This is a genomic window from Sphingomonas echinoides ATCC 14820 (assembly GCF_000241465.1).
GTDB classification, from domain to species: domain Bacteria; phylum Pseudomonadota; class Alphaproteobacteria; order Sphingomonadales; family Sphingomonadaceae; genus Sphingomonas; species Sphingomonas echinoides.
In genome coordinates this window covers 2,178,888-2,236,558 of sequence record NZ_JH584235.1, presented here as the reverse complement: position 1 = coordinate 2,236,558, position 57,671 = coordinate 2,178,888, and the positions used below count along the sequence as shown (strand labels likewise).

The window sequence follows — 57,671 nt, the reverse complement described above, 5'->3', positions numbered from 1 at the left end:
GCGGGCCGGTTCTTCTTCACCGGCAAGGAAGCCGAGGGGATCGTCCTGATCGCCGGCGGAGTCGGCATCACACCGATGATGAGTGTGCTGCGCAGCCTGACGGACCGCTCCTATGAACACGACATCTACCTCCTCTACGGTGTCAACACGCCGACGGATCTGATCTTTCGCGAGGAATGCGACTATCTGGCGCGGCGCCACCACAAGCTTCACATCGTCTCCATCGTCGCAAAGCCCGAAGGGACCGACTGGGCCGGGCCTTCCGGTTATTTGACGGCCGATTTCATCGCCGCTTCCGTTCCCGAAATCGCCAGCAGGCGCGTTCACCTGTGCGGCCCGCCGCCGATGATGGACGCGGTGAAGGCGGCGCTTGCGCAGCTCAAGGTGCCGGCGGAGCAGGTCAAGACCGAGGAATTTGCCCCCCCCAAGGGCGGCCCCGTCCTTGAAGATGAACCGGCAGCGACCGCGACCGACAGCCAGGCATCGGCCACCCCGCAGACGCCGCCCGCCATTCCTTCTGCGCAGGCGACGATCTCATTTTCGAAGTCCGGCAAGAACGGCGCGCTCGCGCCCGACCAATCCGTCCTCGAGGCGGCCGAGGCGATTGGCGTGGCCATCGACTATGAATGCCGGGTCGGCATCTGCGGAAGGTGCAAGGTCCCCTTGCGGCAAGGCCAAGTGACGATGGAAGTGGAAGACGCGCTTGCCGCCGACGAGAAGGCTGACGGCATCATCCTCGCCTGCCAGGCAAAATCGGTGGGTGATCTCGTGGTGGACGCATGAAATGACCGAAACCGAGAAAGTAACGGTCGGCGCTCTGCTGAGCGCTCTTGCGCTGCTGGTCCCGGCCTTCCTGCTGCATTCCGCACCGCGTTTCCCCGGGAGCCTGGCAGGCGGACTGTTCGGCATCGCCGCCGCCCTGCTTTTCGTGCTTCTGCTCGTCTACAGCATCGTAAAGCGGCAGGCGTGGGTCAAGGAGCGCACGCAGCGCCTCGTCTCCCTCGGAGGACTGCTCAGCTTCCATGTGTATGCCGGCGCGATCGGCGCTCTGCTCGGAATCATCCATTCGGGGCACAAGTTTCAAAGCCCGATCGGCATCGCCCTCGTGATCGCGATGCTGACTGTCGTCGTCACGGGCTTCATTGGCCGATATTATCTGGCGCAGGTCGGGCAGGAATTGCGGTTTCAGCAAAAGGAACTCAAGGTTCTGCGCGACCGCTATGATGTGCTTGCCGCCGTATCGGCCGATCTGCGCCATCAAAGCGTCGTTGATCCGTCAGGGTTGCCGCTGGACTCGCTCCTTGGCGCAATATCCGACCTCGAATTCACGATTACTGCACGCGACGTCATCAAGGCCACGCTCGACAAGTGGGTCGTCGTGCATATTGTCGCTGCGATCATCATGTACGGATTGCTGACGATCCACATCTGGAGCAGCGTCTACTTCGGCTTGCGGTGGTGGCCATGAAGCGGACTGGTATCGTCTGCCTGATCCTCGCGACACTGGTCCTGGCCACCGCGATCATCATCCCCCTTACCATTTACCGCTCGGGCAGCGCCGCGCTGCCGCAATGGGCGGCGTCGGTTCGACCCGGTTCGCTGTCGAACGCCCATGCTTTTCTCGAGGGCAAATGCGAGAGTTGCCATACACCCAATCGGGGCATCAAGGCCGAGACCTGCATAGCCTGCCACGCAGCTTCGCCGGAAATCCTGAAGAAGCCTTCGACCGCTTTCCATGTCAACATCAAGGAATGCAGTGGCTGCCATATCGAGCATCAGGGAAACACGCTCCGTCCGGTCCGGATGGATCACCAGGTTCTCGAGCGCATCGCCGAACGGGCGACAGGGCGTGACACTCCTCTCGATTGCCAGTCCTGTCACGCCCCCCGCGACAAGCACCTGGGGTTCTTCGGCAGTGATTGTGCAAGCTGCCACACCACAACGAGCTGGAAAATCAGCGGGTATCTGCACCCCAGCCCCAAATCCACCGAATGCTCGCAGTGCCACAAGCCGCCGCCGAGCCACAACATGATGCACTTCGAAATGATGGACAAGATGATCAGCGGTGAAAAACGGGCGCGGGTTGATCAATGCTTCAGTTGCCACCAGACCGACTCGTTCAACAATATCAAGGGTGTCGGCATGGTCAAAGTGCACTGAAAATCCTCGCCAAACCCGACCTGCCATCGAAGAGCCCTCCAATTATCAAACCCGGCGACATCTTCGCCCAGGCGAGGAGTGTCACCGTGAACGCGCCCAATGATCCTGCGGAACGCTGTGTCCCCTTGCCCGGGCAGGCCGGGCAAGGGACCACGCTTCTTGAAGCCGATCTGCACTTGCCGCCGACCCCTGGCCAGGCCGCGGGCGAGGGGCAAGTGGCGATCCCGCACGCTCACCGGCTTCAGAGTATCGGGCGGATTTTTGGCCCGGGATTCATTGCCGGGGCGGCCGACGACGATCCAAGCGGGATTGCAACCTATGCGCAAGCGGGAGCGGCTTACGGTTACACGCTCGGTTGGACGATGTTGCTTACCTGGCCGCTCGCCGCAGCTGTGCAGGAGACGTGCGGGCGGATCGGCAGAACGACGGGCGAAGGTTTGACGGCGGCGATCAGCAAGCGCTGCCCGCTCGCGCTGCTCCGAACGGTCGTTCTGCTCCTCGTGGTCGCCAATGTCATCAACCTTGGTGCTGATCTGGGAGCGATGGGTTCGGCAATGTCGCTCATCGGCGGCGGCGCGCCGCACCTCTGGGTCATCATATTCGCCTTGCTCTCAACGCTGTTAGAGACCTTCCTCGACTACAAGCGCTACGCGCGTTTCCTGAGATGGATGACGCTGGCATTGCTGGCCTATGCGGCTACGGCATTTGCCGTGCACCTGTCATGGAGCGATGTGCTGCGTGGAGTCCTGCTACCGAGCATGCCGGACTCAAGCGCCTGGATGCTGGTAGCCGCGATCTTCGGCACCACGATCAGCCCCTATTTGTTTTTCTGGCAGGCCTCCCAGGAAGCAGAAGATGCCAGAGCTAAAGCGAAAAGCCTTTCGACATCGGAAGTCAGCGCCGGCGAAGAGCGCCGGATTAGCCTCGATAGCTGGTTCGGTATGTTTTTTTCAAACCTCATTGCCATTTTTATCATCATAACCACCGCCGCGACCTTGCATATCGCTGGTATTACGCAGATCGATACGGCCGCGCAGGCGGCCGAAGCACTCAGGCCGCTGGCGGGCGACTTTGCCTTTGCACTTTTTGCCAGCGGTATCATCGGGACCGGCCTTCTTGCCGTCCCGGTTCTAGCCGGCTCGGCGGCGTATGCGGTCTCCGAAGCCTTTGGGTGGCGTGCGGGCCTTGGGCTGGCACCTCGGAATGCCAAGGCTTTTTACAGCGTGATAGCTTCGGCCGGCATTCTGGGCATTCTCGTTCATTTCTCGCCGATCAGTCCCATGCAGGCGCTGCTGTGGAGTGCTGTCATCAACGGCTTTGTTGCAGCCCCACTTATTGCCCTGGTGATATGGCTCGGCTCGGATTCCGAAGCGATGAACGGTCACCCCATTCCCCGGCGGCTGCAACTGCTCGGTGGCGCGGCCTGTCTGGTCATGGTTGGCGTCGCCATCATGACGACGGTTTCGTGGATCGCGCCGGCCGCGCGGTAAATGATGATTGGCGCCTAGCGATCCAGCTTTCGCACTGACAGGTCAAGCTCGGCTTGAGATTGAAGCTTTCCGCCTCAGCCAATGCAGCATCGCGAATCCGAACGACGCGCGGCCTCGCTCAGGACGACATCGGTCAGCAAGTCTTGTGAACATTACGTAACGCTACGTGTGTGTGCCTGACATAAATCAAGGAAATGCAAGCCAATCGCCCAAGCCACCGCGCAAGCACTGACGCCTTAAAGCCGGCTTGGGTGCGCAATCCTGCGTCCAAGCTGCTCGGGCCGTGGGGACAGAATATCGGCCTTGACTCTGGACGGTGGTCGAAGCCCGACAACATGGTCGGGTCACGAATCCCACTCCTCAGAAACCGGCGTCCTGCCGCGGCGCGATCATGAGGGAGCAGCGGACGCGGCCTCCAGCCAGTGTAAGCCACTCCCAGAGACACTTTCATATTTGAGGTTGAGCATGAACCACTCTGTGATCATTCCCCCGCTCAAGCGTATTGCCGTGATAGGAACGTGCGTTCCGAGGCAGTGTGGCATCGCCACCTTCACCAACGATCTGCAGCAGGCATTGAAGAACTGCGATTCCGATCTTTCTTCAACGACGATCGCGCTGACGGACGATGCCAACACTTACGCCTATCCGCCCGATGTCGCCCTGGAGATCCAGCAGGCCACGCCCGCGTCCTATGCAGTCGCCGCCGATTTCCTCAACGTGTCGAACGTCGATCTCGTTTCTCTTCAGCACGAGTTCGGGATCTTCGGAGGCGAGGCCGGTGAATACATCCTTGGCCTTCTCAGCGGCCTCAGCGCTCCGATCGTCACGACGCTACACACCGTACTGGCCAACCCCAACCCTGCACAACGTCGCGTCATGGATGGCATCATCGAACATTCATCGCGCCTCGTCGTCATGGCGGACAAAGGACGGCGCATTCTGCAGGACGTCTATGATGTCCCGGCCGAGCACATCGCCGTGATACCACACGGCGTTCCGGACCGAGCCTTTATCGATCCGGCGATGGCGAAGCACAAACTGGGACTTGCAGACCGGACCCTGTTGATGACCTTTGGCCTGCTTGGTCCAGGCAAGGGTATCGAAACGGCAATTCGTGCAGTGCCGGCACTCGTTCGCGACCATCCCAATCTGCTCTATATGATCGTCGGCGCAACCCACCCCAACCTCGTTAGGGATGAAGGCGAACGCTATCGCGATAGCCTCGTTGCACTCGCAGCCGAACTCGGCGTCATCGAGAATATTTGCTTTGTCGACCGATATCTCTCACTGGATGAGCTGCTCGACCATTTGGCTGCATGCGATATCTACCTATCGCCTTACCCCAATGAAGCGCAGATCGTTTCAGGAACGCTGGCCTACGCTGTTGCCCTTGGTAAAGCGGTCGTCTCGACGCCCTTCTGGTATGCGCAGGAACTGCTCGCCGACCATTGTGGCGTTCTGGTGCCGTTTTCGGAACCGGATGCACTCGGAGCTGCCGTCGCTCGATTGATCGTCGATGGCGCGTCGCGTAGCGAGATTCGAACCCGCGCGTACGAGCGCGGTCGCGCGATGATCTGGTCGAGCGTGGCGAAGCAGTACCTGAAAGTCTTCTCCGATGTCCGATTTGAAAGACGCTCCGGCGCGTCGCGGGCTATACGTCCTTCAAATGACGAAGCCTGGAACAGGGCGCTTCCACCGATAACGACGGACCATCTCGCCGCTCTTACCGACATGGTCGGCATAACCCAGCACACAAAATTCGCGGTTCCGGACCGGAGGCACGGCTACTGTCTCGATGACAACGCGCGCGCGCTGTTGCTTCTCTCTGAACTCTCGACGCTGCGTTCTCTCACGCCACAGGAGGAGCAGCTTGCGCTGACATATGCCGCGTTCGTTGAGCACGCCTGGTCGCCAAAGGATAACCGCGTTCATAATTTCATGGGGTTCGACCGCACATGGCTCGACGATGCGGGAGCCGACGACGCGCATGGTCGCACGGTCTGGGCACTGGGCGCGTTCGCAATGCGAAAAGACGATCGATTCCTGGACGGATGGGCCGCCGCGCGCTTGCTGGAGATGGCACCCGCGTTGGTAGCGCTGACCACGCCGCGCGCCTGGGCCTACGGGCTGCTCGGCATCTCAAAACTTCTCCGGCGCTTCCCAGGCCATCGCAACCTGGAGCAGCTGCGAGGAGAACTGTCCAATCGCTTGTTCCAACGTTGGTGTGACGCAGCTGCGCCCGACTGGGTCTGGTTCGAAGACAGGCTCGGCTATGATAATGCCCGATTGTGTGAAGCTCTCATCGAAAGCGGCCATGACACCGGCAACCAGTCTCACCTTGATGCCGGCCTCGATACGCTACGGTGGCTGATGACGCTGCAGACGGCCGAAGTGGGGCACTTTCGGCCTATCGGAACCGAAACATTTGGAAGCGATCGGCGTCATCCGCAGCCATTCGACCAACAGCCCCTGGAAGCCTGTGCAGCGGTTGGTGCATGCCTTACCGCGGCGCGAGTCACGAGCGACGCATGGTGGCAGCGCGAAGCGCGCCGTGCATTCAACTGGTTTCTCGGGGCAAACGACCTTGGCATTCCCGTCGTGGACGTCAAACGAGGCGCCTGCTTCGATGGTCTCCATCCGGACCGGCGCAATGCCAACCAAGGCGCTGAATCGACGCTCGCATATCTTTCCGCGCTGACCGCGATCCTGAGCGCGGCCGAGAAGGATGCCTCGTTGAGTAAAGCCCGGCGCGTGGTCGAACTTTGCACGGCCGGTAATAAACCTCTCAGGCGGGTACCCAACGCATTCCGAACAGGTCTTCCCGAAGACCGCCCAGAATCTCAGCTCTCCTGTGGATGCCCAAATTCATGAAAGCGGACTCGGCACAGCTGGCTCAACCGGACGAAGCACTCGAAAGGCGCGCGATCGACACCATCCGCACGTTGGCGATGGATGCCGTACAGAAGGCCAATTCGGGCCATCCGGGCACGCCGATGGCGATGGCGCCGGTGGCCTACACGCTGTGGCGGGACTTCGTCCGCTACGATCCGGACACGCCCGACTGGCCGAACCGCGATCGCTTCGTTCTTTCGGTCGGCCATGCCTCGATGCTGCTCTATGCGGTGCTGCACTTGGCCTTGGTCAAGGAGATTGACCCGGACGGCAAGCCGACGGGCAGGCCCGCGGTCGGTCTCGACGACATCAAGCAGTTCCGCCAACTCGGCTCGAAGACCCCGGGCCACCCCGAGTACCGTATGACTACCGGTGTCGAGACGACGACCGGCCCGCTCGGCCAAGGGTGCGGCAATTCGGTCGGCATGGCGATTGCCGAGCGGGCGCTTGCCTCGCGCTTCAACCGCGACGGTTTCGAGCTGTTCGATCACAACATCTATGTGCTGTGCGGCGACGGCGACATGATGGAGGGCGTCTCGAGTGAGGCCGCATCACTCGCCGGACATCTCGCCCTGTCAAATCTCTGCTGGATCTACGACAGCAATCATATCTCGATCGAAGGTTCGACCGAGCTCGCCTTCACCGAGGATGTCGGCAAACGATTCGAGGGCTATGGCTGGAACGTCATCCAGGTCGATGACGCTAACGACACCAGGGCCGTCGCGCGCGCAATCGCGGCCTTTCGCGACGCCCATGACCGGCCGACCCTCATCGTCATCCGCTCGGTGATCGGCTGGGGCAGCCCCAGAGCAGGTAGCGAGAAGGCGCACGGCGAGCCACTGGGCGAAGACAATGTCCGCGCTACCAAGAAAGCCTATGGCTGGCCCGAAGGCGCCCAGTTTCTCGTGCCGGACGGTGTGGCAGAAGCGTTCAACGCCGCGGTTGCGGGACGCGGCAGGCCGGCACGCGAGGCGTGGGAGGAAACCTTGGCCCGCTACCGCGAGAGCTTTCCAGCTGAGGCCAGGGAGATGGACCTGCTGCGCCGGGGCAAGCTGCCGAGTGACTGGCAGGCAACAATCCCCACCTTTCCTCCCGATGCCGTGGGGCTGGCCTCGCGCGACAGCGGTGGCAAGGTGCTGAACGCAATCGCACCGCACGTGCCGCTGCTGATCGGGGGCGCGGCGGATCTCTCGCCCTCTACCAAGACTAGCCTGACTTTTCAGGGAGCGGGATCGTTTGGGAAGAACGACCATTCAGGTCGCAACATGCACTTCGGTGTGCGGGAGCATGCGATGGGATCGATCGCCAACGGCATGGCCCTATCCTACCTGCGCTCCTACACCGGCACCTTCCTGGTTTTCGCGGATTATATGCGCGCGCCGATAAGGCTGGCAGCGATCATGGAACTGCCGGTCGTGTTCGTGTTCACGCATGATTCTATTGGTGTCGGCGAGGACGGGCCGACTCACCAACCGATCGAACATCTGGCCACGCTTCGAGCCATCCCTGGGCTCGACACGATCCGGCCGGGCGACGCAAACGAGGTGGCGGCAGCGTGGAAGGTCGCTCTCAGCCACAGCCACGAGCCGACCGCGCTGATCCTCTCGCGCCAGGCGATCCCGACGCTCGATCGAACAAAATATGCGTCCGCCGACGGGCTGGAGAGAGGCGGCTACATCCTTGGCGACGCCGAGCGCGGCGATCCCGAGATCATCCTCATCGGTACCGGCAGCGAACTGCCGATGGTGGTGGCCGCCCACGAGAAGTTATCGGGCGAAGGCGTCCGATCGCGAGTGGTTTCGCTGCCGAGCTGGTATTTGTTCGAAAAGCAGGACGACGCCTATCGCGACAGAGTGTTCCCCGATGCGGTGCGCGCGCGGCTCGCCGTCGAACAGGGCGGATCGATGGGCTGGGACCGCTATGTCGGACATGACGGCGGGACAATAACTATGAAGACCTTCGGAGCCTCGGCGCCGCTCGCCAAGCTCCAGGAAAAATTCGGTTTCACCGTCGACAATATCTGCGCCGTGGCGCGCGATCTGATCGAGAAGAACAAATGACCCGCCGTCTCAAAAACCTTGGCGCTGCGGGACAGGCCGTGTGGCTAGACTTCGTCGACCGCAAATTTCTGAACGAAGGCGGGCTGCGCAAGCTGGTTGAGGAGGACGGTCTGACCGGCGTCACCTCCAACCCCTCGATCTTCGAGAAGGCGATGGGCCATGGCGACGCCTATGACGAGGGTTTTAACAACTTCCTCGGCAAGGCCGACGCGAGCGTCACCGATACCTACGAAAGCCAGGCGATCGCCGACATCAAGGCGGCAGCCGCCGATCTACGACCGGTGTACGACCGGCTCGGCGGCGGGGACGGCTATGTAAGCCTTGAGGTTTCGCCCAATCTCGCCAACAGCACCGACGACACGATCGAGGAAGCACGGCGACTGTGGGATATGGTGGCCGAGCCCAATCTGATGGTGAAGGTGCCCGGCACACGGGCTGGCATTCCTGCGATCCGTCAACTGATCGAGGATGGGCTCAACATCAATGTGACATTGCTTTTCTCGCTCACCGCTTATCAGGCGGTCGCGGAGGCTTATATGGCCGGCCTCGAGGCGCGGGTGAAGAAGGGAGAAGCGATCAACCGGATCGCGAGCGTCGCGAGCTTCTTCGTCAGCCGCATCGATGCGCAGATCGACAAGACGATTGATGCGCGCGTCAGGGAAGGCGACCCGGAAAGCGAGGCTCTAAATGCCATTCGCGGCCAAGTCGCAATCGCCAATGCCAAGCTTGCCTATGCCTGGTACCAGGAGTTGCTCGCGAGCGACCGATGGCAGGCGCTGGCCGCCAAGGGAGCGATGCCGCAGCGACTATTGTGGGCCTCGACCGGGGTTAAGGACCCCGCCTACCCCGATACGCTCTACATCGACTCGCTGATCGGACCCGACACCGTCAACACGATGCCGCCTGGGACGATGGACGCGTTCCGTGACCATGGCACGGCCCTGGCCACACTGACCGATAATCTGGATAAAGCACTCCATGTGCTGGCCGAAACCGAGCGTCTCGGCCTTAAACTGGGTGATATTGCGGACAGGTTGGTCGAGGCGGGTGTGACGCTGTTCGCCGATGCGGCGGATGCACTGCTTGGCGCGGTCGCGGGCAAGCGTACCGCGTTCCTCGGCCGCCGACAAAACTTGATGGCAGTCGATCTCCCGGCAGGACTTCAGGAGGCTGTCGCCACGCGCCTCGAAACCGCTCGCGCCGAGGCTTGGCCGCGCCGGCTGTGGAAGGGCGATGCCTCGCTCTGGACCGGCAAGGACGAGGGCAAATGGCTCGGGTGGCTCGCCGCCGCCCGCAGTGAGCAGGTTGATCCAGACACGCTCAAGATGCTCGGTGAAGAAGCCAAAGGCTTCAAGGACGCGGTGCTGCTCGGCATGGGCGGATCGAGCCTCGGCCCCGAGGTGATCGCGCGCATCCTCGGCAGCGCAAAGGGTAGCCCAAAGCTGCACGTGCTCGACACCAGCGACCCCGGCCAGATCGCGACGGTCGCGGCAGCGATCGACCCGGCGAACACGCTGTTCATAATATCCTCCAAATCGGGATCGACAATGGAGCCTGAGCTCCTGCGCGCCTATTTCTATGCAGCGGCCGGCCAGGACGGCAGCCATTTCGTTGCGGTCACCGACCCTGGATCAAAGCTGGACCAGACCGCGAAGGCGGATGGCTTCGCGCATATCTTCGCAGGGGATCCCGCGATCGGCGGGCGCTATTCGGTGCTGTCGGCTTTCGGCATGGTTCCCGCCGCCGCGATGGGCATCGATATCCAGGATTTCTACGAGAAAACCCAGCCAATGGTCTTCGCCTGCGGTGCCGATTCACCTCCTGCAGCAAACCCTGGCGTGCGCCTTGGGGTGATAATCGGCGAGGCGGCTATCGGCGGGCGCGACAAGCTAACCATCTTGGCATCCAAGGGACTAGAACCGTTCGGGGCCTGGCTCGAGCAGTTGCTTGCTGAGTCGACAGGCAAGAAAGGCAAGGGGATTATTCCGGTCGACCTTGAGCCCGCGGGACCGCCGGAGGTTTACGGGAGCGATCGCCTGTTCGTGCATCTTCACCTCGAAGGAGACGCGGAGGACGGGCTGGACAGCAAGCTCGCGCAGCTAAAGCAGGCCGGCCATCCCCTCATCCGGATCACGGTCGCCTCACGCGATTTGATCGGCCAGGAGTTCTTCCGCTGGGAAATCGCGACGGCAATTGCAAGCGCCGTTATTGGGATCAATCCGTTCGACCAGCCCGACGTGGAGGATGCCAAAATCGCCACGCGCGAGCTCGTCGATGCTTATGAAGCTTCCAGTGCGCTTGAACCAGAGATCGCGATCGCGGAAGACGCAGACTTGGCGATCTACGCTGCTGGCGAAAGCGGATTCGGCTCGGGCGATCCGGTGAACCTGCTGCGGCTCCACTTTGCCCGGCTGAAGCCCGGACATTATGCCGGTTTCCTCGGATTTATCGAGCGCGACGAGGCGAATGCGGCGGCAATGGCCGCGATGCGGATGGCGGTGCGTGCTACCAAGGCGGTGGCGACGGTCGCGGGTTTTGGGCCGCGTTTCCTACACTCAACGGGGCAGGCCTATAAAGGCGGCCCGGCGAGCGGGTTGTTTCTGACGATCACGCGCGATCCCCATCCCGATCTGTCGATCCCAGGCAGGAAGGCGAGCTTCGGCACCATTCAGATTGCGCAGGCGCGCGGCGACATGGCCGTGCTTGCTGCGCGCGGGCGGCCCGTTCTGCGGGTCCACATCAAGAAGGACGGCAGCGGCATCGAAGCCTTGCGCGCAGCTGTCATCGCGGCAACCCAAAACTGAGGAATGAGCACATGCGTATAGCGATGATCGGCCTTGGCAGAATGGGAGCCAATATTGCGCGCCGTCTGATGCGCGGCGGTCACGAGATCGTCGCCTTCGATCGGAACCCGCCGCTGGTGGACATGCTGGCCGGCGAAGGCGCAACCGCTGCCGCTTCGCTTGAAGAGGTCGCAGCCAAACTGGAGGGCCCGCGCATCTTCTGGGTGATGCTGCCGGCTGGGCCGCCGACAGAGAGCACGATCGAGACGCTGATGGGCCTGGCCTCCCCAGGCGACATCATCATCGACGGCGGCAACAGCTTCTACAAGGACGACATCCGCCGGGCGAAGCTGTGCGCCATGAAAGGGCTCCACTATGTCGATGTGGGCACCTCGGGCGGTGTGTGGGGCCTTGACCGAGGCTATTGCATGATGATCGGAGGCGATGCCGCGACGCTCGACAGTCTCGATCCTCTCTTCGAGGCCATGGCACCAGGCTTTGGGACGATCGCACGCACACCGGATCGCGGCGGTCCCAACGAGGACACCCGTGCCGAGAAGGGGTATATCCATGCCGGTCCAGCCGGCTCGGGCCATTTCGTCAAGATGGTTCACAACGGCATCGAATACGGCTTGATGCAGGCCTATGCCGAGGGGTTCGACATCCTGAAGGGCAAGTCATCCGCCAAGCTGCCGGAAGACGAGCGCTTCGACCTCAACCTCACTGACATCGCCGAGGTCTGGCGCCGCGGCAGCGTGATTTCGTCGTGGTTGCTCGATCTGACCGCGACGGCGCTCGCCAAAGACCAAATGCTGGAGCAGTTCTCGGGCCAGGTCGCGGATTCCGGCGAGGGTCACTGGACGATCGAGGCGGCAATGGAGGAGGCGGTCCCTGCCTACGTGCTCTCAGCGGCACTGTTCGCGCGCTACCGCAGCCGGGTCGACACGACGTTCGGCGACAAGCTGCTCTCGGCGATGCGGTTCGGCTTCGGCGGCCATGTCGAGATGCCGCAATGAGCGATGCTCTGACTGCACCCTCTGCTACTTTCGTTATCTTCGGCGCATTTGGGGACCTCGCCCGCCGATTGCTGATACCCGCGCTCGTTAACCTCGCTCGGGCCGGCTTGCTGAATGAGGACATGGCGCTCGTCGGTGTCAGCCATCATGACAGCGACGACGAGCAGCTGCGCCAGGCGCTTGACGAATTCGTGAAGGACGATGCCAACTGGCCATGGCTCCGCAGTCGTATCCGCTATTTGAAGGGCGATTTCGCCGATTCGACTATGTATCAGGCTCTCGGCCGCCAACTTACCGGGAACGCGATCTTCTACCTCGCCACAGCGCCGGCCTTCTTCGGTACCGTCGTAAATCAGCTCGGCGATGAAGGGCTGCTCAACGAGACCGATGGTTTCCGCCGCGTCGTGATCGAAAAACCGTTCGGGACCGACCTTGCCTCTGCACAGGCGCTGAACCGGCAAATCCTTTCCCGCGCCAGCGAGTCCCAGATCTACCGGATCGATCATTTCCTTGGGAAGGAGACCGTGCAGAACATCATGGTCACACGCTTCGGCAACACCATGATGGAAGCCGTCTGGAACAACCGCTACGTCGATCATGTCCAAATAACGGCGGCCGAGGCGGTGACCGTCGGCACCCGCGGCAGCTTCTACGATGCCACCGGCGCATTGCGCGACATGGTTCCCAATCATCTCTTCCAGCTGCTGGCGCTGATAGCGATGGAGCCGCCGATCAGCTTCGATGCCGATGCGATCCGGACGGAGAAAGAGAAGGTCATTGCCGCCATCCGCCCGATCGACCCGACCGAGGCAATTCGCGGGCGCTATTGCTCCGGCGCCATCGCTGGCAAGGCCGTTTCCGCCTATCTCGATGAGCCCGACGTTGACCCTGCCAGCCGCACGGAGACCTTCGCCGCGCTCAAGTTGCACGTGGAGACGTGGCGGTGGTCGGGCGTGCCCTTCTATCTGCGCACCGGGAAGGCGCTGGCGACCCGTGATACCGAGATCGTCGTCCAATTCCGCGACGTGCCGCTGGCGCTTTTCCAGGAGACGGTGGTGGACCGGCTGCCCCCCAACCGTCTTGTGGTGCAAATTCAGCCCGACGAGGGCATCAGCCTTGAGTTTGTGGTCAAGCGGCCTGGGCTCGTCGTGAACACTGCGCCGGTCGCCATGGATTTCCGCTACCGGGACCATTTCGACGTGGGCCACCAGACCGGCTACGAAACTTTGCTCTATGACGTGCAATCGGGCGACCAGACGCTGTTTCAGCGTGCCGCGCAGATCGAAGGTGGCTGGCGCGCCGTGCAGCCGCTCCTCGATCTGTGGGCGCAAGGCACCCCCGAGGGATACGCCGCAGGCAGCGCCGGCCCCGAAAGTGCAGATGCGCTGATGCACCGCGCGCATCGACGCTGGCATCACCTTGGATGAGCGGCCCTATTCGCCTGATCGTCTCCGATATAGATGGCACGCTCCTCCGCCAGGACAAAAGCCTCTCCGACGGCGTGATCTCTGCGGTTGGAAGGGCCAGGACGGCTGGTATTGCGGTGAGCCTGATCAGTGCCCGCCCGCCCAGCGGCATGCTCTGGATCGCGAAACGGCTGGAGCTCACAGGCGTCATCGGTGCCTTCAACGGCGGCACGATCGTCCGGCCCGACGGGACTGTCGTTTCGGCAGATCAACTTGAGCCCGAATGCGCCGCGCGAGCACTCGCCCTGCTTGAGCACCCGGCCGTCACGCCGTGGCTGTTCTCGGGTGGCCTCTGGTATGCCCAAGCAACCGACGATGTGTATGTTCCACGCGAGCGGCGCGCGGCAAGCATCGAGCCGATAATCAAGGACGACTTCGCGGCATTGCTCGCTCATCCCGACAAGATCGTCGGCGTCAGCGGTGACCATGCATTGCTCGCGCGACTTGACGGCGAGATCGCGGCAGCGCTCGGACAGTTTGCGACTGTCGGCCGTTCGCAGCCTTACTATCTCGACATTACCGCTCCCCAGGCCAACAAGGGCGATGGCGTCGCCGCGCTGGCAGCCGCGATCGGCGTACCGCTCGCCAACGTTGCCGTGCTCGGCGACGAGCGTAATGACCTGCCGATGTTCGCGCGCGCCGGCCTCTCGATTGCGATGGGGCAGGGTCCCGATGCGGTCCGCTCCGCCGCTGACCAGGTGACCCTGTCGAACGAGGAGGACGGCGCTGCCCAAGCGATAGACAATATCATCCTGATGGAGGCTTCGAGATGATCGAGCCTGGCCAAGAGCGGATCCGCCGCGACATCTTGGAAAAGTTCATCGCGTTCGGAGGGCCGTCAAAGCCGGCTATCGTGCAGGCGATCCTCGATACAACCGTCGCACCGGTTACCGTCCGCCTGAAGAATATCGAACCCGATCGCTCGAGCGCCGCCTATCCGCCGAGCGACAGCACCCTGATTGGAGTCCACCGATGAAGCGCCTTATCGCCTTCGACCTTGACGGCACCCTGGCCGAGAGCAAACAGCCTATAGGCCAAGAAACGGCCGAGTTGCTTGCCAAGCTGCTTGATCTCGTCGGCGTCGCGGTGATCTCCGGTGGCGACTGGCCTCAGTTCGAAGCACAAGTCGTGTCGCGATTGCCCATCAGAGCTGACGTCCGTCAGTTATTCATCATGCCAACCACGGGCACCAAGCTCTACCGCTTCACGGATGCCTGGAAGCCGGTCTATGCTGATGTATTCGACCCCGACGAGCGCAGGCGCATTCTTCAGGCGTTTGAACTGGCCCCATGGGAAGTGGGCCTTCCGGACGAGAGGACATGGGGTGAGCGGATCGAGGACCGCGGGAGCCAGATTACTTTCTCTGGACTTGGACAGGAGGCGCCGCTCGACGCAAAGAAAGCGTGGGATCCCGACTTCGCCAAGCGCAAGGCACTGCAGGCAGCGCTTCGATCACGACTGCCCGAGCTGTCCGTCAACGTGGGGGGATCAACCTCCATCGACATTACTCGCCAAGGCATCGACAAGGCTTATGGAATGCGCCGTCTTTCCGAGGAATCCGGCATTCCGCAGTCGGCTATGCTGTTCATGGGAGACGCGATCTATCCCGGTGGCAACGATGATCCCGTTCGCACAGCCGGAATCGACGTAATCCCCGTGCGAGACGTGGCGGAGACCCGGACCGCGATGATGGCAATTCTCGCTTGCCTCAAACCCTGATCCGATTGCTATGGCATGGTATCCCCTGTGCACAGCCAACATCGCTAAACGACGCGCGGCCGCCCCGAATTGACGTTCGTCTTCCTTGAACGGCATCTACCGCTCGAACAGTCTGCAATTCCCAATCAGTTCGAGTGACCTACTCCATCACACTTAGGAGGTTATCAATCGAGGCCGTAGCAAAGGCAGTGAAGCTATCGGCCACCCCATAGGGTAGTAACATCGTTCGATCGTGAACGATCACACCGCAGCTATAGACGACGTTGGGTACGTACCCGTCCCTCTCGTGCGGGCTCGGGGCCAGTACCGGGCGCGGCGTGCGCGCCAGCAGCTTTGATGGGTCATTCTTGTCGAGCAGGCATGCGCCAATGCAATAGTTGCGGACCGTACCAACGCCGTGGGTCATCACTAACCAGCCTTCGTCAATCTCGATCGGCGACCCGCAATTGCCCATCTGGACGAATTCCCAAGGGAATTTTGGTGTAATGAGCTTTTCGCCACCTGCCCAGTTAAGCAGTTCGTCGGAGAAGTGAAGCCAGATGTTCTTGCTGTCCTGACGCCCAAGCATGGCGTATTTTCCCGCTATGCGGCGAGGGAAAAGGGCCATGCCCTTTCCACTCGAGGCCTGGCCGGTCAGGACGCGCATCTCGAACGATCTAAAATCGGCCGTGCTCAGCAATTCCGATCGCACTTGGCCACCGCCGAACGCTGTATATGTACCATGGTAGCTGATGCTGCCATCATCCTCGCAGAAGCGAACAAGGCGCGTATCCTCGATACCCTGCGTTTGGCTCGGCAGGACCGGGAAAAGCACTGTCTCCGAGATCGTGCGACTGCCGGCGCAACACAGGCGTGCTGCTATGCCCTCCCCTCTCCCGCATGTATCGATGAGGGGCGATACCGATGTCGGGCTGGGATCATCGACCAAAAGTGCGCCGCCAGGCGTCCAGGTGCCGGTGCGGAACGTCACGGAAGATACATGCCCCTCGCCGATGCCTCGCAGCGACATCACGAAACGAAGCGTGCCCTCGGGCAGACCCGACTGGTCGGGATGGAGCACGGCGCTTGGGTTGAACAAGGCGGCGGCCTCATATGCAAATTCTTCGCTGCAGTAGGCGCCTATTAATCGCCGCTGCTTGGCGTTGATACGATCGGCACCCGCGATCCCGCTGGCGACTTCGTTGAACCGGCGAAGCAACATCGCATCGACGTCGCGGTGGTTCTCGTCCAGGGATAGTGTGACGCCTTTCAGCTGACGCGCCAACTCAGCCTCATCGAGCGCCACGATCAGATCGACAGTCTCCTGGGTGCGGGACGTGCCGCCGTCGAAATCTCTGGGATAATTCGGCTCAAAAGGACGGACGACGGTGCGCGATGGATCGGGTCGAAGAACGCGATCATAGAAGTTTAGCTTTGCGCGTGCGGTCATGCTGGTCGGTCTCCATTCGAATAATCCGCGCAGATCAATAAAGGCGCGAGCGCCAATATCGCGAGCCCGTCCTGGGCCCGACATTCGCCCTCGGTGGATGGCACTGTCGCGTCGGTAGGGCATGGTGCCTTCGCGCCGAATTGGGATTGTTACGTAGCCATTTCAGTGCCGCGCGCAGCGCACCAGGGAAACGTGATGCCTGCGTTTGGCCTGCTCGATCGAATGCGCGATGTTCTAGCGGAATGCCTTGATCGCCGCGCTCAGATTGACCCTGGCAGATCGATCGTAGTGACTGACTGGCGGGATCTGCGCATCGATTCCGAGAAGCTGATAGACCGCCATTTGCGCGGCCCGCACCGAATATTCGACGGTGAAGACGACATCTTCGGGTATTTCGACGAACTGACTGACAAAGGCGAGATTCCGCGTCGTTTCGGGAACCGGGAACGGCCGTTCGCCTTTCGAGCGCGGCATGAACATGCTCGTAATATAGGGCATCCGGCAGGGGATGCAGTTTGCCGTTTCAAAGACTGTCATGTCGATATTGAGATGGCCACATAGCTCGATCAGAAGGTCCTCCCCACAGCAGGCTGACATCGCCTTTGGCACGAAATCGCCGATGCGATCGGGGTGCAGAGCATACCCCCAGAACACCCGGCTCGTCGCCGGCTGGTCGGGGAAATGCGGTTGATGCGCCAATACCACCGACATCAACCAGCTCGAATCCTTGAAGGTCACAAGTCCGCCCGTGCCCGCCACGTTTCCGGTGAAGGATTCCATATGGTCGAAGAAGCGCGTGTTTCCCTGCGTGACCGTGAACGATATCCAGCAAGATTCGGCGATCGAGCTATTGAAGGCGGCTGGGTTCCCAAAGCCGGGATGCTCCGCGGCGAGCTTCTCCCATAGGGCCCACCCGCCGCTGTCATGTTTCGTCCGATGCGGCGGCGCACTGGTCATGGATCCCAGGCTCGAGGCGTCGGTCATCGAACCGTTCTGAAAAAAGACGAGGTCTTCGGGTCCGACGTCAATGGCTTCGGCCGCTTCGCCGTGGCGCAGCAGGATGCGGCTGACCGCTGACTTGCCGCCGATCGGGGCGAGGACGAGGTCTGTGACCAATGTGTCCCTGGCGAAATGGACGCCCCGTTCTTCGAGCCAGGCGGCCAGAGGACGGACCAGGGAATCATATTGGTTGTAGACCGTGCGCTTTACGCCCGCGAGCGTTTCGATCCTCGAGAATTCCTTGATGAAACGATGGAGGTAGCGCCTGAATTCGACCGCGCTGTGCCATGGCTGAAAGGCGAAGGTCGTTGCCCACATATACCAGAATTTGGTCTCGAAAAATGAAGGCGAGAGCCAATCGGTAATCCGTGTGGCGCCCAATCGCTCTTCACTGGCGACGGAAAGGCTGAGCAATTCCAGCCGGTCGTTCATCGAGAAGCCCATCGAGGTCACGTCGAGGATGGCACAATCGCGGTCGATCAGGCGTGCCTTCGAATGCGATCGTACACGTTCGTTGAACGCGATCGTCTCCTCGAAGACGGTCAAGCCGGGATGTTCGAGCGAGGGGATCGTCTTGAACAGACCCCAGGTGCATTCGTAATTATCCGTTGTCAGCATCCGGCCGCCGCGCATCGAATAGCCATCCGATGCGCTGCCGGCGCCGTCGAGGCTGCCGCCAAGGATCGGAAGCATTTCATAGACGGTAATGTCGCTGCCCTTCAGGCCACCGTCGCGGATCAGGAAGGCCGCTGCGGCCAGGGAGCCGATGCCGCCGCCGACAAGATACGCTTTTCTACCGCTTGCCATGTTGTTCTCCACTGGCGCCAAGTGGCGCCATGATCGAAATGAGCCGGAGTCCCGGTCCGAGCGATGCCACTATGCCGGGGGCCGACGGCGCGGCGGTTCTCACCAAAAGATCGGACCTGCCGGGACGATGTGGGCGCACGCACGGGTGGTTGGGCACAGGCGGGGCACACCGTCAGAGCATTCGCTTGGTCAGTGGGCGCCGCCCTCGAAATCGATCACGATCCGCCCCTCGATTTCACCATGATGCATGCGCGCGAAAATATCGTTGATGTTCTCCAGCGTGTCCGTCGTGACGGTCGCGCGAACCTTGCCCTCAGCGGCAAAATCAAGCGCTTCCTGCAGATCGAGCCGCGTGCCGACGATGGAGCCACGAACAGTGATCCCGTTCAGGACCGTGTCGAAAATCGACAGCGGAAAGTCGCCTGGCGGAAGCCCGTTCAACGCCACCGTGCCTCCCCGCCTGACCATGCCGAGTGCTTGCTGGAATGCGATCGGCGACACTGCTGTGACAAGTGCGCCATGGGCGCCACCGATCTCCTTCTTGATGAATGCGGCAGGGTCGACGTTGCGCGCGTTGACGGTGAGATCCGCGCCCAGTCGCTCCGCGAGCGCGAGTTTGGCGTCGTCGATGTCGACGGCCACGACATTGAGCCCCATTGCCTTGGCATATTGCACGGCCATATGTCCGAGACCGCCGATGCCCGAGATCGCCACCCAATTACCGGGCCTCGTCTCGGTGACCTTCAGCCCCTTGTAGACCGTCACGCCGGCGCACAGGATCGGGGCGATGTCGATGAACCCGATATTGGCCGGCAGGTGACCGACATAATTGGGATCGGCAAGAACATATTCCGCAAAACTGCCATTCACCGAATAGCCGGTATTTTGCTGGGCCTCGCACAGGGTTTCCCATCCGCCGAGGCAATGAACGCAGTGCCCGCAGGCCGTGTAGAGCCAGGGGACGCCGACACGGTCGCCCTCTTTCACATAGGTCACGCCGCTACCTACCGCGACCACATGACCGACACCCTCATGGCCTGGGATGAAGGGCGGATTGGGCTTCACCGGCCAGTCTCCCTCGGCCGCATGAAGGTCGGTATGACAGACGCCGGTCGCCGCGATCTTCACCAGGATCTGGCCCGGGCCCGGCATCGTGACAGGCACTTCTTCGATCACCAGCGGTTGGCCGAATTCGCGTACGACCGCGGCCTTCATTGTCTTGTTCATAGTGGAGTTCCTTGCGGTGACGGCCGCGCGGGTTAGCCGCAGCCGGAGTGAGCCGGGTCAAAAAAGGCCGAGGGACGTCTCGTCGTAGCTGACCAACAGATTCTTGGTCTGCTGATAGTGGTCGAGCATCATCTTGTGGTTTTCGCGCCCGAATCCGGAGGCCTTGTAACCTCCGAATGCCGCGTGCGCCGGGTAGGCATGGTAGCAATTGGTCCACACCCGGCCCGCCTCGATCGCGCGGCCCAGCCGATAGGCATCATTGCCGCTGCGGGTCCACACGCCGGCGCCCAATCCATAGATGGTGTCGTTGGCGATCGAGATCGCCTCTTCGACCGTCTTGAACGGCGTCACCGACAGGACCGGCCCAAAAATCTCCTCCTGGAAAATCCGCATCTTGTTGTTGCCGACAAACACGGTGGGCTCGACGAAGAAGCCGTCGTCGAACTCGCCTCCCGGACGGGCGCGCTGTCCCCCCGTCAGGCACTCGGCGCCTTCCTGCTTGCCGATGTCGATATAGCCCAGGATCTTGTGAAGCTGATCCTCCGATGCCTGCGCGCCCATCTGCGTGAGCGGATCGAGCGGGTCGCCGACCCGGATCGCCCCGACGCGCGCGACCGCTCTTTCGACAAACCGATCGAAGATCGATTCATGGACGAGCGCGCGCGAGGGGCAGGTGCAGACCTCGCCCTTGTTGAACGCGAACAGGGCGAAGCCTTCCAGTGCCTTGTCGAGGAAACTGTCGTCCTCGTTCATGACGTCTGCCAGAAAGATGTTCGGGGACTTTCCGCCCAGCTCCATCGTCTGCGGGATCAGATGCTCGGCGGCATAGCCCATGATCTGCCGGCCGGTCGTCGTTTCGCCGGTGAAGGACACTTTCGCAATCCGCGGATTGGCCGCAATCGCGCGCCCGACCGACGCGCCGGGTCCGGTCACGATATTTACCACCCCAGGCGGCAGGATATCGGCGGTCAGCTCGGCGAACAGCAGCAGCGAAAGAGGTGTCTGCGAGGCCGGCTTGATGACGGTGCAGTTGCCGGCCGCCAGCGCCGGGGCGATCTTCCATGCCGCCATCAGCAGCGGGAAATTCCACGGGATGATCTGCCCGACGACGCCCAGCGGTTCCCTGAAATGGTAGGCGATCGTCTTGTCGTCGATTGTCGAGATCGCCCCTTCTTCTGCGCGGACGCAGCCGGCAAAATAGCGGAAGTGGTCGATGGCCAGCGGCACATCGGCGCCGCGCGTTTCGCGGATCGGCTTGCCGTTGTCCATGGTCTCGGCAAGCGCGAGCAGCTCGAGATTCTCCTCGAGCCGGTCGGCCACGCAATTGAGGATCTTTGCGCGCTCGGCAGGGGCCATGCGCGCCCAGCCCTCCTTCGCCCGGTGAGCAGCGTCCAGCGCTGCCTCCACATCCTCTGGCGAAGACTTGGCGATCTCGGCCAGCTGCCGGCCGTTGATCGGACTATGGTCTGTAAAATATTCCCCGCGAATGGGTTCCACCCATCGGCCGCCAATGAAGTTGCCGTAGCGTGACGGTGCGTGACCCTTCGCCCGGACGGTGTCGATCGCTTGCTGGAACATGAAACGTCTCCGCTACACATGGCCGGGCCCCCAGGTGTGCGGCACCGCGAACCCGATATTCTCCCTCGCAGGAGGGCTGAGTTGGGGTGTGCGAGCTGACGACTTTGCGAAATATTGGGATTGTTACGTAGCTGCTGGGCGACCAATCCGAGGGCGGGATGATGCGCCGCGGATCGGACGCTAGAAGCAGTGTATCGGGGCCGAACGCCGACACCGGCGTCAACGTCAGTAATAATCGGCGAGCGTCAGCCGCCGCACGATACCGGATCCGTCGACGAGCCTAACGTGCGTGCCGGCAGGGAGGAAGCGCCAGCGCCAAAGCTCCCCGCGCGTGTAGCTGGCATTGATTGGCCGACCGTCAATACGGACGATCTGATCGCCGATCGACCAGCCGCTCATCTCGGCCGGACTATGGGCCGCGACGTGGGCGACGGTCAGGGCCGAAGGCGAAACCGCCAAGCCGAAGCCTGAGCGGTCTTTCAGCATCGGAAGCCTGCGCTTTGGCGGCGCCGGGCGCAGCCACAGACTTTCCGCGGTGATATCCATGATCACATCGAATTGCGCGATAAGCGGCAATCCGATGCTGCCCACCGCGCTGTCGGATTGCCAATGATCCAGCCCCGCCACCGGCACCACGACAATGTGGGCTCCGCCGATAGCAACGTCGTCCAGGACAAAGGCGGTCACGATCTGAACCCCATCGAGGCTTCCCAACGCCGCGGTCGACCGGGCTTTGCCGGCGAGGAGATTCTGCGCGGCCACCAAGGCGGTGGACAGCATGAGCGCATTTGCACTCCCGAGATCGAAGATGAGCTGCACGGGGCTTCCGCCCCCGATAGACGCGGCGACCAGGAGCTCGCGACGTGTCCCATGCGTCAGAGGGAGGCGACGCCAGCCGCTCCCACCAGCAAAACTCCCCGTCTGCGCGAAGCCGATCCGATCCTGCGTGAAGTCGAGGGCGACACAGCGTCCGGCGAGGATGTCCTCACCCAGGACCAGATCGATCGGGCGGCCGAATGCCGACGATATTGCCGCAAGGTCGCTCACGATGGCGAACGGCAAGCGCCTACGATCGTCGGCGACGGTGAGGGCAACGTCGCTGATCTCGGTGACTTCGACGCGGCCGCCGGTGCCGCGAATGATACGTTTCCCGGATGGGGCGATGCCCAGCCTCTTCACCAGGCGCGTATTGATGATCGAAGCGGCGCTTCCGCTGTCCAGAATGGCGCGGACGGGACTACCGGCCACGTCTGCGGAGATCATCAGCGTATCGCCCATCGCTATCTCCGCAGGCGTCCACGCAAAGGAACCCCACCCTTCGCCTGTGTGGGTGAGAGCCGCCAGAGGGCCGGCAACGGACGAGGCGCCCACAAGCGACGCAGCCGACAGACCGCGGGCGAGAAGCGTTCGACGATCCATCGCGTCGTAATCGTCTCCGTCGTTTTCCAATCAGCCCTGCCTGCTTCTGGGAGACAGCCCGTACGACGATCAAAGCCGCACCGGGGGTCTCATCGCCCGGTATGATAGTTCGCATGCCGCGCCCGACGGCGGGCATCCGTAACAAAACGTATATTCCCCGAGCGGCACGAACGGCACTTCTGCCGACATCTTCAAACGGATCGAAATCTTGCGGTCCCCTTTCCAATTCTTCGAGGAGCCAAGTCATGCAGAATGTTTTCCGTCGCAAAGCTGGCCTGATCGTCCCCGCCATCGCTGCACTTGTCGCGCTCTCGGCGACACAGGCCTGGGCGGACGAGGCCCCGCCCGTACCGGCGAAACTCGTCAAGCACCAAAACCACCAGGCGCATCAGGCCCATCAGGGAGGGATGAAGCATGGCGCGAGGCAGATGCATGACGAGATGATGCATGACCATCAGATGGGGATGAACGCGTCGGGCGGCATGCAGATGGGATGTGGCGGTACGGCCCGGTGCAAGGACAAAATGCCGATGGCGCCCAAGGCAAAGCCGGACCAGGCACCGCCCGCCGCCAACATGCCCTCCGCGCCCATGGGCGACGACATGTAGGAAACGCGGAAGCGAAGGGCCGACAGCGTTGGCGAGACAGATGCGAGGGTCCGCCGGATACGGATGCCCCATTGGATCCTGACCCTGTGTGCCTTTCGCTTCTTCGGCCAGGTTTCATACGCCTGGCCCCGCCTACCGGGTCCGCCGTGCTACGAACATACATCCGCGTGGCAATCGGCACCGCGGCGTCACTTTAGGGCTGCTTCCGAAAGATCGAATTGATGCGGACTCCACTTCCCCCTTTCGCCGAGACGACCACCGGTCGCAGAGGCTTCGTGCAAGGTCTCTTGCTCGCGACAGCTCTTGCCACGCTGGGTTGGCCCGCCCATGCGTTCGCGGTGCCGGCGGTGACGACGCCGACCGTACTGAGCGGCACTGAACTCGATCTCGAAATCGGCCGGGTCACGGTCAATTATTCCGGAAAAGCCAGTGTCGCCACCGCCGTCAACGGGAGCGTGCCGGGGCCGCTGATCAGGCTGCGCGAAGGCGACGCTGTAACGATCAGGGTCAAGAACAACCTGGACGAAATGACCAGCATCCATTGGCACGGCCTGATTCTGCCGACGGAGATGGATGGCGTGCCAGGGATCAGCTTTGGTGGAATCGCGCCGGGCGAAACCTTTACCTACCGCTTCGTCGTGAAGCAGAGCGGCACCTTCTGGTACCATGCTCATACATTGGCGGAGCAGACGGGCCTCTACGGCCCGATGATCATCGAACCGAAGAGCGAACCGCCTCTCGCAGCCGACCGCGATTATACGATCATGCTCAGCGACTGGACGGACGAGGCTCCGCTTCAGGTCTATCTGAACCTGAAGAAGATGAGCGGCTATTATAATTTCGCGCAGCCGACCGTCGGCGATTTTGCGAGCGATGCCGGCAAGCTCGGGCTGAGCGGCGCTCTGTCGAAGCGGGCGATGTGGAACAAGGCGCGCATGAATCCGACCGATCTGAGCGACGTATCGGCCGCTACCTACACCTATCTCCTGAACGGCGCCCCCTCCGCCAGGCGCTGGACGGGAATTGCGAGGAAGGGCGAAAGGGTTCGCCTGCGCTTCATCGGTGCCGGAACCGCGACCTATTTCGACGTTCGGGTTCCCGGCCTGATGCTGACGGTCGTCGCCGCCGACGGGCAACCGGTCGAGCCGGTCGACGTAGACGAATTCCGGATCGGACCCGGTGAAACCTACGACGTCATCGCGACCATCGCGGACGACAGGGCCTATGCGATCTTCGCCCAGTCCATGGACCGCACCGGCTTTGTCCACGGCGTACTCGCGCCGCGTGACGACATGAGCGCGGACATTCCCCCGGTCGACCCCGGCTCCTGGCTCGATCCGATCGACATGATGGGTGGAATGGCTGGGATGGCCGGGATGGCCGGGATGGGACCAGCTGGGCAGGACCATGGCATGGTCGAGACGGCACCAAAAGCCCGCCATGCGCGTACCGAATATGGGGCCAATACAGATATGCGCGTCGATTTTCCGCGCACCAATCTCGATGATCCCGGCGTCGGGTTGCGGCGCAATGGGCGCCGGACCCTGACCTATGCGGATCTGAGGACAGCAGGGCCGGCAGCAGACCCTCGCGAACCGCAGCGGGAGATTGAACTTCATCTGACCGGCAACATGGAACGCTTCGTGTGGGCGTTCGACGGCGTGAAGCTCAATGACTCGAAACCCCTTCATTTTACGCCGAACGAACGGCTCAGGATCATCCTCGTCAACGACACGATGATGACCCACCCGATGCACCTGCACGGGATGTGGAGCGATTTGGAATCGCCCGACGGACGGTTCCAGGTCCGCAAGCACACCATTTCGGTGCAACCAGCCCAGCGCGTGGCTTTTCGCGTGACGGCCGACGCGATGGGCCGGTGGGCCTTTCACTGCCACCTCCTCTACCACATGGCCGCGGGCATGTTCCGCGAGGTGGTCGTGGCATGACAACCTCGCGCGCAACATGGTTGCTGGCCCTCACCGGGCTCGCGATGACCACCGTCGCCGGACCGGCGCTCAGCCAGCAGGTGAAGCCTGCGGTCAACGCCGAGGCGGCCGGCTCGAACGATCAGGCCATGTCGCCGGATATGCCGATGGGCGACCAGCAAAAGGATGGCAGCAGCGCGCCCCCAATGAATATGCCCGGCATGGACATGAGTGGCGGAAAACCCGGCGCCGATGCGCGCGACCCGGACGCTTATTCCGACGGCTATAAGAATTCGACGCTGCCCGGCTACGAGATGGCCGACAGAATTTCAGTGGCCAAGGTGCTCGTGGATGAGCTCGAGTTCCTCACGAACAAGCAAGGCCAGGGCATCAGCTGGTCGGGTCAGATTACCAATGGCCCGGACAACGACAAGCTCTTGCTGCGGAGCCAGGGCCTGAAACAGTCCGGCGAGCGGCTCGATCCGGAATCCTCGGTCGAGGCGTTCTGGTGGCACGGACAACGCCCGTTCTGGGGAACGATCCTTGGCGTGCGTCAGGACATCGGCCCGGGAGCCCATCGCTGGATCGCTGCGGGGATCGAGGGCCTGGCCCCCTACTGGTTCGATGTCCAGCTGACGGGCTATGTTGGAGACGATGGCCGTCTCGCGGCACGTCTGAAGGCATCCTATGACGTGCTGCTCACCAACCGCCTCATCCTCGTACCGCAGCTGGAATCGAACGCCTACAGCAAGGCGGCACCCGAGCGCGGGCTCGGCGGGGGCCTGAGCAACCTCGAACTTGGCTTGAGGATGCGCTACGAGATCCACCGGAAAATCGCTCCCTATGTCGGCTTTGTATGGGAGCGCTCCTTTGGCGAGACGGCGGATTTTCGCCGGCTCGCTGGCGAAAATCCCACCGAACGTCGGTTTGTGGCTGGCTTGCGTATCTGGTGGTGACGCCGGAGCTCACACACACCTTCTTAAGGCTTATCGAAAGGACCTAGTCATGCTTGATCGTCGCGCCGTCATCGGCTCCGGACTCTCCCTGGCGGTCGGCGGAATCGTCGCTTCAAACGCGGCGATGGCGGCTCCCAAACGCAGCGGGGCGATGATGACGCTCGACGAGTGCGTCGATAGCTGTGTCGCATCGCACCGCATGTGCCTGGAAACTGCGCGATACTGCACCGAGCAGGGCAGTTCGGCTCATATCGAGGCGTCGCACATCGCTTTGCTTCTCGACTGTGCGGAGCTCTGCCAGACGACGGCCAATTCCATGCTTCGCCGGTCGCCGCAGCATGCCCTGCTGTGCGACGCCTGTGCCCGGATGTGCGAAGCCTGTGCGCGCGATTGCGCGAAGATCGCCGGCGACGCTCGCATGCAGACTTGTGCCCAGACCTGCCGGGACTGCGCGGCCAGCTGCAAGGAAATGGCCAGTATGGGAATGTGATCTGGCCGGTCACCACTTGCCTCCGGATCCGCACCCGACGTTCATTCCGCAAGCCACGCGACGGGCCAATCAGCCGCGGGCACGGTCGTGCCAGATTTCCGCTGCGGACCGCATGTTTGCCGCCCCCAGGCCACCCGTCTGAGCCAGCAACAACTTCCCGGCGCTTTGCGTCCTGGCGCAACAGCATCTGGCATATCCGTCCCGCACTCATAGGGCGCCGCATCCGAGCCGGGACAAGCACGAGAAGCATTCGTATATTTCCGTAGAGACCCGGCGCGACCCAATTGCGACTTTCAATGCATGGAGGCGGTCATGAACGAGTGCGATATTCCTTACTTGCTACGGCGCGTGCGCGCCCACCGGTCACAGGCAGCGGCGGCGAATTGCCCCGAGGCGCGCTTGATCCACCGACGCTTCGTCGAGAATTATCAGCATTTGCTGGTGGGAATACGGCGGGACCAACTTCGTGAGCGAGGCGACCGGGGAAGCCCGCCTTGTGCTGAACGCGCCTGCCTTTGCGAAGGGCAAGACCCGGAAATGGCCCAGAGCCGTCGCGCAACATCCGCAACCGCCGCAGCGGGCGAACGTGGAGAAAACGGGGCGGTCCCAGCCATTCGGTACAAGCCGGCCAGCGTACTGGTCGATCACGACCTGACCGCCCTTGGCCGACAGAGCGTTCCTGAAGCCCCTCAGCTTTTCAACGCGAACGTAACTGTCGCGACGACCAGTGCTGCGACGGCGGCACGCCAACGCATCAACCCTGCCGACCGCCAGGCTCAAGCGATGGCGATTGACGCCACAGCTTGAACGGCGCCATTGAGGTTGCCGCTGGATAGGCTCTGATGGACTGGACCAACGCCACGCCGCTCGCTGCCTTGACGGGCGGAATATTGATCGGATTGGCGTGCGCGATCATGTTGCTCGGCCTCGGCCGGATAGCGGGCGTGAGCGGCCTCGCCGCGCGTGCCTTCGCCCTCTCACAGACTGGCCCGCCCTGGAGAATCGCTGCGGCTTTCATTGTCGGCCTGCCGACCGGAGCGGGGATCGTGAACCTGATCTCAGGTCCGGTAATTGCCCGTTTTCCATCCTCGCCGGCGGTGGTCCTGATCGGCGGGCTGCTGGTCGGCTTCGGTACCCGGATGGGCAGCGGCTGTACCAGCGGCCACGGCGTGTGTGGCCTCTCCCGCCTGTCACCGCGATCGATCGTAGCAACTTTGAGCTTCATGAGCTTTGGCTTCGCGACCGTCGCGGTGATGCGCGTGCTAGGCGTTTCATGGTGAGGGTCCGCATCCCTATCGCACTCATTGCCGGGCTCCTGTTTGGCGCAGGACTCGCCTGTTCCGGCATGTCAGATCCGACCCGCGTGCGTGCCTTCCTCGATCTGTCCGGAGGCCGCTGGGACCCTACGCTTGCTTTCGTGATGGGAGGCGCCATCGCCCCGATGACCTTGGCCTGGGTGATCCGGCGGCGGATGGAGACGCCCCTTGCCGACAGCCGCTTCTCGCTGCCGGATACCCTCGAGATCACCGCGCGCCTGATCGGCGGTAGCGCAATCTTCGGGATCGGCTGGGGAATTGCCGGCCTCTGCCCCGGTCCTGCGATTGCGGACCTTGCCATCCGCCCGACGCTTGCCGCGCCCTTCGTGATCGCGATGCTGGTAGGGTTCGCGGTGCACCGCTTCATCGATCGCCCGAAAATCTGGATCGGAGCCGGCCCTTTGATATACTTTGACGACGGAGCGAACGAGAAGCGCCTCAATCTTTCAACCGTAACGTCATCGCCGTGACCGCCAACGCGGCGGCAGCAGCAAGCCACAGCATCAAATGCTCCGACGCGCTTGCCCATCCAGTGGCGATCGACGCCGCAGCCTGGCTGGCGCTCACCGCCGCGTACTGGAGCGCAAGGCCCGAACCCTGCGTACCAGGGGACACTTTCGACGTAAGATAATTGGTGAGCAGCTTCAGCGTCGCTGTGCTCCAGCCGGCGAGCAGAAATACAGGCACGAGCACCCACAGGGTCCGGGCGAAGACGGCAATGATCAATGCGGCGGCCAGCCCGGCGAGCATTGGCCGCAACAGCCAGCCCGCGCCGACCGTGACTCTGCGCCCTGTGAACGGAACGAGCTGCGCCACCAGCATCGCTGCACCGCACAGAGCGAACAGCATCGAGACATTCTCGCGGGAAAGGTTCCGCGCGCCCGATCCAAGCGACAACGTCAGATGCAGAACGGTGAGGCACCCGGACGCAATGGCCGAGATCAGGAGCAGCGGGACAAGCGCCTCACGCGCTTTTGGGCGTGGAACGCTGCCGACCGCACCAGCGGCACTTTCCCGTGAAACCAGAAGAAGACCGGGCATGGCGATCGCGCTCAATGCCGCTGGCGCCAGAAATGGCGACGTTGCTCCGAGCGCCACCGAAATTTCTCCAAGGAGCGGGCCGGTCAGGTCGCCTGCGAAGACCAGGGCATTCAGCCAGGTGAACTGGCGCGCTCGCCGAACCAGATCTGGTGAACGATCGGCGACCATCGCAAACGCCGTCGGCACGACGGCCGCCGCAAACACGCCATTGAGGAACCGCAAAACATAGAGTCGCTCGAATCCGGCCGCAGAATACAACGCCATTGTCAGGCTGAAGCCCAACAGCCCCACGACCAGGATCGGCCACCGTTTCCACCGGTCGGAGACCCAGCCCCATAACGGCGCCGACAGACACCCTGCGATCTGGGAAACCGTGACCAGGGCGACGACAAGATGCCCTCTCGCGAGGCCACTCGCGCCCGGAGACATTTGACCCACCATTTCTGGCAGGAATGGCAGGACAACGCTATTGCCCAGAGCAACCGCCGTGGCCGCGAAGAGAAGAACGACGAAGCCAAGTTCGCCTCGATCGCGCGCCGCTTCGATGACCGTGGCGGGCGAGCTCGCCTCCATATGCTACGACCCGGCCATCAGTACCCGGATCGCACTGGCCCCCCCCTTGCAGTCACCAGAGCCGGGCGCGGCCGCGAATAAGATAGCGCGCATATCCACCATCAGAAGGCGGCGGAGAAAATTCCATGTGGGACCAGCGCCAGCCCCGGGAAGGCGTGAGGATGTCACAGAGGATCCGGTCACGGCACGATATTCCATTGCCCTAGCAGTGATCGCTGCCAGCTCTCCGCCCGGCGGAGATTACTTCGCCGATGGTCTGTACCAGCACACCATCGCGCAGCGGTTTCTCGAGCACCGCGGCAAAGCCCGCTTCGCGCGCGCTTTCGGCGAGCGTGTCGGCGTAATGCGCCGTGATTAGAATCGCCGGCCCGCACCAGCCCGCGGACCGAAGCTGCCTCAGGATCGAAATCCCATCGATGTCCGGCATAAGATAGTCGACCACGAGGCAATCGCCGGATTGCATCTGAGGATCGAGCAGCAAGGCGGTGCCACTGGCATAGGCCAGGACGCCAAAGCCGCGCGATCGCAACAAGAGATGAAGGGACCTGCGTACCGAGGCATCGTCGTCCGACAACAGGATCAGGGCCGCTTTCTCGCTCGCTTGGTGATCGATAACGCCCATGACCGACGATGCTGCCTCTTAGCCGATCCACCCTCGGATCCTCGGCATGCATCGCAAATGAACAGGAGGCCGTCGCTACGTAGTGATCCCAAGCTCAGGGTTCTGGCAAATCGCCCAATCCGGCGGCAAATGCTATCCTGAGCGCATCCGACAGGCTGTGCACTTCGAGCTTGGTCATGAGGTTTGCGCGGTGCACTTCCACCGTTCGAGTCGATATGTCGAGGTCATAGGCGATCGTCTTGTTGGGAAACCCGTTGGCCAGGCCGATGAGAACCTCTCGTTCGCGAGGCGTGAGCACCGCGACCCGCACCCTCGCCTCGGCTTCGCGAAGCGACCGCGCGTCGGACTTATCGAGCCTCGAGAAAGCCACGCCGATCGAGGCCAGGAGCGCGCTCTTCTCGAACGGCTTCTCCAGGAAATCGACCGCCCCCGCCTTCATGACGCGCACCGCGATCCCGACATCGCCGTGCCCGGTCAAAACGATCACCGGCATGGTGATACCGCGCTCGGCAAGCACCTCCTGGACCTCGAGTCCGTCCATGCCGGGCATGCGAACGTCGAGCAGAATACATCCCGGCTCAGCGGTCTTTACGGCTTTCAGAAACGCAATGCCGGAGGCGTAGGTCTGCACGGCAAATCCCGATGTCTTCAGCATGAAGCCGGCCGACTTGCGGATGGATTCTTCGTCATCAACCAAATGGACAGTACGTTTAGGCGTCATGCTCATCCTCCGGGCGGGCCTGCATCAGCGTGAAATGAAAAGCAGCACCTCCGTTTGGGGCACCCTCGGTCCAGATCCGGCCGCCATGGGCTTCGATGATCGTTCGACAGATCGAAAGGCCAAGGCCCATGCCGTCGGTCTTGCTGCTTACAAAGGCTTCGAAAAGTTGGGGCGCGACCTGCTCGGATATGCCGGGGCCCGTGTCCGCCACCGACACCTGAACCATCCCCTTCGGCCGCCGCCGTGTCGTGATCGTCAGGTCGCGAATGGCGACCTGCGCCATCGCCTCGACCGCATTGCGGATCAGATTCACGAGAACTTGCTGGACCTGTATGCGATCGGCGAGCACCGGCGAGGCCGCCGGATCAAAATCGAAAAAGCTGCGAACGCCTCGTTCACGGGCACCGACAAGGCCGAGAGCAGAGGCTTCCTCAATCAGCCGCGGCAAATCCTCGATCCGCTTCTCGGTCTCCCCTCGCGCCACGAAATCACGAAGTCTTCGGACGATATGCCCCGCGCGGTGGGATTCCTTAGCTGCCTCGTCGAGCGCGTCGCGCACGATCGCGACGGTCTCGGCATCGGGATCGACAAGCAGGTCGCGCGTCGTTTCCAGATAATTGGCGATCGCGGTAAGCGGCTGGTTCAACTCATGGGCCAGCGTCGACGCCATCGTGCCCATCGCGCTGAGGCGCGAGACGTGGATCAATTCGGCCTGCAGTTCCTTGAGCTGCAGTTCGTTGCGGTCGCTTTCTGTCAGGTCGCGAATGAAGCCCGTGAAGACACGATACCCACGGTGACCGGCCTCTCCGATCGAGAGTTCCATCGGAAAGGTGGTACCGTCGCTCCGCTGGCCAACGACGATCCTGCCAATACCGATGATCCGCCGTTCGCCGGTGGACAGATATCGGCCGATATAGGAATCGTGCCGTTCCCGGTCGGGTGACGGCATCAGGCTGCTCACATTGGCGCCGAGTACGTCCGCTTCCGAATATCCGAACAAGCGCTCGGCCGCGGCACTGAACGAGGTTATCAGCCCGCGCTCATCGATAATGACCATGGCATCGGGCACGGTGTCCAGGATCGACTGGAGATGCTGCTCGCGCGCAACGATCGCTTCCTTGGTCGCGGCTTCATCGGTGGTGTCGCGCAGGATCTTGCCATAGCCGCTCAGCTGGCCGGTTTCATCCCGGAGCGCCGTCGTCGTCAGATGTGCGAGAAACTCTGACCCGTTTTTCCGGACGCGCCACGACTCCTGCTCGACCCTGCCAAGCTGCTCGACCTGCGCGAGGTGCCTGTCCGCAACGCCCGCCGCGACATCTTCCGCGCAATACAGGAACGAATGGTGTTTCCCGATCGCGTCGGAGCTGGCCCATCCCGTAATGTCTTCACAGCCCTTGTTCCAGACTGTTACGAGGCCCCCAAGGTCAAGCGCATAAACGGCGTAATTTGGTGCGCTCTCCACAACCTGGAGGATCGTGCCCGAAGCAGCATCATGCCGATTTGCCTTGTCGCCCTCAATCATGCCCCCGTCCATCTCCTCGTCATCCACAGTCAAACAAGGTTGGAATGGATTTGCGGACAGGCGCCGACAGGCGTCGGAGGCAGGGTTTCTGCCATCGTTCCCGCCATGCACCCGGCGAGCGAAAATCGGCGTTGGCTTTCGAAACGAGACATCAAGCGTGGCTCCCCATAACCCTATACGCAGGAGCAGCGGTTACCCCTCACGCTCCGTTTCCAGTCCTTCGATGGACCGGACATCGTCCGGATGGCCGTTGTGGACCTTGGACCATAGTCCAGGGTCAAGCGGTATCGACGAGCCGGGCGCGTTCATGATGACACGCGGATAGCGTTGAATGCGGGTGGGAGGGCCGGTCGCTGTCGATCGAGGGGCAAGAAAACGTGGCGTTGGCTGCCGCGATGAGCTGCACCCGCTGTTCGCTGGTCTTCTGCGAGTTTCCGGACGGGATCAGGCGACCGTGAATTGCCCCATCATGCCTTCATCCTCATGTTCCAGGATATGGCAATGATACATAAAAGGTGCTTTCGTCGCCGGCTGGTCGAACCGGACCAACAGTTCCACCGCCTCCTTCACGACGATCGTATCGCGAGGCCCCTGATCGAGAACGTCCGGGTCGTCGCCATCGCGGCGTAGCACATCGAAATGCACGCCATGGATATGGAAGGGATGTGGCATCTTCCGCCCGGAGACTTTCCATATCTCGACGTCCCCGAGGCGGACTTCCTCATCGATGCGGCCAATGTCGAACGACCTGTCGTTGATCGTGAGGGCGTCGCCATCGCTGCCCATCATCCCCTCCCCTTCCGTCGACATATTGAGCACGAAGCGCCGGCGCGTTACGGCCGCATCGGGATCTGGCACGGTGCGTGCTGCCAGGAGCGTTGGGACAGGGGCTGCGGCCCGCCCGCCCAAGCCTGGGCGCGGCGAGAAGGCCAGCACCGTCTCCGTCGTTGAAGCGTCGTCTTCATCGTCGTGATGGCCGCCCATCATGCCCATGCCTCCCATCATTCCCATCATCGACGCGTTCGCATCTTGGCCGGTGACCAGGGAGACCGGCTGGCCGTCGGCGAAGCTGACCAGTATCTCTGCACGCTGACCCGGCGCCAGGGTGATGGCCTGCAGTTCAACGGACCTCGCCAGGAGACCGCCCTCGGTGCCGATCCAATGAAACGTCCGATCATCGCTGAACGAAAGCTCATAGATGCGGGCGTTCGAACCGTTCACGAGCCGCAGCCGCACCAGACCGTTCGGAACGTCGGCGCGAGGCGTGGGTGCGCCGTTGACCAGGATGGTGTTGCCGCGGCGGCCCTGCGACGCAATCATCATGCCGGTCGGCATGACCAGACGGCCGTCCTCGAATTGCCGATCCTGGATCAGTACCGGGAGATCATCCACGCCATAGTCCGATGGCAGGCCAAGCCCCTGCTCTTCCTCGTCCGTCACGACCAGCATGCCCGCCAGCCCGGAATAGACTTGCTCGCCCGTCAAACCATGCGCGTGCGAATGATAGAAGAGGGTCGCCGCCGGCTGGCGGATCGGTAGCGTAGGACGCCAGGTCGCACCGGATGCGATCAGCTGGTGCGGGCTGCCATCCAGTTCTCCCGGCACCAGCAGCCCGTGCCAGTGAACCGTCGTATCGGCCGACAGGCTATTGCGGACGGCCATCGTCACATCGTCGCCGCGATGAACCCGCAGCGTCGGGCCGAGATAGCTGCCATTATATCCGAGCGTGGTGCTTCGCCGGCCCGGGAAGAACGCGGTCTCGCCCTTTTGTGCCTGCAGGCTGATCAGCTGGCCCTGTTGGCGCGCATCGATCAGGCGCGGGATCGGAAGCGTCCCGGCACGCTCGGGCGACGCGAATTTTCGGGTACACGCCGCCGCCAGGAGCAGGCCCCCGCCCGCCAGCAATGTCCGCCGGTCCAATAACGTCATGGCCGCCTCTTGGTTAGCGCGTAGCGCCGGTTTGCAAAATGAGCATTCAGCGCGCCACCAGCTTATCGATCATCGGACAGGCTCGCCGGCCGTTGCCCCGGCATTGTCCGGCGACATCGAGCAGCGCCACGCGCATCGCCTCGATGCTGCCGGCGCAACCATGAATGGGGAAGACCGCTCGCAACATGCGTATTGATACGGATGGCAGTGCCGCAAACGTATGCAAGGCAGTCACGTCGCCACCGGCGTCATCTCAGCCACCCTTACTCCGATACCGTCCGGGTTCGGCCGCGTGCGCGTGCTCCGGCCGCCAGCTCAACCACCTCGGCGGTGATTTCCTCCTGACGCGTCAGTCGTTCCTCACGTTCAAGTGCCTGGAGTCCACCCCGATCATTGTATCCTTTGACACGGTTGCCGTCCTTTCCGCTCAGTGGTCCTAACTCCACTATCCTGGCACATCTCGATGCCGTCTGGGGAGGGCGGCAACCACCCCATCTCGTTTGACCGCTGACCACCCATCACTCGCCGCCTTTCGTGAGGGTCCGCGAGCTGTCCTAATCTGCCGCCCTCAACAAGACCGGGTTCCGGCGGCGCTTACGACCGGATCGCGTAGGATGCGAAGTCGGATAACCGCAGAGGGCGTATCAGAGCCCCGCCATTGGTATGCGGATTGGGACTCATCTGTCTGTCGCCAGCCATCGCAACGGCTGCAATTTCAGGCCGAAGCCGACTGCGATCGTCGAACAGCTCGGCATAAATCGCACGCCATGCACCGTTGACACAGCGGTAGAGCTTCGTACCAGTGGTCGGCATCAGCCACAGCCGCTCGCGCACGGCGCCGATCGGCAAGCGCGAGGCGACTTGCCGATCGAATTGGGGTCAGTCGCCGCCCGAGATCACCGCAACATCGACCACGGCCAGCAGACGCGCGAACGTCGCCCCCATTTCAGCCGATAAAGGGCGCTTGCTCTCCGCAAGCGTCCCGTCGAGGTCGAACACGATCAGCCATTTCATGCTGCGTTGAGCGCCGGATCGCGGTAGGCGAGCAGCCGCAGAGCGTTGAACACGACCAGCAGCGTCGAGCCTTCATGCATCGCGACCGCCGGGCCGATGCCCAGGCCGAGGATTGTCGCCGGCACGAGGAACGCGACGACGCCGAGGCTGACGAACACATTCTGCCGGATGATGCCGCGGGTGTGGCGGCTCAGCCCCACCGCGAAGGGCAGATGCGCGAGATCGTCAGCCATCAGCGCGACGTCGGCTGTTTCCAGCGCCACGTCCGAGCCCGCAGCGCCCATTGCGATGCCGACGGTCGCCGACGCCATCGCCGGCGCGTCGTTGACGCCATCGCCAACCATCGCAACTTTGTCCTCGCCAGCGAGCTTCTTGATCGAGGCAACCTTGTCCTCCGGCATCAGGTCGCCCCATGCCTCGTCGAGCCCGACATCCTTGGCGATGGCGTCCGCCACCTTCTGATGATCGCCCGAGATCATGATCATCCGGGTGATGCCCATCTCGCGCAGCCGCTTGAGCGCGACCTTGGCCGCTTCGCGCGGCGTATCCATCAGCCCGATCGCGCCGATGTCCTTGTCGCCTTTGCGCACCACCATCGTCGTGCGCCCGCCCTCGCGCAGGGTGGCGATGGCGTCGGTCGCGGCCGCGTTCAGCGTGGGGATACCCTCCTTGCCGAACATCTCGGCCTTGCCGATCCATACCGTCTCGCCGTCGACGGTCGCGGTGACGCCGCGTCCGGTCAGGCTCTTGAGGTCGGTCGCGGTCGGCAGCTCGCGCCCGCCCAACCGCTCGCGTCCATCCTTCACAATCGCCTGTGCCAGCGGGTGATCGCTCAACCCCTCAACCGCGATGGCGAGCGCCAACAGATCCTCTTCGCTCGCGCCGTCGACGGGGACGACATCGGTGATGCGCGGCCGGCCTTCCGTCAGTGTCCCCGTCTTGTCGAAGGCGATCGCCTTTAGCGAGCCGAGGTTTTCGAGCGGTGCGCCGCCCTTTACCAGCACGCCGCCACGGGCGGCCCGCGCGACGCCGGACAGCACCGCGCTGGGTGTAGCGATCGCTAGCGCGCAGGGGCTGGCCGCGACCAGCACCGCCATCGCGCGATAGAAGCTGTCGCGGAACGGCTCGTCGACCACGACCCACGCGAACAGCAGGATGAACGAGAGCGCCAGGACCGCCGGCACGAAGACGCGCTCGAACCGATCGGTGAAGCGCTGCGTTGGGGACTTCTGCGTCTCCGCTTCGCTCACCATCTTCACGACCTTGGCGAGCGCGCTTTCGTTGGAACGCCGCGTCACTTCGATCTCGATCGCCGCACCGCCATTGATCGTGCCGGCGAACACCCGCGACGTCGCCTCGACCGCATCGGGCTTCGCGCGCGCCGCCTCGACATCGGCGACCGGCTCCTTGTCGACCGGAATGCTCTCGCCGGTGACGGGGGCCTGGTTGATCGCGCTCGACCCCTTGATGACGAAGCCGTCGGCGGGCAGGCGTTCGTTGGGGCGCACGACCACGATGTCGCCGACCACCAGCTCCTCGACCGGGATCTCCGTCGTCTGCCCGTCACGGCGCACCGTCGCCTTGTCGGGCGCGAGTTCGGCCAGCGCCTCGATCGCGCGCTTGGCGCGACCCATCGCATAATGCTCGAGCGCATGGCCGAGGCTGAACAGGAACAGCAGCAGCGCGCCTTCCGCCCAGGCGCCGAGCGCCGCGGCGCCGGCGGCCGCGACGAGCATCAGCGTATCGATCTCGAATTTCTTGAGCTTCAGATTGTCGATCGCCTCGCGCAGCGTGAAGAAGCCGCCGAACACATAGGCGCCGACATAGAAAGCGGTCGGCAGCCAGTCGGGCGCGCCCGCGACCAGCTTCTCGATCGCGAAGCCGATCGCCAGCAGCGCGCCGCATGCCAGCGCGAAGATCAGCTCGGTATTAGGGCCGAGGAAATTGGCGTGGGCATGGTCGTGGCGATCCCCCGGCCCATGCTTATCCGCGCCTTCGCCGTGATCGTGCCCGGCATGGTCGCCGGAGTTGTGATCGTGTCCGGCATGATCACCGGCCTGATCGGAGCCAGTCCGCTTGCCGGGTTTGACCTTGAGCCTGCCCAGTGCCGCGAGGATCGCCGCTTCGTCGACGCGTTCTTTGTCATATTCGACACGGACGCTGCCCGAGGCGCTGGCATCGGCCTGCAATACGCCGGGCACCTGGGACAGGGTTTCCCCGACGGTACGGGCGCGGCGTTCGTGGCCGATCCCTTCGACCTGCCATGTCACATGACCGTATCGCCCGCTGATCTCGGCGCCTGCCGCCCGCACCATGTCGCGCACGCGTGACAGCGGCAGCGCTTCGCCGTCGAAATGGATGCAGAGCTTTGCCGCCGTATCGCCGTCGGCGGGCAGGACATGCGCGCGCTCGACGCCGCGCTTGGCGCTCAACGTCGAGACGAGGCGCCCGACACAGGCATCGGCCGCGTCGGGAACCTCGGGCAGAAGGACGGGAATATCGAGTTCGAGCTTTTCGGTCATCACGCCGTCTCCGCGTTGGTCTTGGTTTCTGCGCGCGCATCACGCAGGATTTCGATGCCGCCCTTGATCGCGATAAGGGCGGTAGCCAGGCCGACCAGTAGATCGGGCCAATTCGTTCCCAGCCAGAGCACCAACGCCCCAGCAATCAGGATGCCGCCGTTAGAGATGAAGTCGTTGAAGCTGAACGTGGTCGCGGCGCGTAGATTAACATCGGGCTGCTTGAGCCGTTGCAGCAGTCGCAGACAGATATAGTTCACGACGCCGGCAATCGCCGACATCACCATCATTGTCGGCCCGATCGGGTCGCTGCCCTGGATATAGCGGCGGCCGACGTCAATCAGGATGCCGCCGGCGAAGATCAGCAGCATGACGCCGGACACTGTTGCAGCCCGCGTCTTCCAAGCGCGTCCCTGACTCAGGGCAATCAGGCTGAGGGCATAGACCGCGGTGTCGGAGAGGTTGTCGACGCCATTGGCGATAAGCGCGCTGGAATCGCCGATCAGGCCGGTCACGAAGAAGCCCGCGGCGATCACTACGTTGAGCAGCAGCACGATCCAGAGCGTGCGGCGCTCGACTGAAACCTGCCCATCCGGGGAAGCCGTCATACCATGATTTCCTCGATCAGCAGGAGGACGAGGAAGCCGACGAAGAACATCGCGCTAATAAGCGGCGAGTCCGGCTTCTCGTGCGCTTCGACCAGCAGCTCTTCGGTGACGAGATAGAGTAGCGCCATAAGACCGAAGCTCAGGAAGCCGGTGATCCATATCGGCGTCAGCAACGCCACCGGCTGTGCGATCAGCGCGCCGATCGGCACCAGCACCGCCAGCGCGCAGGTCAGGCCGATCGCTTTCATCTTGCGATACCGGCCTGCCAGATCGTTGGTGAGGGTCAGGGCCAGGAACAGCACTTCGAGGGTCAGCGCGACGGCCAGCAAAGAACCCGCCTTCTCGCCGGCGATAAAGGCGAGGCCGAGAACAAGGCCGTCTATCGCCAGATCAAGACCGATCGCGGCGAGCAGCGCGACCGGCCCCCTGAACCGGCTTTCCGCCGCCTTCAGGCCGAGCATCACAGCGACGCCCAGCGCTCCGCCGATCAACGTTGCGGTCGGAGAACTGCCGTGCATCACCAGCGGCAGGATCTCCGTCGCAGCGGCGGCGAACACCACGCCGGCCGCGAGGTGCTGCATGGCCGCGACCAGCTTCTCGCCGGGCGTGCGCCATCCGGCGACTAGCGCGCCGATCATGATCGCGATCATGGGGATCAAGGAGAATTTGAGCGCTGCCATCGTCAGCGCCCCTCTGGGCCGGGTGAATTGGTCACAAGCTCGTTGCCTTCCTGCACAGGACCGGATGCTTGTCCGCTTCCTCGATTTTGATTTCGCTGCCCGAGAAGGTCGCGCTCATCGTGTCGCCGACATATTGGAGGCCGGGTGCCGGCGCGGTCAGGACGATCGGCGCCGCGTTCGCATCGCGGCGCAGCTCGAGCGCCAAGCCCTCATCCTTGAAGTCGACGAGGAGCGGGCGATTGTCCTCGCACCGATAGGGGTGACGACCGCGGGTTCCGCTCGCATCCCCGCTGTCGCCGGCGTGGATTTCCTGTTCGGTCGGCGGCCCTTTGCGAGGCTGTTCGGAACAACCCGATAACGTCAGCACAACGCATATGCCGGCGATTCCAATCCGAAATCGCGTCATGTGTGTCGCCGGGCACATCCTGATACTCATAAAAGCCATTGAGCAGCTCCGATGACGCCGGCGATCGTGACGATGACGCCAACCAGGATCAGCTTTTCACGGCGCGGATCGGCGACGTTTCGTATTCGCGCCGCGACCTGCCAGGCAGGGCGCACCGGGACGCGCCAAGACCCGGACGCGATCCGGTCCAGCTCGGTATCCGAAAGGCGGAAAAACGATTTCACGTCAGTCCGAGAGCGTCCCGTGAGACCCGTCACGCGAAAAACCGGGTCGGCCCAAGCCAGTTCGATGGCGCTTGGATTCGCGGCCATCGGTGAGATGTCGTCGCCCGCTGCCCATGACGGACGCAGCAGCGCGATAAGCCGGTGCGGATCGCGTTCGAGCAGAGAAGCCCAGCGCACCAAGCGTGAACGACGGTCGCCGCTCGGGAGCGCGGACACCGGCTCGGATTGCCCACCACTCTTCGGCACTCGCCATTTCATGCGCGTGTCTGCGGGACGATTGTGCCTCATTGCCGGTCAACCGGCTCGACGTGATCTTGGGAGGCACGCTTCAGCGGATGAGAAAAGCGCAACGTCAGGAAGGTCGTCAAGCTGAGAACCGCCGCGATGTCGTAGAGACCATAGCCGACTGCGGCCCCCAGCGCTCCGGTCGCCCATAGGCTTGCAGCGGTAGCGGTCCCGGAAGCCTTTCCGCCATGCTTCAAAATGGCGCCACCGCCGATGAACCCGACGCCTGTGATCAATCCTTCGAGCAGACGTGCTTGGGCAGGAGACGTGCGACCGAGAATGGCGATAGCGACAAGCACGAACCCGCAACTGGCGATGGCGACCAACGGAAAGGTTCGGATGCCAGCGCTGCGTTCGTCCTTCTCCCGGTCCCAGCCAACCGGAAGCGCTAGCGCATACGCCAGCGCGAGGCTGACGATATGGGAAAGGGCTTCCCACAATGACGGCAGCAGCATCATGCGGCCGAGCCCGCGGCTTTTCCGCTTGCTGCCTTGTCCGCTGAATCTCGATAGGCGGGCGCCCTCTTGCAGGTCATGGCGCGCGCGCCGGGGCGCTCGAGCGTGATCAGGTCGCCGCCTGAGATCGACACGTTAAGATTTGGGCCGACGTAGGTCAGCCCGCTTGCCGGCGAAGTCACTCGCATCGGGGCTGCGTTCGGATTTGTCTTTATAGCGAGGGTCAGGCCATCGCCGAGAAAATCGACATCGAGGCGTGAACCATCAGGACATGCGTAGAAATGCTCGCCAATGAAGTCGGGCATCTGACGATCACGGGATGCTTTGGCCTCGCTGTCGCTCGCAGATGGCGAGCAGCCGAGCAGGCCCGGCGCCAGGGCAAGCCCGGTTGCGATGATGATCCATCGAACCGGACCGCTGCTAGGTCGCCGAGCCGTCATCTCCCTGTCTTCCCACGATCTATCGCCATGGGCGCTACAGGGGGCACGCCCATGGCGCGGGCCGTTCTCACACGGACACCCGAAGGACTCGTTGTGCGGCGGCCGATCCACAGCAGTTCAGTCGAACAATTCGCTCAGGAAGCCCTTGCGGCGACCCTTATGGCCCCGCTCGTCGCCGTGCTTCCCGCCATGATCGCCATGGCCACGATCGTCGAACATCCCGGCGCGACCGCCGCTCGCCGGCGGCGCGATGTCGCCGCCGGCGCTGCGCTCGATGATCTTGTCGAGTTCGCCGCGATCGAGCCAGACCCCGCGACATTGCGGGCAATAGTCAATCTCGATGCCTTGGCGCTCGCTCATGACGAGATCAACCTTGCAAGTCGGGCACAACAGACCTTGTGAGGTTCTGTTCTCTACCATGACGACACCCTTTCTTTTGGATTTAAGAAGCAAATGACGATCAGCCAATGTCCGCCGCGTTCGACAGCGTGTCAGTCATTGGCGGCATTGCGAGCAGCGGGCGGTTTAATCGGCCGTGGGCGGTTTCGCGTGGATCGCCCCGGCAATCGGGACTGACGGCGCAGAAGGGCCAAAAAAGCCGCATCCTGCTGACGCATGGTCCGGCGCAGGCCCTTGCGCATCATGCGGCCGACCAAGGCGCCGACGATACCCCGACATTCGACTGAATGGTGAACACAGACGCCGTTCGCGATAGGCTCGATCTCGTAGCGTTCGTCCAGGGTGAGAAAACCTCGCACACCCATCTGCCATCCGATGAGCTGGGGTTTCGTCAGCCGGTTGATGATCATTTGCGTCGTCATTTTCCGATCGCCGCCGAACAGGAGCCATGTCACATCGATTTCGGCACCACGTTCGGCCTCGCCCGCGATGCGATATACGGGGTGCCATCGTGCAAAGCTCCTTAGATCGGAGATCAGCGACCAAACGCGGAGCGCTGACATGTTGAAATCGAAACTCGTCTCTTCCTTCATGACTGCCTGTCCTGTCGGGGCCCGACACGGCCGAACCGGAGGCCGCGCAAAAGCGGCCTCCTCCCCGATTAAGCGGGAAATTGATGGGAGCTGCGTGGACGCCAGGGGCTGGTACGGACCAGGCCCCGGTGCGTGCGGGCCGATCCTCATTGGCTAGGGCTTTCCAGCGTTTTACTGGCCTTGCCCCCGATGACCTCTACGGCTTCGAGAGTGATGAGGCCGATGTCAGGCACATCATCCAGACTGGCAACGAACGCGCGCAACGCATCCTCAAAATCGACGATCTCGATCACCACGGCTCGATCACTTTCGAGCACATGGCGGCGGTGGACGTGCGACGACGCCCCAAACCCGATCAGCGCCTCAAGCACCGTGAGACCCGCCATCTTCCGATCGCGCGCCAGCGAGGCGACATGTTCGAAAACCTTGCGATCGCCGATATAGGCCGCTTCGTCTGTGTAGATCCGCAGCAATTTTCGAGCGGGGTGCTACCCTCTTGTTCTTTTTGGTCCTGGGTTCGCCCGAGGATCACTTTCGCGAGCGCCGGCAGCACGAGCAAGGTAAGGATAGTTGCCGCAATCAGGCCGCCGATCACGACCGTCGCAAGCGGCTTCTGGACCTCAGCGCCGGTACCGTGCGCGAGCGCCATCGGCACGAAGCCGATCGCCGGCACGAACCCCGTCATGATGACCGCGCGCATCTTCTCGGCCATGCCTTCGCGAATCGCCTGCGCGATAGGCAGTCCACCTTCACTCCGGTCTCGGATCGCCGTCATGACGACAAGCCCGTTTAGCACCGCCACGCCGGCGAGGCAGATGAACCCAACCGCCGCCGACACCGAAAAGTTGATGCCCGTCAGCGCCAGTGTGAACACGCCGCCGGCGAGGCCCAGTGGAACCGCCAGGAACACCGATGCCGCCCTGCCGAACCCGCCGAGCGCCATATAGAGGAGCCCGAAGATGGCCAGGAAGCAAAGTGGAACGACGATCGACAGTCGTTTGGACGCTGCAGCCAGGTTCTCGAACTGGCCACCCCACTCAAGATAGTAGCCGGCCGGTAGCTTGATCTGCGCGATCTTTGCCTGCGCCTCCTGTACGAACGACCCGGCATCTCGACCGCCCAGGTTAACCTGAACAACGACGCGACGCTTGCCGTTCTCGCGGCTGATCTGGTTCAGACCCTCGGTCAGCCGGATTTGCGCGACTTGCGCCAGTGGCACCTGCCCACGCGGACGACCCGCTACCTCGGGTAGCAGCACCGGCAACGAGCGGATGTCGTCGAGATTGGCACGGGTCGCATCTGGCACACGCACGGTGATATCAAAACGCCGATCGCCCTCGTACACACGCCCGGACTCACGACCGCCGAGTCCAGCCGCAACGGTATCCGCGACATCGCGGATGGTCAGGCCGTACCGCGCGATCGCCGCGCGATTGAGCTTTACGTCGAGCGCTGGCGCGCCCCCGACCTGTTCGGCCTTGACGCTCGCCGCGCCGGGTACCGTCTGGAGCACCCGCACCATTTCGCCAGCGGTCTGCGCCATCTTGTCAAGATCGTCGCCGTAGATCTTGATCGCGACGTCGCCGCGGACGCCCGCGATCAGCTCGTTGAAACGGAGCTGGATCGGCTGACTGACCTCATAAAGATTGCCGAGCAGTCCGCCGGTCGCCTTTTGGATCTTGGCAACGATGTCGGCCTTGGTCGTGCCCTTGGCCCATTCCTCCTTCTCCTTCAGGATCACAAACCCGTCCGAGACGTTCGGCGGCGCCGGGTCAGTTGCGGCTTCCGCGATGCCCGTCTTGGAGAACATCAACGCGACTTCCGGCACCTTTATCACCGCCTCCTCGACCTTGCGTTCCATCAACAGCGATTGTTCGAGGCTGACCGAGGGCACGCGCGTAGACGCGAAGGCGAGATTTTTCTCGTCGAGCTGGGGGATGAACTCGGAACCGAGCAGTCCAAAGGCGGGGATCGCCGCCAGGAAGAAGGCAAGCCCGCCGATGATGAACGGCCACGGCTTGGCGATCGCCCTGTCGAGCAGTGGAAGGTAGCGCTCTTTGGACTTGCGGATCAGCCACACATCCTTCTCCGCGACCTTGCCGCGGATCAGGATTGCGACCAGCGCCGGAACCAGCGTGATCGCCAGCACGAACGCCGCCACCAACGCGAGCATGATCGTGATCGCCATCGGCGAAAACGTCTTGCCTTCGGTGCCGGTGAAGGTCAGCAGCGGTGCAAATGCCAGGAGGATGATGGCCTGACCAAAAACGGTCGGCTTGATCATCTCCTGCGCGGCCCGCATGGTCTCCTCCAGCCGCTCCCTGACCGAAAGCAGCCTTCCCTCATGTTCTTGCCTATGCGCCAATCGGGCGAGGCAGTTTTCGATGATGATGACCGCGCCATCGACGATCAGCCCAAAGTCAAGCGCGCCCAGGCTCATCAAATTGCCGGGGACGTTGAACGCGTTCATTCCCATGGCCATCATCAGGAACGAGAACGGGATTACCAGCGTCGCGATCACCGCGGCGCGCCAGTTGCCGAGCAGCAGGAACAGCGACGCCGCGACGAGGATCGCGCCTTCGGTCAGGTTGCGCTGGACCGTGGCCACCGTTGCCCCGACCAGCGCCGCGCGGTTCAGCACCACCTTAACCTGGATGCCGGGCGGCAACGTCTTTGCTATCTGATCGAGCTTGGTAGTCGCCTGTTCGGCCACGACCCGGCTGTTCTGTCCAATCAGCATCAGCACCGTGCCGATGACCGCTTCGCGGCCGTTCATGCTGCCAGCGCCGGTACGCAGGTCACCGCCAACACGAACGTTGGCGATCTGGCCGATCGTGATCGGCGTCCCGCCCCGCGTAGCGGCGACCGCGTTGCGGATTTCGTCAACGGTACGCACGCGGGAGTCGACGCGCACAAGGTACGCTTCACCACCGCGGTTGTAGTAGTTCGCGCCCACCGCGAGATTTGCGTTCTCGAGAGCTTGGCCAAGTTCACTATAGGAGATGCCATAGCTGGCTAGTTTCGTCGGATCAGGCTCAACCACGAATGTCTTAGCGAAGCCGCCGATCGAGTCGACGCCGGCAACGCCCTTAACCGAGCGAAGCTGCGGACCGATGATCCAGTCTTGGACAGTTCGCAGATAGCTCGCCTTGGCCACCGCGTCCGTTAGTCGTTCGCCTTCGGGCGTCAGATAGCTGCCGTCAGGCTGCCAGCCGGGTTGGCCGGCGACCTTTTTCGCGCCCCTGCCGTCCGGATTGGCGTAGCCGACCGTATACATGACGATCTCGCCGAGGCCGGTCGAGACCGGCCCGACCTGCGGCTGCACACCGTCCGGCAATTTTTCGGCCGCTTGGCGCAGGCGCTCACCGACCTGCTGGCGCGCGAAATAGAGGTCGGTGCTGTCGGTGAAGATCGCACTGACCTGGCTGAAGCCGTTGCGCGAGATCGAACGTGTGGTTTCTAGCCCGGGAATGCCTGCGAGCGCAATTTCGACTGGATAGGTGACGAGCTTTTCGATTTCGACCGGCGACAGCCGCGGATCGATCGTGTTGATCTGAACCTGTTTGGTAGTGATGTCGGGCACCGCGTCGATCGGCAGCTTGGAAAGCTGCCACACGCCGAGGCCGGCGATGACGAGGAACAATGCGAGGACCGTCCAGCGTGCGCGGACGGAGAGCGCCATGAGATTTGCGATCATGATCTATTCTTCCTCGCCCGCGCCCTTGCCGAGTTCGGCCTTGAGCAGAAATGCGTTTTTGGTTGCGACTTGGCTGCCTGCCGCGAGACCCTTCAGGATCTCGACCCGGCCGTTGCTGCGTTGTCCGATCGTGATGGTCTGAGCCTTGAAGCCCCGCGCGGTCCGCACGAACACGATGTCACGCCCCTCGAGCGTCTGCACCGCATCCTCCGGCACCACGATCGCATTGCTAGTCGTGCCGCCTCCGCTCGGTAGGAGCCGCACGCGCACCGCGAGCCCTGGCTGAAGGCTGCCCGTCACATCGAGGACAGCAGTCGCCGAGCGCGTGTCATTGGCGAGGCCAGGCGTGACGGCGCGCACCCGTGCTTCCACGGTTCGGCCGTCGGGCAATTCGATAATCGCCCGATCGCCGGGCGATAGCCGCTGTGCATCGGTCGGTCCGACCGCGGCCTCGACCTGTATCTTCGACGCATCGGCGACGCGCATCAGCTCGGTCTCGGGCTGGACAAAGGCGCCCAAGCTTACGTTCTCCGAGGTAACGCGGCCGGAAATCGGGCTGGACACCAACACGCCGCGGCCATCGGACGTCACCCGTGCGGCCCCTGCCGCCACGCTGGCGCGGCGCGCCTCAGCCACAGCAGACGCGGCCTCGGCTTCTGCCTGTTCAAGCTCGACCCGCGCCGAGACCTTCTGGCGGAATAGATATTGCTCGCGGGCGAGTGCCTTTTGCGCCAGCGTCGATTTCGCAGCGGCAGCTGTGCGATCGGCAGCAAACTGCGCCGCGTCCCGGCTTTCGACGACGGCGAGCGTTTCGCCGGCACGCACCGGATCACCGAGCCGCTTCATCAATCGCGTGACCGCGCCGCCTGCGCGGGCGGTCACGATCGCTTCGCCTTGCGGTGATGCGCTGACTGTCGCCTGCGCTACGATTTCCGCGCCGAGCCCGCTGGGATTGATCGTCTCGACGGCAATACCGGCCTGCTGGACCGCTTGCGCGGTCATCGCCACCGTGTCGGGGTTTTTTTTCTCCTCTTTAGGGGCGGCGGTGTTGCCGCTTGCCGCTTCGGTCGCGGCAGGTTCACTCGCGGTCCAGCGTGCGATCCCGAAGCCGCCAAGTGCGGCGACGATCGCGACAGCCGCCGCACCGCCAAGAAAGCGCTTATCGTTCATCATCGATCATCTCCGGAAATCGTCGGGGCCGGCGTCGTGAGCCGGTCGAGCCGGGCCTGCGCGTCGTGGTACGCCGCAAGCGCATCGACGTAGGTCTGGCGGGTCTGTGAAAGCGTGCGCTCGGCATCGAGGAGCGCGATCTGGTCGAACTTGCCCTGCGTCCAACCGATCCGCGCTATGCGGGCGGCCTCCTGTGCCGCCGCCAGTCCCGGCCCGCCCGCCGCTCGCGCGGTCGCAGCGGCGTTCGCCACTTCGGTTTGTGCGCTAGCGATCTGTTGCCGGGTATCGATCACGGCGAGGTTGCGCAGCGCGATCGCCTGCGTCTGTTCAGAGCGTGACTGCGCCACGAAGGCGCTGCCGTTGTTGAAGAACGGGATCGGGATCGAAATGCCGACGACCGCGGCGGTGTCGTTGGTCGCCGCCAGTCGGCGGGCGGAGGCGCTGACCGTTACGTCAGGAACCCGCAACGACCGAGCCACGCGAACCTGCGCATCCGCGGTGCGAACATCCGCTTCCGCAGCAACCAAGGCGAGCGTCCCATCAACATCGACGGGCCGGGGCGGTCCGTAATCAGCGATCCGCTCGAACCAGGCGCGATCGAGTGGGCCCATCACCGGCACCGACAACAATGTCTCAAGGTTTGCACGCGCCGCCTGTGCCTGCCGGGCCGCGATATCGGCTGCGACCTGCGCATTGATGCGCAGCACATCGGCGCGCTGTTGCTCGATCGGACCTACATCGCCGGCCTTGACGCGCTCGCTTGAGACCCGGAACGCGTTGTTGGCGATCCCTGCCTGCTCGCTCAGCACTTCGGCACGGCGCTCGGCGGCGGCGGCTTCGATATAGAGCTGCGTAATCCGCAAGCGGAGATCCGCCTTCGCGATTTCAGCCTGGACTTGCGCGCGACTGAGGCGTGCGGTTGCAAGCGCGACACGCGCTGGCCGCTTGCCGCCCAACTCTAGCGGGAGCGCCACGCCAACCGTCGTCTCGGAGCTTCGCAAACCCTTGTAGACGCCGGTCCCCGCAAGATTCTCAACCTGCGCCTGCACTTCTGGGTTGGGGCGCAAGCCTGCGACACGCCGCGCCGCGGTCGCGGCATCGACGCCGGCCGTGGCCGCCGCGATCGACGGAAGTGGAGCCGATCCGCTCCCCCCCGATGCCGCGCCGTTGTCGAGGACGGCCGACGGGATGGATGGCATGCCGCCCGCAGCGAGAGCGTTCTCGAGCGAGAACGCATCGGCCGATTGTGACGAAGTGGTCGCCGCCGGAATGCCGGGCGGCGTTGTTGTTTGCGCCCCGGCCGCACCGGCAAGGGACGCCGCGACCATGACGGCCGCGATTGTACGATACATGGATGATAACTCCTGACGAACCGGGTTCGCCCCGCGCGGCAATTGCCGGCGAGGTCAGCGGATCCTCAGGCTTGGGGAGGCCTCAGCGCCGGATCGGCGGTAGAGAGCGGCCGCATGGAATGACTCGCGAAGACGGGGGCGACCCGAAGATCGCGCGTCAGTGCTGCGTTGGTAGCCTTGACCGGCGCTGCGACGTGATCGCCATGGCAACCACCGTGATGATGAGGATAGCCCTTGTCGCTATCAGAAGGCACTTGGTCGGCGTCGCCAGGTACATGGCCTAACGCAACTTCGTCCACGCGCGCCTCATGGGATGAAGCGCTAACATCCGGTCGCTCCAGCACATGCGCAGTCGCCGTCGTTCCCAAGGAGAGGGCGATCGTCAAATACGCAAGGATGTTCAGCAGGCGTCGCACGGATCACGCTCTAACAGGAACGCAGGTAACGGGCTAGTCCGCTCGTCGCATGAAGAAATAAAGCCGTCATCGGAAAGTCTGCAATAAAATAGGACGTGCCTTGCGCCATATCGGGATCGCCTCGGCACGCACCCACTCGCCTAGGAATATACACGCGCGTTCGGGCTGCATCAGCCGGTGGCCGCAGCGGCTCGGCGCCGGTTGAGGATGAACCCGCCGATTACCGCGATGAACATCAGGAGCTGAGCCGCCATCGATTGCAAGGTCGGGAAGATACCGAGCATAGAAACGCGGATCCCGCCGCCAAGCGGCGCAATGTCGATGATGCCGGCTTCCTGTAGCGCCGACACGCCCTTGCCGGCGAGGACTACGGTGAGGATGGCCATCAGCCAAGCACTGTAGGCAAAGAATTTCGCGATCGGCAGGGCGCGGCTGTAGCGCAACATGGCCCAGGCAATGAGCCCGAGCAGAACGACCGCCGAGCCGGCGCCCGCCAACATCATGCCGCCATTGCCCTGGGTCCAGAGCGCGGCATAGAACAGCATCGTCTCGAACACCTCGCGATAAACGACGATGAAGGCCAGGCCGAACAGGAACCAGGCCGACTGCTTCGACAATGCGTGCGATATCTTCTCGCGGATGTAGCGCTGCCATTGGTCCGCCTGCGCCTTGCCGTGCATCCAGATCCCCACGGAGAGCAGGACGACAGCCGCGAACAGCGACCCGAACCCTTCGGTAAGCTCCCGGCTCGCGCCGCTGATCCCGATCGCATAGGTCGCGATTCCCCATGTGACCGCGCCGACTATGAGCGCCCCGATCCAGCCGCCATGGACATAGGGCAGCACTTCAGGCCGCTCGGCCTTGCGGAGGAAAGCGATCATCGCGACGACGATCAGCAGGGCTTCGAGCCCCTCGCGCAGCAGAATGGTGAAGGCGCCCAGGAAGGTCGATGCGCTGCTCGCTGCGTCCGGGGACAATGCCGCGTCGGCATCGTCGAACAGGCCGTCGAGCACCTGGACGCGCGTGGCAACCTCGTCGGCGGGGCGACCTTGCTGGAGTGATGCCCGAAATTCGCCCATGGCGCTTTCGATGTGCCCCATGAGCGTTGCGTCGCGCGCGGTCAGCATCGGCTCGAGTGGCTCGAAGCCATCGAGATAAGCCGAAAGCGCGAGTTCCTGGGCAGCGTGACGGTCGCCACCGCGGTACGCGGCAAGGCTCCGTGCCAGTTTTTCGCGCGCGATGGTCAGCGAGCCGGGTGCCTGCCGGATCACCGCGTCCGGGTGACGGCGCAGATAGGCGATCACCGCGTCGGCCTTGGCAGGTCCGATCGTCTTGGCAAGCACCTCCGGGGTCAGTCCCGCCAGTGTTGTCAGGTCGGGGATCATGTGCCGCAGGCCGGGATCGGATTTCCACAGCCGCTCGCCCTGGCTTGCAAGGGCGTCGGGAAAGGCAAAGCGACCGGCATAGAAGGCCAACGCCCAGCGATCATCGCTCGGCAAGGTCGCAAAGCTTTGCATCGCCGTGCCGTCGATGCCCTGGTCGATGACCTGGTACAGCGCGAAGGGACTGCGTTGCCGCGCGCGCGTTATTTCGCTGAAGGCGATCGGCGGCGTGGTGAGCTTCGCCGCGTCGGGGCCATGCCCATCCCCGGTCATGCCGTGACAACTCGCGCAATTCTGCGCGAACAACGTGGCGCCGCGGGCGAGGTCGGGCGCCTTGCCCGGCGCGAGCGGCACGGGATAGGCCTTGAGCAGATCGGCGGCGAGGCCATGGGCGATGCGGGCGACCTCTTCGGGCGTTCCCTTCGCGGCGATGACGCCCTGAAGTCGAGCTGCGCCCGCGATCAGCTTCCCGCGCGCCGGCGTGGGCGACAGCGTCGAAAGGCGAGTCGATACCGAGGCCGCGAATTCGGTCATCTCGGCATATTCGGAAGGACTCTTCACCCGTCCGCCGCTGACAGCACCGCCATAGTCGACCGCCATATAATCAAGTAGCCGCCATGCCGTCTGGACGTCGGTCGTTTGGGCATGGGCCGCGACGCTTGTGCCAAGGGCAAACAAGAGGGCGCCGAGCACCGCCAGCGCGCGGCGCAACGAGACCGTCCGCAAGAGAATCGACAAAGGGCTGTTTGAAGGCGTAAACATGCGCAACGTCTACACCCTCTAGCCGCTAGAGGGTCAAGTGGTTTTGCGACTTGTTTGCATTAGCTGCTGGCAATTGCGAACGGTGGTATCATCAACCGCCCTGCTCAGCTGAACGTGGCGGAATCCGGCGCCAATGTCTCGATGATGCGGCACTCGGAAATAGTGCCCTGTCCGCACTGGACAATCACGTTGCTCAACTCGGACCTCAAAGTATTCAGATCGCGGAGCTTTCGGTCGATTTCGGCGAGATGCTCCCGCGCGATCGCGTCCACCGCCTTGCAAGAAATATCCTTCTGGTCGGCGAGCTTGAGCAACTCCTGAACCTGGTCGATCGAGAAACCCAGCGCGCGAGCCCTGCGAATGAAACTGAGCCGTGCGAGATGTTGGGCGGTGTAGGCGCGATAGTTGTTCTTTGTTCGGGCGGGCGCCGCCAACAAGCCGATGCTCTCATAATAGCGGATCGTCTCCACCTTGCTGTCGGTGGCTTTGGCGAGACTCCCGATGCTGAGCGGCTCGGTGGACATATCGTTTGACCCTCTAGTGACTTCAGACTGTATAGTGGGTGTCATGTCGAAAAGTCGAGGTGACGCAATGTTCGAGCAGACCGGGACGAGCCCCATAGCGATAGGGCGCCGGTGGCGCTTCAAGGTCCAGGGGCTAGACTGCCAGAATGAGGTTCGATTGCTCAGAGAAGCGCTTATCCCACTCGTTGGAGATGAGCGGTTTTTGTCGTTCCAGCCGAAGCTTGGCCTGCTCGACGTCGATGTCGCGTCCGGCCTCACAGTCGAAGCCGTGATCGCGGCCGTATCGACCACCGGGATGACCGCCGAGCTAGATGGTCAGAGCGGTATCTCAAAAGATGCCGCAGGAGCCGACGGTTGCAGAAGCTGCTCGGGTGAACCGGCGCCCGTTGCCCAGGCTCTCCCGGACCATCCGGACGGCGTCATTTTCGAAATCCATGGCATGGACTGCGGTGACGAAGTCGCGGTGCTCAAGCGCGAACTCGGTCCGATCGTAGGGCCGGAAAATCTGTCGTTCGATCTCATCAACGGTCGCATGTCGATCGCGAGCGGTGCCGATCTCTCTCTTCACGCCGACATCCTAAGGGCAGTCGAACGCACGGGGATGCGCGCCGAACTGTGGAAAGAAGGCGAGCGCAGTGCCGGTGCGCCAGAGGAGCAGCGGCGACGCCGGGTTCAGGCCGGGCTGACCATCGCAAGCGGCGCTTTGGTCCTGGTCGGTTTTGCGATTCACGCGCGCGCAAACGGCTTCGCTGCGGTACTGCACGAGAGTCTGGCGCGCGAGGCGCACCCCCCGGTTCTGGCGATGCTCGCTTATTCCTTGTCGGTCCTGTCGGCAGTTCGATACGTCGCACCCAAGGCGATCCTCGCGGCGCGGCGACTCCGGCCGGACATGAACCTGCTCATGCTGGTCGCGGTGGCGGGTGCCCTCGGCATCGGCCAATGGTTCGAAGCGGCGACTGTCGCATTTTTCTTCGCCCTTGCGCTGGCGCTTGAGGCATGGAGCCTGGGACGTGCCCGCCGTGCCGTCGCCGCACTTATGGAAATCGCGCCGGATTCTGCCCGGATACGAGATGCGGCAGGCGTCGAGAAGGACGTACCCGTTGCCGAAGTTGCGGTCGGAACCCATGTGATCGTTCCCCCGGGCGGAAAGATACCGCTCGACGGCTATGTGGTTGCGGGGACGAGCGCGGTCGATCAGGCGCCAATCACGGGCGAAAGCGTACCCGTTACGGTGACGCAAGACGCGGTGGTCTATGCCGGGACCATCAACGGCATGGGCGCGCTCGAGATCGTAACCACCCGGCCAGCCTCCGACACCACGCTCGCGCGTATCGTGCGCATGGTCGGCGAGGCGCAGAGCAAACGGGCTCCGAGCGAACAGTGGGTGGAACGCTTCGCGCGGATATACACGCCGGTCGTGATGGCGCTTTCCCTGGCGGCATTCCTCGTGCCGCCGCTTCTGCTCGGGGGAAGTTGGGCCGCATGGTTCTATCAAGCGCTGGTGTTGCTCGTCATCGCCTGTCCCTGCGCCCTGGTCATCTCGACCCCTGTCAGCATAGTCGCAGGATTGACCGGCGCGGCCCGGCGGGGCGTGCTGATCAAGGGAGGTGTCCATCTGGAAACGCCTGCCCGCCTCACGGCGATTGCGATGGACAAGACCGGCACACTCACGCTTGGCCGCCCCAAGGTGATCGAAATCATACCGATCGGCACCCGGAGCGAATCTGAGTTACTGTCATTTGCTGCTGCCGTTGAAGCCCGCAGCGAACACCCCATTGCGCGCGCAATCCTCGCCATTGCAGCGGAGCGCGGCATAGACGTGGTCCCCGCGAAAGACGTGACGGCTGTCCCGGGCCTAGGGGTTGTTGGCAAGATCAATGATCGCCACGTCTGGGTCGGTTCTGCCATCTATCTTGAACAGAGGCTCGGCGGCGGCGACAGCGAAAAACTGACAACCGCCTTGAAACGTATCGCTGGAGCCGGACTGACTGGAATCGCGGTCTGGGAATCCATGACAGTGATCGGGTTGATCGCGGTGGGTGATGCGGTGCGACCTGAAGCAAGACTAATCGTTGCACAATTACACGCCCTTGGCATCGCTCAAGTGGTCATGCTCACGGGAGATGCTCGCGCGCCGGCCGAAGCGATCGCGCATGAAACCGGCGTGGATGAGGTTTACGCCGAGCTGCTTCCCGAACAGAAGGTCGAGGCGATAGAAAGACTGGTGGCGCAGCACGGCCTTGTTGCCATGGTCGGTGACGGCGTCAACGACGCGCCGGCGATGGCGCGGGCGAGCCTCGGCATCGCGATGGGCGCGATTGGGAGTGATGCGGCGATCGAGACGGCCGACATCGCACTGATGCAGGACGATCTCTCCCAGCTACCGTGGCTCATTCGGCACTCACGAGCGACACTCACCATCATCCGGCAGAACATCGGCTTCTCGCTTGCGGTAAAGCTCGTCTTCGGGGGGCTGACGCTGCTTGGAATGGCGTCGCTCTGGGGCGCGATAGCAGCAGATGTCGGAGCATCGCTCCTGGTCGTGCTCAACGGGCTGCGTCTTATCGATCGCGACCAGCAGGCGCGATAGCCCGGTTACCGAGCGTCCCGAAGCCACGATCTTCGCTCTTCCATCCCGCAAAGGACTACATTGATATGGCCGGCCAATGTACCGCGAGCATCGACACGGGCTTTGTGACATTGGGCTATGCCAAGGTCGCCCTATTGGGCGTGGTGCAGGGCATTACCGAACTTCTGCCGATTTCGTCGACAGCCCATATGCGCGTCGTACCTGCCGTGCTGGGGTGGCGAGATCCGGGTTCGGCCTTTTCGGCCGCGATGCAGCTTGCGGCGCTCGCCGCCGTTATCAGCTATTTTTGGCGAGACGTTCGCCGTCTTGCGGTCGGGTCAGTGTCGGCGATCAGCCGCCGCGAATTCGCCGATCCCGATCTTCGTCTGGCGACCTGGATCGTGCTGGCAACGATTCCTATCGCGCTGGCGGGCGCGTTACTTTCGAGCAGCCTCAATACATGCAACTCACCCCTTCGCGCATTGCCGGTGATTGGCTGGGCGTGCATCTTGATGGCGGTGCTGATGGCGCTCACCGAAATCCTGGCACGCCACCGCCGCAGCGTCGAGAATGCATCACTGGTGGACGCGCTGCTCGTCGGCCTGGCCCAGGTCGGAGCCCTCATCCCAGGCGTCTCACGCTCCGGATCGACTCTCACCGCTGCGCTCGCACTCGGATTTAAGCGTGAAGAAGCTGCGCGCTTTTCATTCCTGTTGGGCATCCCGGCTATCGCTCTCGCCGGATTGAAGGAATTGTGGGAGCTGCACAAAGTCCACCTCGACATGCACGGCTGGTCCATTCTGGCGGTCGGCCTTGGCGTCGCAACCGTTTCAGCATTCGCGGCGATCTGGGCGCTAATGCGCGTCCTCGAGCGCTTCTCCGCCTGGCCCTTCGTCATCTATCGCGGAGTGCTTGGCGTTCTTCTGGTCATCGCGACCACCAACGCCTGGCTAGTCTAAGCGTCAGCCTCCCAACACATCGGGAAATTGGCATGGCAATGCCTCGTCGACGCATCGCGATGCCTATGCCTATGCCTATGCCTATGCCTAGGAGGTTCACCCAATCTGGTATCAGGCGAATGGTCGTGCAGCTCAGTCAGATGTAGCCACAGTCCGATAGATACTAGATTTCGGCGACGATGAGAGGCGCCGTGACAGGTTCGCCGCTCTTGCAGCAACATCGATCAAATCGTGCTCAATTGGTAGCAGACAATGTTGTGATCAACGGGCATCCGACCTGATCGCCGACGTCGCAGGCACGAACGGTGTCGGCGGAATGGCCTTTGAACGCCATGGTCATTGCTGGCCAGCCCACCGCCAGTATCGGCCGATGCTGGATCGTGAGCTTGTTCGCCTTGGTATCGATCGCGGTGATGACATCGACACCCTGCCCCGTCGTGACGGCAGGCGCCTTCTTGTCCATGCCCGCCATACCGGCATGCCTTTCATATCTCCGCTCATGGATTGAGCGAGGGCCGGACCGGCGGAAGATGGCGGCGGTACGCAATGCGATGCGTAGCGCTCTTATGATGACTTCCTTTTGCTGAGAGGTTGGGGTCGTTTTGGAAGATGGACGTAGCGGCTTGCGCAGCAACAGCGGCTAAGCGGCCGCCAAAACGAACATTGACACCGGCGAGGCTGCCAGCATGCCACCGACTGAGTATGGCGATCCGGCTCATCACCTCCAAACCAGCGCCAGTCCCGAGCAGGACCTGTAGCTTCCCATTGCTTTCGTGTCGAGCTGCTCAGTAGTAGTCGGCAAGCTTTAGAACCCGCGTCGTTCCGTTCGCGAGCTTAAGCGTTACCCGGCTTCCTGCGGGGCCGTAGCGCCATTGCCAAAGCAATCCCCGCGTATAGGAGCTGTCGATAGGACGACCGTCCACGGCTACAACCTGCTCACCGACGGCCCACCCCGCCCGATCCGCAGGGCTGCCGGATGCCACATGCACGACAGTCAGGTCAGTAGTGGAGGCGGCGAGGCCGAGGCCGCTTCGATCCTTCAGCATCGGCAGGCGCGCCCGAGGAGGGGCGGAACGCAACCACAACTGTCCTTGAGACACGTCCAGTACGATGTCGAATTGTCCGAGCAACGGCATCCCCACATTCCCTACCGTGCTCACCGAGGTCCACCGATCAAGGGCGAGCGCCGGAACTAAGGCGCTCGAGAGCGCGCCCAGGCTCACCTTGTCGGCAACGAAGGCCTTGACGATTTGCACTCCCTCGACCCCGCCAAGGGCGGCGGTGGAGACGGTCTTGCCGACGAGAACGGAGTGCGCCTCGATATAGGCGGAGGATAGCATCAACGCCGACGAACTGCCGAAATCGAGCATCAGCGGCACCGGGTCCAGTCCGGCGATGGACGCGAGCACAAACAATTCCCGTTTGGCCCCGTGCCCGAGCGGAAGTACAGTCCATTCCGGACCCCCCACAAAGCTGGCGGTCTTCTCAAATGCAAACCGCCGTGTCGTGAAATCGAGCGCCAGGCAGCCACCCGCTAGTACGTCTGACCCGAGGATCATGTCGATCGGCCGACCAAAGGCGGCCGAAACCGCCCCCAAGTCTGCAACGACTGCGGAGGGGAGGACGGTAGCATGAGTGTCCAGCATCACCGCGACATTACGGACCAGACCAACCGGAGCCTTGCCGCCCAGGCCGTTGATCCGTCGCGGCTCCAGGTTCGTCAAGCCAAGCTTGGCCGCGAGCGGTTTGCTGATAATTGACGCGCCGCTTCCGCTGTCGAGCACCGCGTCGATTGCTACGCCGGACACCTTGGCCGGCACGATCAGCGTGTCGCCGGTTGCGACTTCTATCGGGCGCCAGACCGGAGGCGTAGCGAAGCCGCCCCAAGACCGACCCCGCTCGGTCCTCGCTGCCAATAGAGGAAGCGGAATGCTCGTCATGAGCCCGGCCCCGAGCCACATGATCGCCGCCCGCCGGTCAGCATGCCAAATCGTCTTGATTTCTTCCCAGGGTTCCACCGAATTTCCATTCGCTTCTCACGAGTCGCGGAGAGGTTCGAGCGTTGCTACATGCTCCAGCCGCTCGAGGATCAAGCCCCCCGACCGAAAATGATACGGCCATGCTGCGGGTTTAGCGATCAGAAGCGTTTCGAGAAGCCCGCCGCGAGAAAAGGATGAGGTGGTTTTGTGCCGGCGGCACCCGTCCCGACGCTAAGGTCAATCTGTATATCGTGCCCGATGATGTACGCGGCCCCAACGTCGAAGATCAACGAAGTACGTCCATTCTTCTCCTCGGGATATTGAAGCCCGGTGTCGACGAAGAAATTCAGGATCTTGCTCGGATTGTAGTTCAACGTAGCTGCGAACAGTCCGGCGGCATAGGAGCGCTTCGTGTCGTCCTCGTACACCGCCACGCCGATGTTGGGGTTCAATGACCATTTGTCGACAAAATTCCAGTCGGCCGCCA

50 protein-coding genes and 1 pseudogene (1 of these 51 only partly in view) are annotated in these 57,671 nt (G+C 62.9%); 21 read left to right on the top strand and 30 right to left on the bottom strand.

The features are described 5' to 3' along the window. From ON00_RS10450 to ON00_RS10395, 12 genes are all read left to right on the top strand, one after another. A protein-coding gene (locus tag ON00_RS10450) for an FAD-binding oxidoreductase (protein ID WP_010405631.1) crosses the window boundary here: on the top strand, window positions 1–783 show its 3' portion. 1,197 nt of this gene lie to the left of the window's left edge; 783 of the gene's 1,980 nt are visible here — the last part of the coding sequence; its start codon lies off the left edge, out of view; it ends in the stop codon at window positions 781–783. Window position 784: 1 nt separating this feature from the next. Continuing rightward, window positions 785–1,468, top strand: coding sequence for an iron reductase (locus tag ON00_RS10445; protein WP_029622672.1), 684 nt, complete (start codon window positions 785–787; stop codon window positions 1,466–1,468). After that, on the top strand, window positions 1,465–2,160 hold the full coding sequence (locus tag ON00_RS10440; RefSeq protein ID WP_029622670.1) for a cytochrome c3 family protein: 696 nt from the start codon (window positions 1,465–1,467) through the stop codon (window positions 2,158–2,160). The genes ON00_RS10445 and ON00_RS10440 overlap by 4 nt, the downstream gene beginning before the upstream one ends. A gap of 86 nt (window positions 2,161–2,246) precedes the next feature. Next, the gene (locus ON00_RS10435; RefSeq protein ID WP_010405628.1) at window positions 2,247–3,650 is read left to right on the top strand and encodes an NRAMP family divalent metal transporter; all 1,404 of its coding nucleotides are present in this window, start codon (window positions 2,247–2,249) and stop codon (window positions 3,648–3,650) included. 465 nt (window positions 3,651–4,115) lie between these two features. Beyond that, window positions 4,116–6,521: a glycosyltransferase family 4 protein gene (locus ON00_RS10430; RefSeq protein WP_154651311.1), complete on the top strand. Its 2,406-nt coding sequence runs from the start codon at window positions 4,116–4,118 to the stop codon at window positions 6,519–6,521. Beyond that, the gene (gene tkt, locus ON00_RS10425) at window positions 6,518–8,602 is read left to right on the top strand and encodes a transketolase (RefSeq protein ID WP_010405626.1); all 2,085 of its coding nucleotides are present in this window, start codon (window positions 6,518–6,520) and stop codon (window positions 8,600–8,602) included. Before ON00_RS10430 ends, tkt begins: the two co-directional genes overlap by 4 nt. Further along, window positions 8,599–11,406: a bifunctional transaldolase/phosoglucose isomerase gene (locus ON00_RS10420; protein WP_010405625.1), complete on the top strand. Its 2,808-nt coding sequence runs from the start codon at window positions 8,599–8,601 to the stop codon at window positions 11,404–11,406. The genes tkt and ON00_RS10420 overlap by 4 nt, the downstream gene beginning before the upstream one ends. An 11-nt stretch (window positions 11,407–11,417) precedes the next feature. Beyond that, entirely contained in the window at window positions 11,418–12,401 is a 984-nt protein-coding gene (gene gnd, locus ON00_RS10415) for a phosphogluconate dehydrogenase (NAD(+)-dependent, decarboxylating) (protein WP_010405622.1), read from the top strand. Continuing rightward, complete coding sequence (gene zwf / locus ON00_RS10410; protein WP_029622668.1) at window positions 12,398–13,828, top strand: glucose-6-phosphate dehydrogenase; 1,431 nt, start codon at window positions 12,398–12,400, stop codon at window positions 13,826–13,828. The genes gnd and zwf overlap by 4 nt, the downstream gene beginning before the upstream one ends. Further along, window positions 13,825–14,640 (top strand): Cof-type HAD-IIB family hydrolase, encoded by an 816-nt coding sequence (locus tag ON00_RS10405; RefSeq protein ID WP_033963066.1) that lies wholly within the window; start codon window positions 13,825–13,827, stop codon window positions 14,638–14,640. Before zwf ends, ON00_RS10405 begins: the two co-directional genes overlap by 4 nt. After that, the gene (locus ON00_RS10400) at window positions 14,637–14,843 is read left to right on the top strand and encodes a hypothetical protein (protein WP_010405619.1); all 207 of its coding nucleotides are present in this window, start codon (window positions 14,637–14,639) and stop codon (window positions 14,841–14,843) included. Before ON00_RS10405 ends, ON00_RS10400 begins: the two co-directional genes overlap by 4 nt. Next, window positions 14,840–15,586, top strand: coding sequence for an HAD-IIB family hydrolase (locus tag ON00_RS10395; RefSeq protein WP_010405618.1), 747 nt, complete (start codon window positions 14,840–14,842; stop codon window positions 15,584–15,586). Before ON00_RS10400 ends, ON00_RS10395 begins: the two co-directional genes overlap by 4 nt. Window positions 15,587–15,725: 139 nt before the next feature. Here ON00_RS10395 and ON00_RS10390 read toward each other — a convergent pair whose 3' ends face one another. From ON00_RS10390 to ON00_RS10370, 5 genes are all read right to left on the bottom strand, one after another. Continuing rightward, the gene (locus tag ON00_RS10390) at window positions 15,726–17,015 is read right to left on the bottom strand and encodes a glycoside hydrolase family 130 protein (RefSeq protein ID WP_010405616.1); all 1,290 of its coding nucleotides are present in this window, start codon (window positions 17,013–17,015) and stop codon (window positions 15,726–15,728) included. Window positions 17,016–17,249: 234 nt separating this feature from the next. After that, window positions 17,250–18,833: an oleate hydratase gene (locus ON00_RS10385; RefSeq protein WP_281047991.1), complete on the bottom strand. Its 1,584-nt coding sequence runs from the start codon at window positions 18,831–18,833 to the stop codon at window positions 17,250–17,252. 177 nt (window positions 18,834–19,010) lie between these two features. Then, the gene (gene adhP / locus ON00_RS10380; RefSeq protein ID WP_010405613.1) at window positions 19,011–20,048 is read right to left on the bottom strand and encodes an alcohol dehydrogenase AdhP; all 1,038 of its coding nucleotides are present in this window, start codon (window positions 20,046–20,048) and stop codon (window positions 19,011–19,013) included. A 57-nt stretch (window positions 20,049–20,105) separates the two neighbouring features. Beyond that, window positions 20,106–21,626 (bottom strand): aldehyde dehydrogenase family protein, encoded by a 1,521-nt coding sequence (locus ON00_RS10375; protein ID WP_010405610.1) that lies wholly within the window; start codon window positions 21,624–21,626, stop codon window positions 20,106–20,108. Between the two features lie 225 nt (window positions 21,627–21,851). After that, on the bottom strand, window positions 21,852–22,904 hold the full coding sequence (locus ON00_RS10370; RefSeq protein WP_010405608.1) for a retropepsin-like aspartic protease: 1,053 nt from the start codon (window positions 22,902–22,904) through the stop codon (window positions 21,852–21,854). Window positions 22,905–23,290: 386 nt separating this feature from the next. On the opposite strand from ON00_RS10370, the gene ON00_RS19860 reads away from it, so the two are divergent. The 7 genes from ON00_RS19860 (at window position 23,291) to ON00_RS10330 (ending at window position 28,813) form a co-directional block, all read left to right on the top strand. Next, window positions 23,291–23,653, top strand: a complete 363-nt coding sequence (locus ON00_RS19860; RefSeq protein ID WP_010405606.1) for a hypothetical protein — start codon at window positions 23,291–23,293, stop codon at window positions 23,651–23,653. 221 nt (window positions 23,654–23,874) lie between these two features. Then, window positions 23,875–25,602, top strand: coding sequence for a copper resistance system multicopper oxidase (locus ON00_RS10355; RefSeq protein ID WP_029622665.1), 1,728 nt, complete (start codon window positions 23,875–23,877; stop codon window positions 25,600–25,602). Beyond that, window positions 25,599–26,537, top strand: a complete 939-nt coding sequence (locus ON00_RS10350) for a copper resistance protein B (RefSeq protein ID WP_010405601.1) — start codon at window positions 25,599–25,601, stop codon at window positions 26,535–26,537. Before ON00_RS10355 ends, ON00_RS10350 begins: the two co-directional genes overlap by 4 nt. A 49-nt stretch (window positions 26,538–26,586) precedes the next feature. Beyond that, window positions 26,587–27,027 (top strand): four-helix bundle copper-binding protein, encoded by a 441-nt coding sequence (locus tag ON00_RS10345; RefSeq protein ID WP_010405599.1) that lies wholly within the window; start codon window positions 26,587–26,589, stop codon window positions 27,025–27,027. A gap of 312 nt (window positions 27,028–27,339) precedes the next feature. After that, window positions 27,340–27,834, top strand: coding sequence for a hypothetical protein (locus tag ON00_RS20570; RefSeq protein ID WP_154651310.1), 495 nt, complete (start codon window positions 27,340–27,342; stop codon window positions 27,832–27,834). Window positions 27,835–27,869: 35 nt separating this feature from the next. Further along, entirely contained in the window at window positions 27,870–28,307 is a 438-nt protein-coding gene (locus ON00_RS10335) for a YeeE/YedE family protein (RefSeq protein WP_010405596.1), read from the top strand. After that, a complete protein-coding gene (locus tag ON00_RS10330) occupies window positions 28,301–28,813 on the top strand; it encodes a YeeE/YedE family protein (protein WP_245535561.1) in 513 nt (170 codons plus the stop codon). The genes ON00_RS10335 and ON00_RS10330 overlap by 7 nt, the downstream gene beginning before the upstream one ends. Here the strand turns inward: ON00_RS10330 and ON00_RS10325 are convergent. The 22 genes and pseudogenes from ON00_RS10325 to ON00_RS10225 form a co-directional block, all read right to left on the bottom strand. Continuing rightward, the gene (locus ON00_RS10325) at window positions 28,782–29,957 is read right to left on the bottom strand and encodes an MFS transporter (RefSeq protein ID WP_010405594.1); all 1,176 of its coding nucleotides are present in this window, start codon (window positions 29,955–29,957) and stop codon (window positions 28,782–28,784) included. The genes ON00_RS10330 and ON00_RS10325 overlap by 32 nt on opposite strands. A 202-nt stretch (window positions 29,958–30,159) precedes the next feature. Continuing rightward, window positions 30,160–30,579, bottom strand: coding sequence for a response regulator transcription factor (locus ON00_RS10320; protein WP_010405593.1), 420 nt, complete (start codon window positions 30,577–30,579; stop codon window positions 30,160–30,162). Between the two features lie 94 nt (window positions 30,580–30,673). Beyond that, window positions 30,674–31,300: a response regulator transcription factor gene (locus ON00_RS10315; protein ID WP_010405592.1), complete on the bottom strand. Its 627-nt coding sequence runs from the start codon at window positions 31,298–31,300 to the stop codon at window positions 30,674–30,676. Continuing rightward, window positions 31,290–32,822: a PAS domain-containing sensor histidine kinase gene (locus tag ON00_RS10310; protein ID WP_010405590.1), complete on the bottom strand. Its 1,533-nt coding sequence runs from the start codon at window positions 32,820–32,822 to the stop codon at window positions 31,290–31,292. The genes ON00_RS10315 and ON00_RS10310 overlap by 11 nt, the downstream gene beginning before the upstream one ends. Before the next feature lie 444 nt (window positions 32,823–33,266). Next, window positions 33,267–34,751 (bottom strand): multicopper oxidase family protein, encoded by a 1,485-nt coding sequence (locus tag ON00_RS10305; RefSeq protein WP_010405588.1) that lies wholly within the window; start codon window positions 34,749–34,751, stop codon window positions 33,267–33,269. A gap of 726 nt (window positions 34,752–35,477) precedes the next feature. Continuing rightward, window positions 35,478–35,765 (bottom strand): annotated as a pseudogene (locus ON00_RS10300) (HAD family hydrolase); the annotation flags it as partial. Then, complete coding sequence (locus ON00_RS10295) at window positions 35,762–38,287, bottom strand: heavy metal translocating P-type ATPase (protein ID WP_010405585.1); 2,526 nt, start codon at window positions 38,285–38,287, stop codon at window positions 35,762–35,764. The gene ON00_RS10295 and the pseudogene ON00_RS10300, both read right to left, overlap by 4 nt. Further along, a complete protein-coding gene (locus ON00_RS10290; protein ID WP_010405584.1) occupies window positions 38,287–38,892 on the bottom strand; it encodes a cation diffusion facilitator family transporter in 606 nt (201 codons plus the stop codon). The genes ON00_RS10295 and ON00_RS10290 overlap by 1 nt, the downstream gene beginning before the upstream one ends. Further along, window positions 38,889–39,572, bottom strand: coding sequence for a ZIP family metal transporter (locus tag ON00_RS10285; protein ID WP_010405583.1), 684 nt, complete (start codon window positions 39,570–39,572; stop codon window positions 38,889–38,891). The genes ON00_RS10290 and ON00_RS10285 overlap by 4 nt, the downstream gene beginning before the upstream one ends. A gap of 31 nt (window positions 39,573–39,603) precedes the next feature. Beyond that, on the bottom strand, window positions 39,604–39,777 hold the full coding sequence (locus ON00_RS21215; RefSeq protein WP_245535560.1) for a hypothetical protein: 174 nt from the start codon (window positions 39,775–39,777) through the stop codon (window positions 39,604–39,606). Window positions 39,778–40,004: 227 nt separating this feature from the next. Next, a complete protein-coding gene (locus tag ON00_RS10275) occupies window positions 40,005–40,460 on the bottom strand; it encodes a hypothetical protein (protein ID WP_010405581.1) in 456 nt (151 codons plus the stop codon). Window positions 40,461–40,486: 26 nt separating this feature from the next. Continuing rightward, window positions 40,487–40,942 carry an MgtC/SapB family protein gene (locus ON00_RS10270; protein WP_010405579.1) on the bottom strand — a complete coding sequence of 152 codons (456 nt, stop codon included), beginning with the start codon at window positions 40,940–40,942 and terminating at the stop codon, window positions 40,487–40,489. Beyond that, entirely contained in the window at window positions 40,942–41,382 is a 441-nt protein-coding gene (locus ON00_RS19855) for a hypothetical protein (protein ID WP_010405576.1), read from the bottom strand. Before ON00_RS19855 ends, ON00_RS10270 begins: the two co-directional genes overlap by 1 nt. 117 nt (window positions 41,383–41,499) lie before the next feature. Further along, window positions 41,500–41,742, bottom strand: a complete 243-nt coding sequence (locus ON00_RS10260) for a TFIIB-type zinc ribbon-containing protein (RefSeq protein WP_010405574.1) — start codon at window positions 41,740–41,742, stop codon at window positions 41,500–41,502. Window positions 41,743–41,873: 131 nt separating this feature from the next. After that, window positions 41,874–42,374: an SRPBCC family protein gene (locus ON00_RS10255; protein ID WP_010405572.1), complete on the bottom strand. Its 501-nt coding sequence runs from the start codon at window positions 42,372–42,374 to the stop codon at window positions 41,874–41,876. A gap of 146 nt (window positions 42,375–42,520) precedes the next feature. Continuing rightward, window positions 42,521–42,847, bottom strand: a complete 327-nt coding sequence (locus tag ON00_RS10250; RefSeq protein ID WP_040601625.1) for a DUF190 domain-containing protein — start codon at window positions 42,845–42,847, stop codon at window positions 42,521–42,523. Further along, window positions 42,730–46,071, bottom strand: coding sequence for an efflux RND transporter permease subunit (locus ON00_RS10245; RefSeq protein WP_010405570.1), 3,342 nt, complete (start codon window positions 46,069–46,071; stop codon window positions 42,730–42,732). The genes ON00_RS10250 and ON00_RS10245 overlap by 118 nt, the downstream gene beginning before the upstream one ends. 3 nt (window positions 46,072–46,074) lie before the next feature. Beyond that, entirely contained in the window at window positions 46,075–47,241 is a 1,167-nt protein-coding gene (locus tag ON00_RS10240; RefSeq protein ID WP_010405569.1) for an efflux RND transporter periplasmic adaptor subunit, read from the bottom strand. Then, on the bottom strand, window positions 47,241–48,593 hold the full coding sequence (locus tag ON00_RS10235; RefSeq protein ID WP_010405568.1) for a TolC family protein: 1,353 nt from the start codon (window positions 48,591–48,593) through the stop codon (window positions 47,241–47,243). The genes ON00_RS10240 and ON00_RS10235 overlap by 1 nt, the downstream gene beginning before the upstream one ends. Window positions 48,594–48,658: 65 nt before the next feature. Beyond that, window positions 48,659–49,009: a hypothetical protein gene (locus ON00_RS20195; protein ID WP_081988561.1), complete on the bottom strand. Its 351-nt coding sequence runs from the start codon at window positions 49,007–49,009 to the stop codon at window positions 48,659–48,661. 170 nt (window positions 49,010–49,179) lie between these two features. Further along, window positions 49,180–51,117, bottom strand: a complete 1,938-nt coding sequence (locus tag ON00_RS10230) for a cytochrome c/FTR1 family iron permease (RefSeq protein ID WP_029622657.1) — start codon at window positions 51,115–51,117, stop codon at window positions 49,180–49,182. A gap of 140 nt (window positions 51,118–51,257) precedes the next feature. Next, window positions 51,258–51,677 (bottom strand): MerR family transcriptional regulator, encoded by a 420-nt coding sequence (locus ON00_RS10225; RefSeq protein ID WP_010405566.1) that lies wholly within the window; start codon window positions 51,675–51,677, stop codon window positions 51,258–51,260. A 67-nt stretch (window positions 51,678–51,744) separates the two neighbouring features. Here ON00_RS10225 and ON00_RS10220 point away from each other — a divergent pair, with 67 nt between their 5' ends. After that, window positions 51,745–54,267, top strand: coding sequence for a heavy metal translocating P-type ATPase (locus ON00_RS10220; protein ID WP_083834094.1), 2,523 nt, complete (start codon window positions 51,745–51,747; stop codon window positions 54,265–54,267). A gap of 104 nt (window positions 54,268–54,371) precedes the next feature. Further along, a complete protein-coding gene (locus ON00_RS10215; protein ID WP_245535632.1) occupies window positions 54,372–55,205 on the top strand; it encodes an undecaprenyl-diphosphate phosphatase in 834 nt (277 codons plus the stop codon). Between the two features lie 235 nt (window positions 55,206–55,440). Here ON00_RS10215 and ON00_RS19850 read toward each other — a convergent pair whose 3' ends face one another. The 3 genes from ON00_RS19850 to ON00_RS20885 all read right to left on the bottom strand — a co-directional run. Next, complete coding sequence (locus ON00_RS19850) at window positions 55,441–55,677, bottom strand: copper-binding protein (RefSeq protein ID WP_010405563.1); 237 nt, start codon at window positions 55,675–55,677, stop codon at window positions 55,441–55,443. 313 nt (window positions 55,678–55,990) lie between these two features. Next, window positions 55,991–57,223, bottom strand: a complete 1,233-nt coding sequence (locus tag ON00_RS10205; RefSeq protein ID WP_010405562.1) for an aspartyl protease family protein — start codon at window positions 57,221–57,223, stop codon at window positions 55,991–55,993. 119 nt (window positions 57,224–57,342) lie between these two features. Continuing rightward, a partial coding sequence (locus tag ON00_RS20885) for a transporter (RefSeq protein WP_010405561.1) occupies window positions 57,343–57,671 on the bottom strand: 329 nt, incomplete at its 5' end.

Coding starts and splice junctions, on each gene's coding strand:
- ON00_RS10325 (WP_010405594.1), bottom strand. CDS start 29,957: ATGGAGGCGAGCTCGCCCGCCACGGTCATCGAAGCGGCGCGCGATCGA.
- ON00_RS10295 (WP_010405585.1), bottom strand. CDS start 38,287: ATGACCGAAAAGCTCGAACTCGATATTCCCGTCCTTCTGCCCGAGGTT.
- adhP (WP_010405613.1), bottom strand. CDS start 20,048: ATGAACAAGACAATGAAGGCCGCGGTCGTACGCGAATTCGGCCAACCG.
- ON00_RS19860 (WP_010405606.1), top strand. CDS start 23,291: ATGCAGAATGTTTTCCGTCGCAAAGCTGGCCTGATCGTCCCCGCCATC.
- ON00_RS10350 (WP_010405601.1), top strand. CDS start 25,599: ATGACAACCTCGCGCGCAACATGGTTGCTGGCCCTCACCGGGCTCGCG.
- ON00_RS10260 (WP_010405574.1), bottom strand. CDS start 41,742: ATGAGCGAGCGCCAAGGCATCGAGATTGACTATTGCCCGCAATGTCGC.
- ON00_RS10355 (WP_029622665.1), top strand. CDS start 23,875: ATGCGGACTCCACTTCCCCCTTTCGCCGAGACGACCACCGGTCGCAGA.
- ON00_RS10405 (WP_033963066.1), top strand. CDS start 13,825: ATGAGCGGCCCTATTCGCCTGATCGTCTCCGATATAGATGGCACGCTC.
- ON00_RS10305 (WP_010405588.1), bottom strand. CDS start 34,751: ATGACGTTATTGGACCGGCGGACATTGCTGGCGGGCGGGGGCCTGCTC.
- ON00_RS10240 (WP_010405569.1), bottom strand. CDS start 47,241: ATGAACGATAAGCGCTTTCTTGGCGGTGCGGCGGCTGTCGCGATCGTC.
- tkt (WP_010405626.1), top strand. CDS start 6,518: ATGAAAGCGGACTCGGCACAGCTGGCTCAACCGGACGAAGCACTCGAA.
- ON00_RS10235 (WP_010405568.1), bottom strand. CDS start 48,593: ATGTATCGTACAATCGCGGCCGTCATGGTCGCGGCGTCCCTTGCCGGT.
- gnd (WP_010405622.1), top strand. CDS start 11,418: ATGCGTATAGCGATGATCGGCCTTGGCAGAATGGGAGCCAATATTGCG.
- ON00_RS10395 (WP_010405618.1), top strand. CDS start 14,840: ATGAAGCGCCTTATCGCCTTCGACCTTGACGGCACCCTGGCCGAGAGC.
- ON00_RS10445 (WP_029622672.1), top strand. CDS start 785: ATGACCGAAACCGAGAAAGTAACGGTCGGCGCTCTGCTGAGCGCTCTT.
- ON00_RS10255 (WP_010405572.1), bottom strand. CDS start 42,374: ATGAAGGAAGAGACGAGTTTCGATTTCAACATGTCAGCGCTCCGCGTT.
- ON00_RS19850 (WP_010405563.1), bottom strand. CDS start 55,677: ATGGCGGGCATGGACAAGAAGGCGCCTGCCGTCACGACGGGGCAGGGT.
- ON00_RS10285 (WP_010405583.1), bottom strand. CDS start 39,572: ATGGCAGCGCTCAAATTCTCCTTGATCCCCATGATCGCGATCATGATC.
- ON00_RS10420 (WP_010405625.1), top strand. CDS start 8,599: ATGACCCGCCGTCTCAAAAACCTTGGCGCTGCGGGACAGGCCGTGTGG.
- ON00_RS10320 (WP_010405593.1), bottom strand. CDS start 30,579: ATGGGCGTTATCGATCACCAAGCGAGCGAGAAAGCGGCCCTGATCCTG.
- ON00_RS10400 (WP_010405619.1), top strand. CDS start 14,637: ATGATCGAGCCTGGCCAAGAGCGGATCCGCCGCGACATCTTGGAAAAG.
- ON00_RS10225 (WP_010405566.1), bottom strand. CDS start 51,677: ATGTCCACCGAGCCGCTCAGCATCGGGAGTCTCGCCAAAGCCACCGAC.
- ON00_RS10330 (WP_245535561.1), top strand. CDS start 28,301: ATGGTGAGGGTCCGCATCCCTATCGCACTCATTGCCGGGCTCCTGTTT.
- ON00_RS19855 (WP_010405576.1), bottom strand. CDS start 41,382: ATGACGGCTCGGCGACCTAGCAGCGGTCCGGTTCGATGGATCATCATC.
- ON00_RS10270 (WP_010405579.1), bottom strand. CDS start 40,942: ATGCTGCTGCCGTCATTGTGGGAAGCCCTTTCCCATATCGTCAGCCTC.
- ON00_RS20570 (WP_154651310.1), top strand. CDS start 27,340: ATGAACGAGTGCGATATTCCTTACTTGCTACGGCGCGTGCGCGCCCAC.
- ON00_RS10430 (WP_154651311.1), top strand. CDS start 4,116: ATGAACCACTCTGTGATCATTCCCCCGCTCAAGCGTATTGCCGTGATA.
- ON00_RS10315 (WP_010405592.1), bottom strand. CDS start 31,300: ATGACGCCTAAACGTACTGTCCATTTGGTTGATGACGAAGAATCCATC.
- zwf (WP_029622668.1), top strand. CDS start 12,398: ATGAGCGATGCTCTGACTGCACCCTCTGCTACTTTCGTTATCTTCGGC.
- ON00_RS10345 (WP_010405599.1), top strand. CDS start 26,587: ATGCTTGATCGTCGCGCCGTCATCGGCTCCGGACTCTCCCTGGCGGTC.
- ON00_RS10390 (WP_010405616.1), bottom strand. CDS start 17,015: ATGACCGCACGCGCAAAGCTAAACTTCTATGATCGCGTTCTTCGACCC.
- ON00_RS10290 (WP_010405584.1), bottom strand. CDS start 38,892: ATGACGGCTTCCCCGGATGGGCAGGTTTCAGTCGAGCGCCGCACGCTC.
- ON00_RS10335 (WP_010405596.1), top strand. CDS start 27,870: ATGGACTGGACCAACGCCACGCCGCTCGCTGCCTTGACGGGCGGAATA.
- ON00_RS10220 (WP_083834094.1), top strand. CDS start 51,745: ATGTTCGAGCAGACCGGGACGAGCCCCATAGCGATAGGGCGCCGGTGG.
- ON00_RS10245 (WP_010405570.1), bottom strand. CDS start 46,071: ATGATCGCAAATCTCATGGCGCTCTCCGTCCGCGCACGCTGGACGGTC.
- ON00_RS10275 (WP_010405581.1), bottom strand. CDS start 40,460: ATGAAATGGCGAGTGCCGAAGAGTGGTGGGCAATCCGAGCCGGTGTCC.
- ON00_RS10375 (WP_010405610.1), bottom strand. CDS start 21,626: ATGTTCCAGCAAGCGATCGACACCGTCCGGGCGAAGGGTCACGCACCG.
- ON00_RS10370 (WP_010405608.1), bottom strand. CDS start 22,904: ATGGGCGATACGCTGATGATCTCCGCAGACGTGGCCGGTAGTCCCGTC.
- ON00_RS10310 (WP_010405590.1), bottom strand. CDS start 32,822: ATGATTGAGGGCGACAAGGCAAATCGGCATGATGCTGCTTCGGGCACG.
- ON00_RS10440 (WP_029622670.1), top strand. CDS start 1,465: ATGAAGCGGACTGGTATCGTCTGCCTGATCCTCGCGACACTGGTCCTG.